Origin of the sequence: Streptomyces sp. GS7, from assembly GCF_009834125.1 — a bacterium.
Lineage (GTDB): Bacteria > Actinomycetota > Actinomycetes > Streptomycetales > Streptomycetaceae > Streptomyces.
In genome coordinates this window covers 8,798,272-8,854,131 of sequence record NZ_CP047146.1, presented here as the reverse complement: position 1 = coordinate 8,854,131, position 55,860 = coordinate 8,798,272, and the positions used below count along the sequence as shown (strand labels likewise).

The window sequence follows — 55,860 nt, the reverse complement described above, 5'->3', positions numbered from 1 at the left end:
ACCCCACCAACCCCTCACGGAGAAGGGAGGCCACCGATGCGCCTTCTCCCGCACCTCACCAAACTCACCGCACCGGCCCGCCGGCACCGCCACGCCACCGACAACCGGACCGCTCCGCAGCCCACCGGCCATGTCTGTCCGCGCGTGCAGCTGGCCCTGTATGACGGCGCTGAGTGGGACTACCTGCTCGACGGACCCAGCACCTGCCCCGGGCCCCGGGGCCCGCACGTCACGTACGAGCCACGCGTGCACCTGGCTTACGTCCTCGCCCGGCAGGGTCACGACGCCCACTGGCTCGCCCGCTTCACCGACCTGCCACTGCCCGCGGCCGAGCGCATCGCCGAAGCCGCCACCCTGGCCGTCCACGCCTGACTCGGCCCTAGCGCCGCGCGGGCGCTGAAGCCCGCACACCACTGAATCGTTCGCCCGCCCTCGGCCACGCCTGCCCGCCGCCGACCGCGCCGCTCAACGGAGGTGACTCCCGCATGTCCGTCTTCACCGCAGTCCACATCCACCGCCCCGCCATCCACCGCCCCTCCGCCCGAAGCCGGAACACCGGCCGCGCCCTCCTCGGCCTGGTCGCCACAGTGGTACGGCGCATCGCCGACAGCCCCCTCGACAGCCCCGTCCTGCGCACGCTCCCCAGCCCAGCGTCCGTCACCAGGGCCACCGACCAGCAGCGGCCCGCTCGCCCGCACGCCCACTGGCACACCGTCACCGGCCCCGACGGCCGACGCCGCCTCGAAGCCACCTGGCACTAACGGCCCCACGCGCACCGCATGGGGAATGAGTCCGCATGCACGTCCCCGCCCTGGAGACGTCATGACGCCCTCGCCCGATCCGGCTCGTCCCTCCGGCTGGAGCCCGCTGCCCGCCGCGCCGTACCGGCGCCCACGACGGCTCCGCCCTCGGCGCCCGACCTTCCGACCACGGCTGTCGTCAACACACCGACCTGACAGGAACCGACATGGCACTGAACCAGCGCACGGCTAACCGTGTCCACCATGACCGAACGCCCGTGCCCGCACCGCGGGGACGCAGCAGAACCTGGCTCGTACGGCAGTCACCTCACACACCCGCGGCTGTGGAGCTGCCCCGGGCCCCGGTCTACCGCGTGGACGGCCTCGTCGTCGACTGCGGCACCCGCCGAGCCTCGGCCGGAGGCCGTCAACTTCGCCTCACCTGCATGGAGTTCGAGCTGATCGCCTACCTCGCCGCCCACCCCGACTGCGTCTACACCCCACGGCAGCTGATGGAACTGGTGTGGCAGCAGACGCCCACGGGCGACCTGAGCACCGTCGACGTCCACATCGCCCGCCTGCGCCGCAAGCTCGGCTCCGAACACCAGGCCCTGATCCGCACCGTGCATCAGGGGGGCTACGCATTGAACCCACAGCTGGCGCCCGGGACCCGCTTCCGGAACATCGCCTGACCGCCCCTTTCCACCCCCCACCACTTCCCGACCAGAAGTGACCCAAGAGGTACCCATGCGATTCCTGCCCCGTACGCATGCGAAAAAGAGCGGTCCGCCCGCCACCCCGGTCTCAGCCCTCGCCACGATCCACATCCACTGCGACCACCAGGCGGCGGCCAAGGTACGCGCACTGTGCGTGCTGGCCCTCAGCAGACCCGGCGCCCACCTCCAGGCCCTGCACGCCAGCCGCCTCGGCGCCACCGTCTACCTGCGAGCGACGGTCACCCTGGACGGCCCGGAAACCGGCCCCCTGGACCACCTCGTCAACCAGCTCTCCCGCGTGCCGTACGTACGCGATCTGCACTGGCACCGGTGCCACACACCCGCACCCGGCACCCACGCACACGCGCAGGAAAGGAGCACGGCCGATGCATGCTGTCCATGAGCCCGACGTCGTGCTCCTCCCGGTCCGCACGACCACCGCGCCCTTCGAAGACGCCGAAGTCGGCGCTCTGGTAGCGATGTTGAAAACTCTGGCCGGACCTATACGGGTCCGGCTGCTGGAGGCCCTGGCACTCCAGGAACTCTCGGTCGGAGAACTGACAGAGCGCATCGGTACGGACTACGCCGCCGTCTCCCAGAGCCTCGCCCGACTGCGAGCGGCGGGCCTGGTCACCGTGCGCCGCGACGGCAACCGCACGCTCTACCGCACCACCAACCCGCACCTACCGTCCCTGCTCGCCACCCTCCTGCACCTGGCCACGCATCCAGCACCACCCGAGCCAGGAAACCCTCATGAACACCACTGAGGAGACGAGAAAGCGCATGACCACCGAGAACTCCACCACCGAGTTCGCCTTCGGCCCGCTGCACCACGTCCAGCTCGCCATCCCCGCGGGCGCCGAGGACCTGTGCCGCGATTTCTGGGGCGGCGTGCTGGGCATGACCGAGCTGGCAAAGCCTCCGGCCCTCGCGGCCCGCGGCGGCTGCTGGTTCCGCGGCGGCAGCCTCGAAGTACACCTCGGTGTGGAAACCGACTTCCGCCCCGCTACCAAAGCCCACCCAGGAATCCTTGTGCACTCACTCCCCGACCTCGCCAAGCGCCTGGAGGCACACGGCCACGACGTGACCTGGGACGACAACTTCCCCGGCCACAACCGCTTCTATACCTTCGACAAGCTCGGCAACCGCCTGGAATTTCTCGAACCCCGCCCCTGACCGCCTCTCCTGCCGGGGGCACAGAGAAACACCAGTTCAGGAGCCCATTCGTCCAGCAGACGGAAGGGCTCTCGCGCTCGCAGCGCACATATGGCGCACATGCGCTGCGGGCAGAGGGTGGGGAGCTGTCGCTCGATGCCCGCAAAGGACGAACTGGCCCGGCGCCGGTACGAGAACCTGGTCGACCGCCTTGAGTGGGTGTGTCTGAAAGATCGTGTAAGTCCGTGATGTGACAGGCTGGCCGGGGCCCTGACCTGGGCTTTGACCAGCCGGGACGGACGGACATGAACGACAACGAGATCCCGGCCGTTGAACCGGTCGAGGACAAGCTCGTGGATGAGGTCGTCGAGCGGCTGATGGACCGCGTCGACGCTTCGGGGGCTGCCCTGCTGGGTGAAGGCGGGCTGCTGACGGAGGTGACCCGGGCCGTGCTGGAGCGGGCCCTGGACGCGGAGATGACCGACCACCTCGGATACGAGAAGCACGATCGGGCGGGCCGCGGCTCGGGCAACAGCCGCAACGGCACCTCGCCGAAGACGGTGCTGACCGATGCCGGGGCGGTCACGCTGGCCGTTCCCAGGGACCGTGACGGGTCCTTCGAACCGCAGCTGGTACCCAAGCACGCCAGGCGGCTGGCAGGCTTCAACGAGCAGGTCCTGTCGCTGTACGCGCGCGGTATGTCGGTGCGTGACATCCGCTCGCACCTGGCCGGCATGTACGGCGTCGAGGTCTCACCGGACCTGATCAGCAAGGTCACCGACGCCGTCACCGACGAGCTCGACGCATGGCAGAACAGACCGCTGGACGCCCTCTGGCCGATCATCTACATCGACGCGCTCTGGGTGAAGATCCGCTCCGGCTCCGTAGCCTCCCGACCGGTCTACCTGGCCGTCGGCGTGGACATGGACGGCTGCAAGGACGTGCTCGGCCTGTGGGCCGGCGACGAGGGCGAAGGCGCCACGACCTGGATGACCGTGCTGTCCGAGCTCCGCAACCGCGGGGTCGAGGACGTGTGCATCGTCGCCTGCGACGGACTCAAGGGCCTGCCCGACGCGGTCACCGGAACCTGGCCCAAAGCCACCGTTCAGACGTGTGTGATCCACTTGATCCGTGCCTCGCTGAGGTTCGCCTCCAAGCAGCACCACGCAAAGCTCGTAACGGAGTTGAAGGCCATCTACACCGCGCCGACCGAGCAAGCCGCCGAGCAGGCCCTCGCCGACTTCGCCGCAGGCGAGCTGGGCCAGCGGTATCCCGCAATTGTGCGGACCTGGCAGGCTGCGTGGAGCGAATTCACGCCCTACCTCGCCTTCCCGCCGGAGATAAGGAAGGTCGTCTACTCGACGAATCTGATCGAGTCGATCAACGCACGGCTGCGGAAAGCCACCCGCAACCGCGGACACTTCCCCTCCGAGCAGGCCGCGTTGAAGGTGCTCTACCTCGCCGTCCGCGAGCAGATCACCCCCAGAGCGCGCGATGTCAACCACGTCGCGGCACACTGGAAGAAGGCACTCAACCAGTTCTCACTCTTCTTCGAGGACCGGCTCAACACCAAGTGAAAAACGAGGACTTACACAAAGTTCCGTACACGCCCCCTTGAGTCGCTAAGGAGGGCCGCCCTCAACAACGGCGCTCGCCCGAGGTCGGTAGCCGGTCGTCTTGCGACGCTCGGGCGAGCAGACGTCTGTGAGGGTTCCGGTGCGGACGATCCAGGCAACCCCCTGGCTCTGTTCACGAGAACGGGCTCTGTCGCACATCCGGTGGTAACGGAGCGTCACGCTGAGTGCGTGACGCCGCGTTTGAGAAAATATGCAGGTTGGCGGGGGCGAGCGGCCTCCAAGCGGGACGTGAGCGCGCCTGTCGGTTGTCCGCTGTGTATGAGGTCGACCGCCCTGGACTTCTGTAGTGTCAGCCAGCAAACACCCAGGCCAAAGCGCCTACTGGGGTCCAGAACCATACGGACAGTGAAGACTGCAACGCTCGGTTGCCACCGGAAGTGAGACAGAGTCGTTGATTGAACACTCCCGACGTTGCCCAGCGGCACCGACCTGATCAGCCCAGGCTGCCCAGGTCGGTGTGCGAGCAGAGCGGAGGCCATTACTGACTTGAGCTTTTCGGGGCGACAGGTTTGGCCTGTTTCGCTGACAGGATGTCGGCTACGGCGGTAGACCCTCGGGTATGCGGTACGCGGATGGGTGCGGGCTGACACCGAAGGGACGCCAGCGCCGCGAGGTCGCGCACCTGCTGGGGCGTGCTATTCAAGCTGCTTTGAACCAGGTTTTCAGTGCTTCGTGCAGGCCATCGCCCGTGGTGCCTTGCCAGGCGACGTAGCAATCGGGCCGGAGTAGTAGTGCGGTGTCGAGTTGCGGGACGGTCACGGTATCGACGTGCGACGCCCAAAGGCCCGCATCGAGGGTGCCGGTGGGGTCAAGGAGGAGCGGGCGGCCGGTGCGGGTGAGTTCGCGCAGGCCCGGCAGGTCCGGCGCCCATCGGCCGACGAGCGGCCCGGTCGCTGGCCCCATGTCGTAGGTGATATCCGCGCCGGACAGCAGATTCGCGATGTGCTGCCGCGTCGCCGGCTGGGCGAGCAGCTCGTCGAACAGTTCGCGCAACGCGGTCACATCGCTGCCCGGGCGAGTCAGGAGCGATTGTGCCTGAGTGTGCATGGCGACCCGCCGCGCTACCGGGGACCGTTCCGATTCGTAGGTGTCCAGCAGTCCCTCCGGTGCGTGGCCGCGCAATGCGACGGCCAGCTTCCAGCCCAGGTTGACCGCGTCCTGCAGGCCCAGGTTGAGCCCCGGACCACCGATCGCCGAGTGCACGTGCGCGGCGTCCCCGAGCAGGAACACGCGGCCCGCACGGTACTGCGATGCGATCCGGGTGTTGCCACCGAACAACCGCCTCATCAGATGTGGTCCCGGCCCGGTCGGTGGGTCAAGCGGTACATTCACGCCGAGTATGCGGGAGGCGCTGGCCCGAAGCTCGTCAAGCGAAGCCTCACCCTCGGCCCGCTGCTCCCACTCCGTCGTGCTGATCAGCGGATCGCCGCCCGGGAACGGCGCCCAGGTGATCAGGCCGCGTTCAGTGCGCAGATGCCGAAACGGCGGTATGGCACCGTAACCGGGTACGACCAGGCCGCCATCAGCACCGACCATGTCCGGGGGCACGCTCACATGTCCGGTGCGCGACACCGAGTCGTCCGTGCTCACGCCGGGGAACTCGATCCCGGTGAGCTTGCGGACCGTACTGTGCCCGCCGTCGGCGCCGACCAGGAACGCCGCTTCCACCGGTTCCCGACCTCGTAGTTCGACCGTCACCGACTTCTCGTCCTGCGTCAGGCCGGTGACCTCGTGGCCGCGACGGACCTCGACGTCCAGTTCGGCCGCGCGCTCAGCGAGCATGTGCTCGATCCGGCGCTGCGGCACCATCAACGTGTAGAGCGGGTTGTCCGGCAGGTCGCGGAGGTCGAGCGGGAACGCGCCGAACACAAAGCTGGGCGCCGGTTCGGGTGTGGCACCGGGTGCGGCCAGCCGTGCGTAGAGTCCGCGCCGGTCGAGCAAGCGGACGACCTGGCCGACCAGGCCGTTCGCGCGCTGCTCGCCGGACGGTTCCGTGCGGCGCTCCAGGACCAGCGGGCGCGCGCCGGCCAGGGCAAGCTCGCAGGCCAGCATCAGGCCGTTGGGTCCGGCGCCCGCGATGACGACGTCGATCATGAACAGATTCCTTTTCGGGCAGGGGACATCGGCCCGACCGCCCGCCGGGCTTTTCGTCCACAGTGGATTCCTAGGGGGTGGGCAGCCCCGCCGCGATCCGGGTGAGGGCGTCCGCAATCAGGCACCCCACTGGCACCGGCGGATCGGTGCGGAGGTGGTGTCCCATCGCGGCGTTGGTCGCGGCCATGACCGCTGACGCAACGAGGTGCGGGTACAGGTCCTGCTTCAGGTCGGTGCCGGTGCGGTCAGCGACGGCCGCGGCGATCTCGGCCTCGGCGATGGCCCCGGCCCGCAACATCTCGCCTTGCAGGGCCGGTTCCGCGAGCATCATGCGCACGCCCGCCGCCCACTGCGCCGCGTCGGCAACGGGGTGAGCGGCCGCTGCGGCGTCCGGCTCGAACTGTGGCAACACCGCGAGGGTGATCGCGTCCCACAGCGGCTCCTCCGGGCGCTCGCGCAACGCCTCCGCAATGCGCAAGCAGCGGTCGAGGTGGCGGGCGACGATCGCCTCGCCTTTGCTGGAGAAGTAGTTGTTGAACGTGCGCGGCGAGACGCCGGCGGCCTCGGCGATGTCCTCGACTTTGACGTTGTCGAGCCCGCGCTCGACGGTCAGCCGAAGTGCCGCCCAGCTGAGCGCGGCTTGTGTCTCGGCCTTTTTCCGCTCTCGCAACCCCATAGAACGACAGTAGCAAAATATGCGTGCCAAGCAAAGATGCGTGCCACGCAAGATTCCTGGGACGGCTATCTGGATCAAGCGCGCGTATCCAACGTGCCCGGGTGCATGGGTATCCCGGCGCGGGCCGCCGTCAGCCGTCCTTCTCGTCCAGCTCCGCTATGGCCGGATCTCGGAGTCTCAGGGTGACGGCGGGGGAAGGTCGAGTGTGTGCCTCCCCTCGTAGTGTGGAGATGTCCGCTATGAGGAAGTTCGATGGCAGAGATACGCAAGAGGTACGACGCGGAGTTTCGGGCCGGGGCCGTCCGGATCGTCCGTGAGACCGGGAAACCGATCGCCCAGGTTGCAAGGGACCTCGGGGTCAACGAGGGCACGCTGGCCACCTGGGTCTCGCGGGAGAAGGAGGCGTCCCGGGCCGGTCTGGACCTGGACGAGCGGGCCGAACTGCAGCGGTTGCGCAAGGAGATCCACGAGCTGCGGATGGAGCGTGACGTGCTCAAGCGATCGGTGGTCCTGTGGGTCAAGGAGGCGACGAAGTGACGGTTGCGGACTTCATCGCCTCCCAGAGGGCCGACCACAACGTGCCGCACGCCGTCTCGTGCCGGGCCCTTGAGGTCTCACAGTCCTGGTTTTACAAGTGGCTGGGACGCCCGCCGACTCCTCGCGATGAGCGTCGCGCCGATCTCACCCTGGCGATCCGCGAAGTCTTCGACGCCTCGGGCGGCACCTACGGCTCCCCGCGCGTCCACATCGAGCTGCGGGCGAACGGCTGGCGGGTGTCGAAGAACACGGTCGCGAAGGTCATGGCCGAGCTCGGCCTGGCCGGCCGCGTCAGGAAGCGGCGGCGGTCGCTGACCCGGCAGGGCAGACGCCCCGTCGCCCCGGACCTGGTCCGGCGCAAGTTCACCGCCCCGGCTCCGGATGTCGCCTGGTGCGGCGACATGACCGAGGTCGAAACCGGCGAGGGCAAGCTCTACCTCGCCACCGTCATCGACCTGCACTCCCGCCGCCTGCTCGGCTATGCGATGGACGCCCGCCACGACACCGAACTCGTCGTCGGCGCCCTGCACATGGCCGCGGCCACCCGTGGCGGCAACGTAGGTGGCGTCATCATGCACACGGACAGGGGCAGTGAGTACACGTCCAAGATCTTCGGTGACGCCTGCATGCGCCTGGGCGTGGTGCAGTCCATGGGACGTGTGGGCTCCGCCCTGGACAACGCGGTCGCCGAGGCGACCAACTCGACTCTCAAGGTCGAGTACATCCACCGCCACCGCTTCAAGACGCGGGCCGAGGCCCGCATCAAGATCGCAACCTGGATCACCGACTGGTACAACCCCCACCGCAGGCACTCGGCCTGCGACTGGCTGTCACCCATCGACTACGAGAACCGGCACACCATCAGAGACCAACAGTCCCAAGCCGCTTAACGAAACCGTCCACGCTGCGAGGGGATGGACAGCGGTAGGACCGGCTGCGGTGCGGGTCGTGTCGCACGATGCCCCGCTCCTCCAGTATGCGGAGGTGGTAGGCGACGGTGGAAGCGGACCGGCCGAGCGCCGCCGCGATCTCCCGAACAGTCGGCGGGTTCCCGGTCTCCACGGTCAGCCTCCGTAGGGTGCGCTCGACTCGGTGCCGGGTCTCTCCCCGATCGGGGGTCATCGCGCCTCCCAGGCCCGCCGCTTCAGAGCCATCCGGGCGGCCGGTGCGCTGCCGGGAATCGTGGCCCAGTAAGGGTCGGTGGCGATCTGGACGGAGAGTCGCTGGAGTCGGCGTCGGAGAACCGTCGTCTCGGAGGTGTTGTTTACGGAGGCGAGTCGTTGGTAGACGGCGTACCAGGCGGTCTGCGCCTGGACCAGGTGCTCGGGGATGTCGTGGTGAGTCACACACCAGATTGCATCACATGTTCGATTTATGGTGCAGCACTCACACGGGTGACCTTGAGAGCTCGTTGTGACTGAGCGCTCTACCTGGCCAGTGAGCGTTGCACTTGGCCAGTTGAGCGCGTAGTTGGCCGTCGAGTCTTCGCAGGTCAGCGCGCTACTAATGTGCACTGGGAGGGCAGCGCCATTCGACCGGAGGAGCCGGAGGGGCCCCGCAGCGGTCGTTTTCGCAGGTCAAGCGGTATGGCCAACCGCGATGCTCAACTGGCCAGGTAGAGCGCTCAGTCACATCGCCGCTTGATCTTGGTGGCAGGCTGGCCCCTGGGCTACGTACCGGGAGGGGTGTTCGATGGAAGGTTTCTTCAAGCGGGAGGCCCTGGCGTGAGTTGGCCCGGAACCCGCCCGATCCACGGCGATCAGGTTCATGTCGTCACCGGCTCCGGCGTGATGGTCTTCACCGGGGACATCCAGTCGGTAGGCGTCCGGCGCGATGGCCATGGGTTCGTTGAGCTGACGTTGCCAGATGCCGATCCGCAGCAGCGACGTGTTCTCGGCGGTGCGAAGGAGTTCGAGTACCGGATGTACCGCGGCGGCACGATGGTGTACCAGTCTCCGGCCCTGACGGTCCGGCAGGCACACCGAAACGAAACCGGAGCCCTCGTGGTCACTGCATCGCCCTGAGAGAGTCCACCTGGACGGCATGGGCGGTGTTCTCGCAGAAGGGCGTGCAGTATGCACGGTGAGGGAAGCAACCCCCGGTCCTTTCTGATGCCGTAGCGTCAGGCGGAGCGCGGCGATGGAGGCGGGATGGCCACGGGGTGGGAGCAACAGCATCAGGAGATCTTCGGAGAAGATCCTTGGGCTCGGGTGCAGCGCATGGCTTGGCAGCTCACGCAACGCCGGATCGGCTACTCCCCAGGTGACATGGACGCCTATGAGGCCGGTGAACACACGCCGGAAGCGGCGTCCGAGCGTAGGCGGACGTGGCTGCCAGCCTCCCGACTGCTGGCCCTGGCTCTGTGGCGGGCGGCACACGACGCCGGCCTGCTCGTCGACGACGTTCCCGTGACCCGCGCCCTTTGGTGGATGGGCGGAGCCCGTGCCGACGACCTCTTCACCCAACCGCTGCCTCCCTGGGACGACGGAGTCGTCGGCAACTGGGCCCGCGTCCAAGAGCAGTACATGGCGATGGAAGACGCTGCCCGGGATGTCGTCGCATGGCACACGATGGCTGAGGCCGCCGAGTCGCGCCCGTACGCGGACAGCGACAACACCATGCCCTCACCAGTCATGCTGCTGGGCGCCCGCTGCCGCACTATCGCCGCCGGGCCGTATCAGGACGGGAAACCGCCCCGCTGGCAGGCTGCGGAGACCTTCGCGTCCGAACGCCTCGATGCAGCGTTCGTCGGGCTGCGGTCCGGACTGTGGCTGCCCGACGACGACGTCCGCAAGGCCGCTGGAGTCCTACACCCCACGCTGGCCGCGGGACCGGATGTGGAATCTCCGCCACTGCCCGACGGCCACTCAAACCCACTCTGGATCCAGCGACTCACCCACACCGAGCATGTCCACACAACGATCCGCTCGGTGCTCAACCACTACGACGGCAAAGCCGGACTGGCGGCACATTCCCCCTTCGGCTACGCCCTGAGAGCGACGCTGGCAGCTCTCGCCGACATCCTGCCGACCGCGACGGAGCTGGAACGGCTGTGGGCGCATCGCGGCGGGACTGTAGGACAGTGGGAACGGGCGCGCGTGCCGCGGGCGCTGCGCCAGCACGTGGTGGCGCTTGAAAAGCTCATCAGTGAGTTGTGTTGCCTCACCGAGTTGCTCGCCGATCCCGACGAGCAGTACTGACCACGGAGACGGACGCCGGGACGCCGCTTCAGCAGGCTCGGCAGCTGGTCACCGCGTCTGGCTCCAAAGATTCGCCGTCAGCGCCACCGTCCCCGCCACGCCTATCAGGAGCGCACTTCCCCAGACGGCTTTTGGGTGGGTTGCTCCCATCCCCAGGACGATCACTCCAAAGCCAACTGCGACGCCCCCTGCGCACATTGCACTCAACCCGAGCACCAGGCCGAAGGCAGCGTGATGGTTGACCGGGTTGTCGACTGTCGAGATCAACATAATGGCTAATGCTGCCCCCAGCAGGAGGAAGAGGAGCCCCCCGACGATCACGCGAGGTTCCTTCGACTTCTCCGGTTTGCGCCTGTTGTCGCCCTTGGGCGTGCGGCTCTTGGCGTCCACCCGACCAGGTTCGTGGCCGCGCTGGGGTTCCTGGCGTGTGTGCGATGTCGGTGCGGTGATCGGCTTCGTGCGGGCTGGCCGGCTGTTGTCGAGCATGCGCAGTGCCTCGGCGGGGGTGGGGCGTTGCTCGGGATTCTTGTTGAGCAGCGTCGTGATCAGTTCGGCGAGAGGGCTGGGCGGTGCGGGTGGGGTGGGGGTGTGGAGGCAGATGGCGTTGAGCGTGGCGGTGCGCGTCTCGCGATGGAATGGGGACGTGCCCGTCACCGCCTCGTAGAGGGTGGCGCCGAGGGAGAACAGGTCGCCGGCCGGGCCGTCGTGTGTTCCGTCGATGCGTTCAGGGGCCATGTAATCGGCGGAGCCGATGACCATGCCGGTGGCGGTCATGCGGGTGTCGGCCTCGTGGGCGGCGATCCCGAAGTCGGTGAGCAGGATCTGCCCGTCGGTGGCGAGGAGGACGTTGGCGGGTTTGACATCGCGATGCACCATGTCGGCCGCGTGGACGGCGTCCAGGGCGGACAGGAGTGCGCGCGCAACTCTTGCTGACTGGCCTGGTGAGAGGGGACCGGTTTTGAGTCGTTCATCGAGCGGGATACCCGCGACGAGGCGCATCACCGTCCAGGGGATGCCGTCTTCGAAGACGAGGTCGTGAACGGCGACGATGTTCGGGTGGTCGCGCAGCTTGGCGGCATTGTGGGCCTCTCGTTCGGCGCGCACCCGTCGCTCGGCCGCCTCGGTGTCGCTCAACAGCTCCGGAAGCCAGACCTCTTTGATGGCGACGTCGACCCCCAGGACCTCGTCTCGTGCACGCCAGACGCGGCCGAAGCCGCCGCTGCCGAGTACTTCCTTGAGCTGGTAGCGTCCCGCGATCACATGCCCTGGCTCGGCTCGCCTCGCCACTGAAGCCTCCATCCGCCTGTCGAGTGCAGCCGCACAGTACGTCGCACCCGCTGTGCTTCGTCGTGCCCACGGAGCTTCTTTCGCAATCACCTACGGTTTAAGGCAAGTTGGGCCCTGCTTCGAACCTGGCAGAGAAGAATCGGCCCCGCAGGCCGAGACCTATCTCCGCGACGGCGAACCGGAAAGCGCCGCCCAGACCGCCATCCGCTCCCCATGCGCTCGTATGGAATCACCCGGGTCCAGCGTGTCGCAGATCAGCTCACGGGCAGGATGGAAAGCCGCGGGTAGCGGCCGGACGCGAGCCTTCAGGCATCCGTGGCCGCGCTCCACCCGGTGATGCGGTAGCGCTGGAGGTAGTGCTGGGCGGTGAAGCCCATGACCCACCTCTCCCCTGCCGAGTCGATGACGATCAACCGAGGATCGGTGTCATCCGTGGGGCGGCCAAGGATCATGGGCACTGGGACAGGACACTCACCCGCCACGATGGACTCCGCCCGGAAGACTCGTTCGGTAACCATCCCGCCCGCTGGCAGGCCGGCGCGGTGGTACCGCGCCGGGACCGTGCGGAGGACGCCGTCCAGTTCAATCGCCACCGTGCGGTCTTCCGGGACCTTCGCTGCTTCCTCGCACGGGCACGGCTTGTCGTACGGAGTTCCGTCCAGGTATGTCGGTCGCTCGGCCCTGTGCCACTGGAATTCGTCGCAGACGCGACGGGTGTGGCAAGGGCAGTTTGGGCAGTCGGCCGCCTTCGGGCGGACGTATTCGGGGCCGAAGGGCTCGGGGAACGGGTAGTCGTCGCTCATGCCTCGGTCTCCGCGGTGCCCATGTGGAACAGGACTGCGGCGCCCTTGTGGAGGCTGTCAGAGAGCGCTCGAACGGAGTCTTGGGCGTCACCGAGGTGCTGAAGGACCTCCTTGGCAGCCTGGTCGGGCTCGGTGCCGTCATCCATGCGGATCAAGCCGGCTGACAGGTGTCGACGGACAGCGGCACTGAGCTGGTCGAAGGTCTGCGGAAGTCGATCGACCATCACTGCGAGCGGCTGCGCGACTTCGCTGACCTGGGGCGGAAAGGGAAGCGCTTCCCGACCGAAGGTGCCGTGGTTGATCTCTCGTATCGCTGCGGCGGCGTCGGCCGCGTGCCGGGCTGTGTTGTTGGACATGAGCGTGAACTTTCTGTCTGGTGAGTCAGGAGGGTTCGCCGCCGACGTCGGCCCCGTGGTCGGCTCCGGTCCTGCCAACCGTCAGAGGCGATCAGAGGGTTACCAAAGGCTCAGAGGGCGCCCCACCGCCGCTGCGACCTCGATGCGGCGCGCTATCTCCTCTTCGGATTCGCCGGTTGCACGACCGGCTCGTATGGTTGCGCCGATGGCACGCGAGCGGCCGGCCGGTCCCCGGAGGTCTGCCAGGGGGCTACCGGGATCGCGGCGCCGGGCCAGCCATTCGGCCCGGTTCTCCGCCGGAGTGCCGAGCCGCAAGTGGGCCGGCTGTTGGCACGAGTGGTTGTCACAGCGGTGGCACACAGTCGGGCTGTCATTGCCCCAGCCGAGCCGCGGAATGACACCGTGCGCCAGCTGGTAGCCGTACAGGTGGCCAGGGACCGTTCCCCGACGAGTCCGGCCGGGCCGTGAGGCAGCTCGAAAAGTCGCATGTCCCGTGTCCGAGATCCCGGCGAACCAGAACCAGCAGCCTGAGGCTGAAGTCGTTCGGTGCACCTTCGCCCAGTACCGGGCTTGAACCGATTCGTCGGCGAGCCATGTCGACCACTCCACTGCGGGGATGCGCACCGGCGATGGTTCCCCGATCAGCGCGAGCTGTTCCGGCAGATCCTCAGCCGGCGCGGGGCCGGGACTGTCCACCGCGGACAGTGGGAACAGCCCGGACCCCAGGCCGTCGTCACGCGGCATCGGCCTGGCCGTCGGCAACAGTGGCAACTGCTTGGTGTTCGGCCGCAGGCGTCGTCGGCTGCCCCTCCGCCGGACGGGGCGGACGCGATCGACGAGGGCGAGGACGCTCCGCCCGCGCACGCAGCGCTGTTATGACCTCCTTGGCCCGAGCAGCGGTAACAGGCTTAGCCTCTCTCTCCAACTCCTCTGTGGGCACCTCAAGCAGCTCCGAGACCAACTCGACGTTGTTGTCGAACAAGCGCAGCGCTGCGGCGACCGCCTCACGTGCCGCCAGGTCGGCCGCCTCCTTCGCGTCTGCCGCGGCCTGCGCGGCCTGCCGCTTCGACAAGACGTCCGCCGCCGCCAGCTCCTGCGTCTTCGCCTGAAGGGCCTGGTTCGCCCGCACGCGACGACGCAGTTCCGCCGCACTCACCCTGCCTTCCGTCGTGCTCATCAGCGCTCCCCGTCGAAATTCGTGCTCATGGACGCACCGTAAGTACGGACTCGCTGAAAAGTCCCATCTGGCCGCAGGCGCCGGCCACAGGAGAAGCAATGCCTCCGGCGGGTCCTCTCTCGGAGGGGGAGGGGCCAGTCGTTTGGCTGCGGCGCCATCGTGGTTGCGGAAGGGAGGGCGGGGTTCCCTCCTCGGTCGGCCGACCCAGCAAAGCGCACCGAGCCGCAGGGGTGCATGGTCGTACGTCCGGGTCCTCCGGCTTTCCTCGTACCTCAGAAACCCGGAGGCTTCCGGGCGCTCCACCATGCACCCCTGCACCACGGCACGCCGAGCAGCGCCGTCCGACCGAGGAGGGAACCCCGCCGCAGGCCCGTTGTGGCCGAGGCCCAGACTCCCAGGCTGGCCCCTGTCGAGAGGGAAACCCCAGGTCAGGAGTTGCGAACCACCCAAGAACATGGTTTAATTAATGGTGTCGGAAAGGGAGGGCAACCCCCGACCGGCACGCGGCAGGCCGACCGGTCGCCGACAACTAACTCTCACCAGGAGGAACGCACGTGAGCACTACGAAGGCCCCCGCGAAGCTCGAAACCATCCGCGCCCTGCTCGCCAAGGCGGAAGACCCCCGTACGCCGGAGTCGGAGGCGGAGCTTGCCCGGAAGCGGGCGTTCGAGATGATGGCGAAGTACGGCGTTGACGAGGCCCTGTTGAGCGACGGTCAGCCGTCGCGTGACGTGATCATTGACCGGAACATTGATCTCCCCAACCCGTGGTCCATGTCCCGCGTCCGCCTCATGTGCTTCATTGCTCAGTCCGTCGGGTGCAAGGCCGTGCACATGGGTGTGCGGGGGGACGTGCGCCGCGTCCACGTCATCGGCTACGAGTCCGACATCCAGCGCGCCGAGATCCTGTACGCCTCACTCTTGATCCAGATGCTCGGCGGACTCAACGCGCAAGTCGTCCCGTACGGCGTCCGCAGTGCGCGGGCGTGGCGGAACTCGTGGACCATCGGATTCATCGAGCGCGTCATTGAACGACTCGAAGCGATCGAGAAGGCCGCTCGCGCCGCCGCCAGCGGGGAAACGTCGGCCACAGGCCGCAGCGGTGAACTCGTGCTGGCCGACCGTGACGAGATGGTCGAGGCCGCCTATCGCCGGGAGCACCCGCACGCACGGTCGTCGCGCGGCTCGTACAGCGGCAGCGGGTACGGCCACGGAGCCGCCGCAGGCAACCGCGCCGACATCGGAGGGACCCGCCGCGTCGGTGCCACGGCGGCCGGAGCACTCGCGGCCTGAACCGCCCAACCCGCCGGGGCGGCAGTCGCCGCCCCGGCCCTGGCCCGGCACGGTTCACGATCAGCCGTGCCCCGGAATTCCGAAGACGCCCCGGAGGGCAAGCTATGAAGATCGGCAATCACGAAGTGCTCAGCTTCCACACCAACCGCGAGACCGGCATGCGTACGGTGCTGCTCCACAACGGAGACGACTGGATTACCGCCGTCATCCCGAAGTCCTTCGGTCCCGAACCTTCCGAATGGTGGCAGGGCCACTACCACGGCGAGAGCTACGACACCGCACGGCAGGACTTCCTTGAGTGGTCCGAACTCGACTCCCTATCAGTGGAGTTCGCGCCACGCGCCCGGGGCCTGCTGGAGGAGTGGGAAGCCGACGCGGACCCCCGCGCCGAGCACGCCGAGCGCGATCAGGAGGACGAAGAAGCCTCGGTCAACTCCTTCGAGGGGAGGGTGATAGCGCTCCTGTACGACCTGGTGAATGCCGCCAAGCTCGCCGTTACCGAACGCTCTTGACCGCTCCGCCCCTTCAGGAGAACGCCATGCCTCACCGCCGGATTGCGGCCACCCCCGCTCGCATCCTCACGGCCGCCGCCGACCACATCGAACGAGTCGGGCTCTACCAGGGTGACCACCTCTGGCAGCCTGGCCGGATGGGCGACACTGCCCCGTGCACCGTGCTGCACGCGTGGGAACGCGGCGTGCGCTCCGCCCGGCCCCGCTGGTCCGTACGTGGTGAACCGTGGAATGTCTTCCACCGGGCCCTTGCCGACTCCCTTGTGGTGCTCAGCAACCACATCAACGGCCGCCCTGTCTCCGGCGTCCGGTGGCGAAAGCTGCGGCTCACGGAGGACGCCTACCGGCGCACCCTGCTGTGGTGTTGGGGAGACGAGCCCGTGAAGAACATGGTTTAATTAATGGTGTCGGAAGGGGGAGGGCAACCCCCCGACCGACACCCCCGCCGGGGCCGACCGGCCCCGGCGGAACCTCTCACCAGGAAGAAGAAGGACCGATGACCAACGTCAAGACCCAGGCCGGCGTCCAGACTGCCCCTGCCCCGTGGCCGACCCTCACGGTCGCCGAACTCACCGCGCACCCCGGCAACGTCCGTGACATCGAGGCCCCGGCCGATCTGCTGGCCGATGTGAAGGACAACGGGGTCGTGGAGCCGCTGTACGTCGTGCGGACCCACGGCGACGTGCCGCAGATCATCGACGGGTTCCAGCGGCTGGCCACCGCCGTCGCCGCAGGGCTGGAGACCGTGCCGGTCACGCCCCGCCCCGTCATCCGGATCGACGCGCTCACCCCGCACCCGAAGAACGCTCGTGAAGACCTCGACCTCAACACGCCGTTCGTGGAATCGCTCCGTGCCGAGGGGTGCCGCATACCCGTCAAGATCCAGCGGCTTGGCGGAGGAGTCCTCCAGGTCAACGACGGGAACCGGCGCTACTTCGGTGCGCAGGACGCGGGTCTCACTCACCTGCCGTACGAGTGGGAGGACGACGACCGCGACGAGGCCGGGCAGTTCCTCGACATGATCACGACCGCCCAGCACCGCAAGGGCCTCACCACGGCCGAGATGAATCAGGCGATGTTCAGCGCGGCCGAGGCGGGCGCGCAGGTCGGCCGCATCGCCAAGGCCGCAGGCGTGCGGCAGAAGGACGTGCGGACCCTGGTCAAGGTCAGGTCGGACGAGAAGCTGAGCGCCGCCGTCAGCGGCGCGAGCGGGTACGAGTGGACGTTTGAGCACCTAGCAGCGCTCTCGGAGTTCGCCGACGACGCCGAAGCGCTCGCCGCGATCACCGAGGCCGCCGCCGAAGACGACGCCGACGAGGGAGACGTTGACTGGGCCATCGCCATCGAGCGGACCAAGCGCGACAAGCGGACCAAGGCCGAGGCCCACCGCGCGGAGCTGGAGACGGCCGGGCAGAAGATCCGGGACGCCGAGGAGTTGTCCGAGCGCGCCATGCCCGTGTGGCGACTGCGCGGCATCAGCACCGAGGAGCACGCCGAGTGCAAGGGGCAGGTGTGGGTGTTCGATGAGCGGCGGGGCGACCGGTACGAGCCCTACTGCTCCGCCCCCGGCCTGTACGGGCACACGGTGCCCGAGGGCAGCAGCGGCACCGGCGGCACGAAGACCGCCGCCCAGGTGGAGGCCGAGCGTGCCGCCCGCGCCGCCGTCAAGAAGGGGAACGTTGACTGGGACGCGGCCGAGGCCCTGCGCCGGAAGTGGATCACTGACCTGATCAAGCGGCGCAACCTCCCGAAGACCACGACCAACACCCTGATCGGGCACGTGAATAATGCTCTGCTGAACGGCAGTTGGGGAATCTGCGACGATCTGAACAAGGAGCCGACGACCGAGATCCTGGCCGCCTTCCTGGGCCTGAACACCGAACAGGCCAAGGACCGGGGCAGCTTCGCCGGGCACGTCGCCAAGGACCCCCGCAGGGCCCCGCAGCTTCAGTTCGCCGCCATCGCCGCCGTCCGGGAGAAGTGCGCGAACCGGTCAGCGTGGAGGACGGACAGCCAGCGCGCCCCGTGGACGCGGACGCCCACCGGCCGATGGTTCCAGGTGCTCGCGTCCCTCGGGTACCCGCTCACGCCCATTGAGCAGTCGGTCGTGGACGACGAGCCGTACGACCCGTCGAAGAAGAAGCCCCGCGCGGCGATCACGTCCGGCAGTGAGCCGGAGGCCGAGCAGGAGCCCGGCACCGACGAGGAGACGGGCGAGCCGGAGGCCGAGGAAGCCGACGACCCGGCAAGCGACGACGAAGCCGCCGCCTAACCACCTCAGCCGCCCGACGCCGGGGGCGGGAATCCCGCCCGCCCCCGGCCGCCCCAGGAGCCCCACAGTGACCCGTACAGTTCTGTTCGAGACCCACGCCGACGATCACGGTTGCGGATGCGTCCCAGCCCCCGCCGAGCCCGATCCCGGCACCACCGCCGACATCATGCAGGCCCGCGCCATCGCGTCCGGGCTCGCGGAGTTCGGCATCGGGCCCGCCCGCTGGTCCGCCGCCTACGACCACCAGGCCGCCGCCGTCGTCCTGCGCGTGGACACCCCGCGCGGACTGTACGCGCTCGCCATCCCGGCCCCCGGCCAGCCGTTCCCCGTCCGCCACAGGGGCGAGCGCATCGGAGCGCTGGACTGCCGCCGCACGTACGGCACCGCCGACAGCTACACCGCCGCCCTGTTCGCCGCCTTCCTGCGCGACCGCGCCGCACTCGACATCCCCGGCCGGGTTGCTTGCCGCACACCTCAAAACATGGTTTAATTAATTGTGTCGGAAGGGGGAGGGCAACCCGCCGACCGACACCACGGGCCGTAAGTCGGCCCCGACCCCGGCCGCATGCGGAGGGCAACCCGCCCGGCCGGGCCCTCGATTCCTCTCTCGCCAGCAGGAGCACCCACGATGACCAGCGCAGCCATGCGGTTTTCCATCCCCGCCACGGCCCAGTCCCGCGTCCGTCAGCTTGTCGAGGCCACCAACGCCCGCGCCGCCGTCCACCACCTCAGCGCGTACGCGCTCGACATCTCCAAGCCGTTCCTTGCCGACTACCACGACATCGACGGCCGCCTGATCGGCCAGCGCCCCACCGTCACCGTGACGATCTCCGGTGACATCCCCCGTCACCACGGCTGGACCGTCATCGCCCGCCTGGACCACGACGAGGAGGGCGAGACGATCACCAGCCTGTTCCCCGGACTTCCTGAGCAGGACGCCGAGGCCGCGCGCCAGTACCGCGCCATCGAGAACTTCTGCCACGGGTGCGCAGTCGCCCGCCACCGCACCGCCACCTATCTCGCGCGCCACGAGAACGGCGAGATGCGGCAGTTGGGCACGACGTGCGTCGAGCCGTACACCGGTCTGCCGATCAAGGGGCTTGAGGCCCTGTGGCGGTTCGGCACGCTGAAGGACTCCGATTGGGACGGCGAGGAGGGCGGCATCCCGGCCGATCTCCGTGTCCCGGTGATCGAGGTCCTTCGGGTGACCGCCGCCATCGTCAAGACGGAGGGCCGGTTCTACAGCCGGTCCGAGCAGTGGAAGAACACCCCGCCGACCGCCGACGGCGTCGAAGCGTACTTCTTCGACCGCAAGGCCCCGATGGACTGGCGGGCTGCCATTGACGCCGACCCCGACGCGCCGACCACCGCCGCCGCCGTCCGGGCATGGGCCGTCCAGGGATACGGCAGCCTCTCCGACTACCGCCACAAGGTGGGCCAGCTCGCCAAGGCGGAAACGGTCGACCCGCGCCACCTGCCGACGCTCGTGTCCGCCATCGCCGGTTGGTACCGCGACCAGGAGAAGGAGGCCACCGAGCGCGCCGCCCAGAACAGCAAGCCGCAGGGCACCGTGGGCGAGCGCATCACCACCAACGCCACCGTCACCACCGTGGTCGAGCTGGAAGGCCGGACGTACGGCTACCACACCCAGCGCCGCCGACTGGTGAAGTTCCAGGACCCGAGCGGCAACGTGTTCGTCTGGTTCAGCTCCGCCGCCGATGTCCCCGACCAGGGCGACGAGGTCGAGCTGACCGGCACGGTCAAGGACCACAGCATCTACGGCGAGACCGCGCAGACCGTACTCACCCGGTGCCGCGTCGCCGCACGCGAACCGGTCGCCGCGTAGCAGCAGCCCGGCCGGGCCGGAGCCACCGCCCGGCCGGACCCCGGCCGCCGGGCCGTGGGGTGGGCGGCATCGAGCCGCCCACCCCACGCTCCGCCCACCACCGACCGGGGCCACCCGCGTCGGCGGCCGGCCCCGCTCACCGGCCCCCGTACGAAGGGCGTCCCTCCGGGACGACTCAGCCCGGCCCGGCTCGCAGCCGGCCGAAACGTCCGGGCCGCGGGCGGCCCTCCCGTCCCGTCCGGACGCCGGGCCGACGGACGTGCTCTGCGGGCACGACGGCCCTGTCCATCGCGCTCCGCGCGACCACGGGCGGCACCTCCCCGACGTCGGAACGGCACGCCGCCGACCGCACCGCCGAGATCCCGAGGAACACCCCATGCCCAAGAACGCGTCCGCCGTCCAACATCAGGTTGCCCCCGCGGGAGACCCGTCTCCGCAGACCTGTCTCCAGATCGCCAGGCAGGCCGCGATCCTCGCCGTCACCGCAGCCGACGACGCCATGACTGCCATCTGCCGCAACCGATCCGGCGCCACCGCCCGCCTGGAGGCGGCCATGCACGCGGCCCACAAGGAAGCCGTCGAAGCCGAGGGTCACGCCGACCGCGCCGAGCAATACGCCGACGACCCCACCATGCCGAGCAGCGCCCCCTTGTACTGCGCCCGTGCGGCCGTCGACCACGCTGTTCGGGCACAGTCGGCCGCCGGAGTCGAGACGACGGCCGCCGACCTGCGGGCCGAACTGGAGCGGAAGTTGACGGCGGCCGAGTACGCCGAGCGGGAGACCGAACGCCGCCGGGAAGAAGCCGAGAAGGAGGCCGAGGAGCGCGCGGCCACCGGCATGGACGCGGACAACCGGGACCGGGCGGCGAGGAACCGGTATCTCGCCGAAGGGCACGTTGCCGAACTCGGTTGGACGGCGGGACACGTCCGTGTGCTGGAGGCCGCCGCGTCCGGGCGCCTGTACTGGCGAGGCGGGCGGGCCCGGCAGGCAGCGCGGCACGGCGTGTGGAACGGTGGCCGGCGGATCAGTCGCGAGCGAACCCAGGCCCTGTTCGCCGCGCGGTTCCTCGTCGCCGTCCGTCAGGACGACGGCACCCGCGTACTGACGCCCAGCCCGATGGGCCAAGTCGCACTTGAACTGGCCCGGCTCCATCCCGCCGGGCTCCACGGCAGCGACCAGGCCGCCTACGAGGCACGGTTCGCCCGGGTCCGGCGACGCCACAAGCGCCGCGACGACCAGAAGGCCGCCGCCCGCGTGCTCCCGCCGCTCGATTCCAGCGCGCGGAAGTTGTACCGGAAGCCGGTCACTCTCACCGAACAGCAGGCCCGCGCCGAGCGCGACGCCGTCGACCGGTGGGAGGACGAGGGCGGCTACTGCCCCGGCGCGGACACCCCGCGCCCCGCAGCAGGCGCCCCCGCGAACCCGCCCGTCCGGATCATCCTGCCCCTGCACCGGCACACCGCCGTGCAACCCGCCTTGTGGTGACGGTGATGCATCCGAGGAGCCCTCCGCACCACCCGCGGACCCCGGCCGCACAGGCGCCGCGTCCAACCAACAGCGACTCCGGCGAACAGATTCGTTGGGTGCCGGCCAGAGCGAAAGGCAGCCTCCGGCGGGTCCTCCTCGGAGGGGGAGGGGGCTGGTCGGTCGGGTGCCGCGCCGTTGTGGTGCGGGTGGTGAAGGCGGGGTTCCCTCCTCGGCCGGACACCCCAAGGGGCGTACCAGGAACCCGGACACGGCGTCCAGGCCAAGCCGCTACGCGGTCGCTGCGCGAGCCAGGACACCGCGCCCGGAACCCTGATACGGCGGAGCTGTCCGACCGAGGAGGGAACCCCGCCCAGGCCCGTTGTGGCCGGGCCCGGCCGGGCGGGTGCGGGTCGCCGGTGGAGGAAAAGAGCAGGTCAGAGCGTCTATCCGGGTTGACCCAACCCCTAGAACATGGTTTAATTAGTGATGTCGGAAGGGGAGGGCAACCCCCGACCGGCACCCGGTAGGCCGACCGGCCGCCGACAACCTCTCTCACCAGGAGATGGACGATGAACACGCCTCACACCGTCGCGGAACTGTCCCACCCGATCGCCCTCGAACTCGGCGGAAACTGGCGACCGCAGCCCGCGCGCCACGGCGTCCAGGAGCTGGACCACGCCGCCACGTTCACCCACCTGGACGGCCGACAGCTCCACCTCTCCGAGCGATTCGATGACCCCGGGCATCTGCACATCCGGGGCGCGTTCCCCACCACCGACTACCCGTTCCGTAGGGGCGAGCGTGACACGGTCCGAGTTGCCATGAGCGAGGACCCGGCGGACATTGCGGCCCGGATCGCCGCCGATCTCATCCCCGTGCACCGCGAGGTTCACGAGCGGGTGAAGGAGCACAACCGCGCACAGGCCGCAATGCGCCGGGGTGTTGAGGAAGCCGCACGCGATCTCTCCGCCCGACTTCCCGGAGCGCGAACCCGAATCGACGGCACAACCGCCTTTGTCTACATGGATCTTGAACCGGGCGAAGTCCGTATCGGACTCGACGGCGACACGGTGAGTCTTGTACTCAACGACGTACCCCGGATTATCGCTGACGCCGTCGTATTCGCGGTGAGCCGATTCCTTCCCCATGTTCAGACCCCCGAGGGAGAGCGCGGCGAATACGTCGACGGATACGCCCTCTAATTCCCACGCGTCACGGCGGCGCGCTACCCCAGCGCGCCGCCCCCCAGAAAGGCCCCAGGATGAGCGCCGATGTATTCACGATCGAGCCGCAATGGATCGTGCAGGCCCCGCACCTCCGGTGCATCCTCAAACGCGCTCTTGCGCTCCAGGCTACACAGGACGTGTGGTCCGGCACCGAGCACATCAACAACGCCGTGGCGATGGCCTACGGCGATCAACTCCCGGACTCCGGCCGATGGGAACTGACCCGTTCCCAACTCCGCACACTCAAAATCGCCATTGAGTGGCGCAGGGCCAAGCGCGCGGCCAGCGACAACAAGACCGCCCCCGATATCCTCGAACGCTGGACGCAAATAGAGGATGAGGTCATAGCCGCATACCGGGCCGTGAGCAACGAAGCAGGGTTGTACTGGATTTAGGGGGTTGCCGATCACCCAAGAACATGGTTTAATTAATGATGTCGGAAGGGGGAGGGCAACCCCCCGACCGACACCGTGGGGCCAGCCGGCCCCGGACGATCTCTCACCAGGAGGACCGCGACATGCCCCGTAAGCCGAAGATGACCGACGAAGAGCGCAGGGCCTACTCCGCCAAGATGCGCGGTGAACTCGAAGCCGTCATGGATCGCGCGTACGGCGCGATGGTCGCCAGTGAAGACTTCTGGGCCACCGTCATGCGCACGGCCGCGAACCTGACCCACCCGGACCGCGACGACCGCAGCCCCACCAACTGCATCGCCATCGCCGCCCAGCACCCCAACGCCACCCACGTACTCAGCTCCGGAGACTGGCGAAAGGCCGGACGCTTCCCGGTCAAGGGCTCCACCTCCCTCCGCATCTGGACGCCGATCAAGCGGCGGCCCGAGGAGGGCCAGGAGGCCACGGCCGCAGCCGCCGACGGCGGGCAGCGCGAGGCCACCGGCGAGACCGCCGGGGGTGAGACGCGCAAGGTGTCCGGCTTCAAAGCCGGGCCGGTTTTCGACATCAGCCAGACCGACGGCGACGCCTACGAGCCGCCCGCCGCCGCCCCGCTCGCCGCCGAGGTCATCCGCGATGTCCTGGTGAACCAGTACCGCGACCAGTACCACGAGGACCCCGAGCAGGCCGGAGGGTTCGACTTCACCCAGGAAGCCCCCGACAACGCCGTCCGCATCCTCCTGTACGGCCACGCGTGGCGACGTATCACCGAGGCGGACGCCCCCCTTCCCGGCCAGCACGCCGCCGAAGTCGCCTCAGCCGCCCACGTCGCCGCGCTCATCCTGAACATCGCTCCAGGCCCCGCCGTCATGCCACCGCTCGCGGGCATCATCACCCAGGACAAGAAGCCCCCGATTCACGAGTCCGCCGTACGGGCCATCGAGACCGGCCGCGCCATCGCCCGCGCCGCCACGATGGCCGCCGAGCACCGCCGCGAACTTGCCGTGACCGGTTGACCCAAACCCAAGAACATGGTTTAATTAATGGTGTCGGAAGGGGGAGGGCAACCCCCCGACCGACACCCCCGCCGGGCCCGACCGGCCCCGGCGGGACCTCTCACCAGGCAGGACAGGAACGACATGCTCACTACCGACCAGAAGCCCACCGTCCAGGACTTCCCCACCGCGACGCTCGTGATCGGCGGACCCTGGTTCCGGGGCCACCAGCTCGACACCCGCCCCGCCGTCGTCGTCGGCCCGTTCGGCGGGCCGGAGTTCGCGGACGAGGCCACCATGTCCGTGGTCTGGTTCTTCACCCTCGGTGCCCCGCAGCCGGGCGACAGCGTCCAGGCGATGTTCCCGCACGAGCTGACCCCGCTGGACGACACGCTGACCACGATGCACCAGGACACGTTCCGCGACATCGTCCGCAGCCTGCGCCGGGGCCGGTTCGCCTACGACGACGGGGACGCGCTCCGCGCCGCCGTCCGCCAGGCATGGCGCGAGCGGGCCGGACTGGCCGACGCCGACCCGGCCGCCCGCCACACGCTCCACCGCAGCTGACCAAGGCCCCGCAGGTCCGGGGGAGGGCAACACCTCCGGACCTGCGGGCCCCAGCACCCAAGCGGACACCCCTTCGGGGCGGCAGGACAGGTCCGGTGCGTTCACCGCCGCCGGCCGACTCCGCCGCAGGCGGCTCCGCCGACCGACGACGGGCACCGGACCGCAGCGGACGCGCCCCGCCGGGGCGCGACAGCCCCTGTCGCCGCGCAGGCGCGACGACCCGCGAGCCGATCGTCCCTCACGGCCCGCGCCCGTGGTGCAGCGCCGCTGCCAGCACACGGTCCACCCTCCGGCCGGACCACAAACTCTCACCAGAAAAGACCAGTTCAGTGACTATCAAGATCACCCACACCCGCCGAGAAGGAACCCTGGTCGAGGGGACCGAGAAAGGCGACGAGGCCGGGAAGATCCTCATGCGCAAGGAGTACGGGCGCCGGGGCGGCCTGGCCTTCCGCTGGGGGCATGACCTTCAGTGCTGGTACCTGCGCCACTCCCGGGATCACGCGGCCGACCGGTGGACGGTCAACAAGCTGCGCGGCTACCTCGAAGAGGCCGGGTACACAGTCGCCGTTGACATCGACGACCACAAGCGGCGCAGCTACGCCGAAGCGGAGGCCGAGCGGATCGAGCGCGCCGAGGCCCGCACCGAGCGCTACGCCGAATACGCCGGGAACGCCGCCTCCCGGGCCGAGGGCGCGCACCGGGCCGCGCACGACATCTCGGAGTACATGACCGGCGAGCCGATCAAGATCGGTCACCACTCGGAGCGCAGGCACCGCCGCGACGTCGAACGCATGGACAACCACATGCGGCGCGGTATCGAGGAGAGCCGGAAGGCTTCCTACTGGGCTGACCGTGCGGCGGCGGCCGAGCACTTCGAGGCGTTCCGCCGGGACCCCAACCGGACCTTGCGGCGCCTGGAGAAGCTGCGTAAGGAGCTCCGCGACATCGAGAAGTGGCAGCGCGGAGAGTCCGCGTGCGGTTTCACCAGCTCGACCACGCCGGAGGGTCTGGCAACGCTGGCCACTGAGCGGGACGTGGTCCTGGAGAAGATCGCGTTTGAGGAAGCGGTGATCGCTGAGGCTGAGGCCCGGGGCTTCAAGGTGTGGGGGCCCGACGACTTCACGAAGGGCGATTTCGTGAACGCAGGCGGCACCTGGCGCGAGGTGCTGCGGGTGAACAAGAAGAGCGTGACCGTGCCACACCTGCTGACCCGTACCGGTATGACGGTGATGCGGTCCAGAGACCGCGAGTGCACGGCCGGAACGGTGTACTACGGGCACCCCTCGCCGTGTAAGGGCGGGAAGCGGTGCACCTGCGACACCCAGACCCTTCCGTATGACGCGGTGCGCGGATGGGCCAGCGGCGCCGACATCGCGCGCCTTGAAGCGACGGAGCCCGAGCCCGAGGCAGAGCGGACCGTGTGCCCGCACTGCAAGCGCGTGGCGAAGGGCGAGAAGCGGTTCAGCACGGCGCGCGGCATGTGCACCGTGTGCGGGTACGCCAAGCCGCAGAACTTCAAGGCCGGGCCCGCACCCGCCCCGGAGGCCACCGAACACCAGGAGCAGGCCGAGCAGGCCCCGCCGGTCGAGGAGTCGGCACCGGTGGCCGAGACGTGCCCCATGTGCCACTCCAGCCAGTGGCACGCGGAAGTACGCCGGTGCGCTCACTGCCACCACGCCCCCGAAGGGAAGCCGACCCCCGCGTCGGCCCCCGCCGCGGGGGAGAACAGGCAGGAGGACATGGCGCTGGTGCTCATCGCCTCGAAGAACTCCCGCCGCTCCCGTAAGCGCGCCTTGTGGGCGATGACACGTCGCGAGGCACAGGCCGTGTGCGGCGACCCCCGCACCTCCGGCCGCTCCTACATGCTCACCTGGACGGATCGGCCCGGCGTTGAAGGTGCCGACTGGGAATGGGTGCCCGACAACGGGAGTCTCGACCCGGTCCTTTCGGACCTGGGCGTCACCCCGCGCCGTGAATGGACCGCCGCCCCTCAGGCCCCGGCCGAGGCCGCGTAACCACGCCCCCGCCCGCCCCGGCGGCCGAGCGCCCTGGGGCGGGCCCCTCTCTCACCAGAACAGGGCACCACCATGACCACGCAACTCCTCGAACGACCCGCGACCGTCACCGACACCGAAGCGGGCAGGCTCATCGTCCCCGCGACCGAGGGCACCACCACCGTCCCGACGTACCGCGTCGGCGCCCCCGACATCCAGTGCCGATACCCCGTGATCATCGGCGATGACCAGGTCATCGGCCGCGCCTACAGGTGGCACCGGGACTGGTTCGTCGTCACCACCGAGGGCGAACGCAACCTCCGCCGCCCGCCGAAGGGGACACCCGGCACCGAGATGGCCGCCGCCCATCTCGCGGAGCAGTACGCCGCCGGTCGGATCGGCGCCGTCCCCCTGGACCAGGTGCTCGCCGAGGCCCCCACACCGTTGTGCGGGCCGGTGCCTCTCCTGCACCCGCGGATGCCGGTCAACGATCGCAACATCGAGGGCGCCCAGATCGCGTTCGCGGGACTCCGGGCCCACCACTGGCGGGCAGTCCTCACCGGGTTCCCCGGCAGCGATAACCACTGGTTCCTCAGCTGTGAATTGTGCCCGTGGGAAGGCCCGAAGTTCTGGAGCCACCTGCGCGGTCGCAACGGAGAGCCGCCGAGCGCGCGCCGTCACAAGGGCGGGTGCATCGGAGAGGACAAGGTCCGCCGACTGATCACCGCCTACCACTAGCAGCCCCACCGGGGGCGGCGGCGGCAGCGCGCCGCCGCCCCCGCCCTCCCGAAGGACAGCACCGTGCCGACCCGCCACACCCCCGAAAGCATCGTCATCGCGGACACCCCCGCCGCGATCCTGCAATGGGCCGCTCGCCACATCGAACACGTCGGCATCCACCAGGGCCCCCGTCTGTTCGCCGGTCCCGGCCGTACGGCCACGTTGCCGTGCTGGCCGCGCGGCGCCCTCGAAGTCGCAGCCGGCCACGGGCGGGGAGCCGCCGGCCGGACGTACGACTGGGACCGCATCGACCGCGCCCGCGACCAGGCGTTCGGCATCCTCGCGGAAACCCTCACCGGTCACCCCGTCGACGCCGACGACCCCGCCGCCGCCAAAGCCCTGCACCGCGAGGCCATCGACCGGTGGAGCGCCGAGCCCGGCCGCACCGCCGCCGACGCCGCCCACGCGTTCCGCACCGCCGCCGCCCGCGCCGAACACGCCCTGTTCTGACACCCGACGCCCGACAGCATCCCGAGTCATCGAAGGCCAGCACGATGGACGAGACGACAGAAGCCCGCAGCACCACCAGGACGCCGAGCCGCCGAGGAGCCGCCACCCCCAGCCGGGACGGCGTCCACCGAGTCGGCGTCCCCCTTCAACCCCGGCTCACCGCGGCCGAGCTGATCCGCGTACTCCTCGCGGCCCCGGGGGAAACCGACCTCACCGCCCTCGACCCGGTACGGGTCCGGTCGCTCATCTCCGCCGTGCTCACCCAGCACGGCTATGACGTGCTCGACCGATCGCCGTACTACCCGGAGCTCGACCGCCACCAGGACGCCCGCCGGGCCGTGCGCCGCGCGTACGGGTCCCGATTCCTCGACGCCCCGGACGAACAGGCCGTACTCGCTGATCCTCTGCGCGAAGTGCTCGCCGCCGCCGGGGGTGGGCCATCATGACCGCGACCGTCGCCGAGCCGACCGGAGCACGGGCACGGCAGACGTACTACTGGCGGGTGCGCAACGCGCGGACGCGCCAGTCACCCGGGAGCGCCGGGCAGGCGTGGCACATTCAGCCCGGACACCCCGGCGGCGCGTACAGCGACCTCGGCCATGAGCTGGACCCGCCCGAACACCACGCCCCGACCCTGCTCTCCCGCAGCCGGCCGACCGGCCGCCGGGGGGACGAGCAGGAGTTCCGGGGCGGGTGTCTCGCGTGCGAGTGGGAAGGCCCCGTGCACTCCGGCAACGGGTTCGGGGACGGTGACAACGAGGCGGTGGAGGACGCGCACGACCACTGTTTCCCCGGCTGGCGGGCGCTGCCGCCGATCACCACGGTCGAGGACCGGTGGGCCGTCCCGCGCAGCCGGAGCCGCTGGGCTCAGCTCACCTCCCAGTACCCGGCGGGCTGGATCGACCAGGGCGCCCCCGTCGTGGCGTGGCGCCGCTACCGCCGCGAAGCTCACGCCCCGCCGTACACGGGACGCCCCCGCTACGAACTCCGCGTCACCCGGCCACCCATCGACCGGGGCCGACGCCCTACAGATCAAGGGGCTCTCTTCTGATGACCGCCGTCCTCCGGATCAGGGCCCCGCCCCGCTCAACCCAAAGGTGGTTTAATTACTCCGCCGTCAGCGGAGCGGGCAACCTCCGACCGGCCGTGCGTCCCACGGGCGCCACGCACCCCAGACAACAGATGACGGCCAGCGCACAAGGGCAACAAGGCGCTGGCCGTCGATGTTCTCTCACCAGAAAGAACCCCACCATGCTATGCGACCGACACCCCGACTGTCCCCAGCCCGGCGACATCGCCCAGCTCACGAGGGGTAACAGCATCGGCGCCGACCCCGGCGACAGCTTCGTCATCGTCGAGGACTTCCCCCCGACCGGCCGGCATCTCGTGCTCAACCTCCCCGTCGACCACCCAGGCCGCGCCGACTGGGCCGCCGCCGTCCCCCTGGCCGACATAGCCACCCTCACCCGGCTCGAACCGGCGGGCAGTCGTACGTGGGCGCCGGCCCCGGACCCGGACGACATCCAGTGACCGTGCCGAGCGGTCACGACCCCGACCAAGAACAGGAGGCGACCGTGTCCCGCAAGACCGGCCGCACGCTCTACTCACGCGCGGACCTGCGCAAGGTCCACGGCATCAGCGAGCCGACGCTTCAGAACCTCTGGACCGACCGGGAGAACAACGGGCACCCGCCCGTCGCGGACACCATCGACGGCGTCATGCACTGGGACGGCGACGTATGGGCGACGTGGCACCACGAGCTTCAGCGGCAGCGCGCCGCCGCCAGCACCACCAACCCGCCGAAGCTCGACGGCGACCCCGAAGAGATGGTCGGCCCCGCCGAAGCTGCGAAGGTCTGCGGGTTCGCCGATTCCACCACCGTCTCCCACTACGTCAAGAACCCGCCCGAGGGGTGGCCCGCGCCCGACGACTGGGACGAGCTACCGACCCGGCGGCGTCCGAAGTGGAAGCGTTGGAGGCTGTGGCAGTACCTCGCGGACCGCAAGGGCCGCGGGCACGCCGGCGGACGGCCCACCGGCCGCCGCGGACTGGCCTACCCGTACCAAGGAGACGAGCGGCTGACCCTCGCACGGCAGGCCATTGCGGCGAACCCCGGGGCGAAGAACGCCGAACTGATCCCGCAGCTTCAGGGGCAGACGGAGAAGACCTACTCCCGCCCGACTTGGAACCTCATCCTCAACTCCGCTCGCGAGCACCCCGAGGAGTGACCCGTGCCCGACACCCGCTGTCCGCGCTGCGGCGGCCCGCTCGGTGAACGGCCCGCACGTTCCCGTCTGACCACCGACCGCGAGGTCTTTATCTGCACCACGTGCGGTACGGAGGAAGCCGTTCGCGAAGCCCGAGGTCAGGCGCCGGTGCCGTTCGGCGAGTGGCCCCTGAACACATAGCCGTCGGCCGAGCCACACGGCCAGCATGACGAAGGTCCCCGCTCCGACCCGGAGCGGGGACCTTCGTCATGTCACCAGGCGCTTGCGGGTCGGGCAGGGCCCAACCAAGACCGCTCGACCCGACAGCAGGGCGACATATCGGCGGCTACGAGCCCCCCGCCTGTCGGGAGCCCGCTCCTCCCTCCGGCCGTTCGCCCGGTTGCGGGGGCGGAGTCTGACGTCCCGGTCCGAACCGGCCTTCCGCGTCGACTCCGTACGCCGGGGAGTCCGAGGCCATCCAGTACGGGCCCGACAACTCGGCGAACCGGCGGGAAGCCGCCGGATACGGGGTGTGCTCCATAGGCGGGCCAACGACACAGCCCCGCGCAGGTACTACACCGACATCGGATCGTCATACCGCCTCAACGCGTACGGCGCCTCAGCCCGCGCGCCTCGCACAGAGGTAACAGTCCAACAGGACATCAGGCTCCAGGAGCCTGATCCGCAGGAGCGACCAGGCCGCTCCGAGTGCCCGAGGTTCGCCCTCGTTGATCATGATCTTGAATTTAGAGGACCAAGGTATCGTCACTTCGTGACGATACAATCGGCCAAGATGACTGAATTCGACCGAAGCTGACCGGAGGGGGTGGGCGAGCCGGTGGGGTGGGCAACCGTGATCGGCTCGTCGGACGAGCAGACCGAGTACCGCCTGACCGGAGGCCACGGCTGCGGGAAAGCCGCCACCGTCGATGCCGCCCCGCTCGTGGCCGCCATCGAGGCCAAGGCCGAAGAAGCTGGAACCAGCGTCGCCAGACTCCTCGGCTCCACCGAGGCCAAGAAGGCATTCTTCCGCGCCCGCGCCCAGTTGAGGAACGCCAAGACCGCCCGGTTCACTACATTCGACGCCGTCGAAGTCGCCTCCGCAGCAGGGCTCGACGCCCACGAACTCTACGGGGAGACCATTGCCCCCGCCCCGGCAGCCGACGGACAGGTCGACTACCACCTGAACGCGAGCGAACGCCCGCTGATGTGGATCGGGAACGGCCTAGCCGAGTTCGACATCGTCCCCGGCAGCACCCTCACGCCCGAGCAATTCCAAGCTGCTCGACGCCTCATGCGCGGCGAGGACCCGCGCACCGGGCAGACCCTGGTGGAACCGAAGCTCGCCATCGCCCCGGCCGCCAAGCTGTCTGCGGCCCCCCTGGTCCGGGCCATCCGCCGCAGTGCCGCCGAGCGCGGCGTGAAGCCGGATTCACTGCTCGACTCTCAGCGCAAGAAGGCCGCCTTCGCCACCATGGAGCGGCAACTGACCCGGTTTGGCGAAGCCCACAAGGTACCCGCCTCCACCCTGCTCAAACTCGCCGGCGCCGTCGGCATTGACGCCGTCGAGCTCTACGGCGAACAGGCCCTGGAGAAGGCACTTCTCGCCGAGGCCGGCGGGCGACTCGACGCCCGTGCACTCCTGCATGCCGTCGAGGAGAAGGCCCGCGCGACGGGGCAGCAGCCCACGGACCTGTTCGACTCCCGGTCCATGAAACGGCGTTACCAGCAGACCGAGACCGAAGGCGGCCGTCGGCTTCGCGATCTGCCCATGGACGTCCGCGAAGCCATCGCCATGGCCAAGGCCGCTGGTATCGCTCCGGAGCAGGTCTGGGACGCGGAAGAAATCAAGGCCGCCATGCGGGAAGGCCGCGTGGAAGTCGGCAACCGGGGCACCGACGTCACCTTGGACCTGGCCAAGAGCAAGTCAGCATTCCTCGCATACGCCCCGCCGAAGTTGGCCGCCGAGGTAGAGGACATCTTCACCTCCGCCGGATGCGAGGCCATCGAGGCCCTCCAAAGCTGGACCGCCTACGGGATGCGCGGTCGTCACGGCGACGGCCAGTCCGCCGACGTCATCGGAACCAGCGGGTTCTCCGGGTGGCTGATGATCCACCGCGCGGCCCGGCCGGTCGGCGGCGCGCCCTATGGCGACCCCCACTTCCACTTGCACTTCACTCTGGCCAACATGGCCAAGGGCGATGACGGGCAATGGTCCACCGTGGCCGCAGGCGGCCGGGACATTCATCGCCATACCCGAGCGACCCAGTCCCTGATGAACGCCCGCATCCGCCGCGAACTCGGCGACCGCTACGGCATCAGCTTCCGCCGCGAAGAACGCACCGGGGCATGGGAAATTGCCGCCATCCCCGAAGCCACCATCCGACTCTTCAGCAAGCGCGACAGCCAGATCCGTCAACTGCTCAGCAAACTCGGACTCGACTACGACAGCGCCACCCTGCGCGAACGCACCGCCGCCTCCGCCGCCTCCAAGGCCGCCAAGAACGGCGAAGCCGCAGGCGTCGAGGATGACGTCCTGCGCGCGTACTGGCAGGCCGAAGGACGCGCCGCCGGTGACGACCCCGACGCCATCACCACCGGAGCCGTCGGCGAATCCGTCGATCAGCTCAACCCGAGCCTGGAAGAGCTGTGCAGCATCGTCTTCGACCCGAAGACCGGCCTCACCAGCCACTCCAAGGAATTCACGCACGCCGCCGCCATCGCGGCCGTGCTTGACGCGCTCCCGAACGGGATCGGTACCGCCGCCGAAGCCGAGAAGCTCACCAACTCCGTGCTCCAGCAGGCCGGGTACGCCGTCAAGCTCAACCCCCGGGGCGCCCAGCACTACGCGCACGCCGACCGGTACACGACCGCGGACATCGTCGCCGCCGAAGCGCTGATCGTCACTGAGACCACCCGGCGCCTGAACGAACAGTCCGCCGTCGTCAGCGGCGACACGGTCGTGATGACCCTGTCCACAGTCGAGGCCCAGCAGGGCTTCCCCTTCTCCGCCGAGCAGCGCGCCGTCCTCGAACGGCTCCTCACCGCTGGACACGGCATTGACTCTGTCGAGGGCGTCGCGGGCGCGGGCAAGACGACGCTCATGGACGCCGCCCGGCAGGCATGGGAGGCCCAGGGCCTGGTAATCGCGGGAGCGAGCACGGCGGCCGTCGCCGCCGCCAACCTCAAGGCGGAAGCCGGGATCACCTCCCGCACCCTCGCCTCCTGGCTCATGGGCATCCGCAAGGGCGGGCGAGGGCTTGCCGGTGTGGACGTTCTGGTCGTGGACGAAGACGCCATGTGCGATGACCGCGATATCGCCGAACTCCTCGAACACGCCGCGAAGACCGGCACGAAGGTCGTCGGCATCGGCGACCCCAAGCAGTTGCACTCGCCGGGCGTCGGCGGCCACTTCGGCGCAGTCCACCGCATCGTGGGCGGTCTGAGGCTGACGGAGAACTTCCGGCAGAAGGACGCCGTCGAACGCCGCGCGCTCCAGCTGTGGCGCGACGACCGGCGCGTGGAATCGCTGCGGACCTTCGCCGGCACGGGCCGCGTGCACGCGCTCGCTAACAAGGACGAGACGCTCGCTGCGATGCTCACCATCTGGGCCGACAAGCGCTCCGCGCACAGCGACGACCACACTGCCGTGCAGCAGCTGCTGATGCTGGCCGCCACGAACGAGATCGTCGAAGAGCTCAACCTCGGAGCCCGGGCCCTGCGCAAGACCACCGGCGATCTCATCGGCCCCGAGCACACCTATGCGCTCGCCGGTGGACGTGAACTGACCCTCTCTGTGGGGGACCAGGTCCTCCTGCGCGTCAACGACTACCGCGCCAAGAAGAGCCGCGGTGCGAACGAAGACGTGCTCAACGGGCTCCGCGGAATCGTCCGCGCAGTGGACGACGAACGCCGTGTTCTCGTCGAGTGGCGAGTCAAGACGGTCGACGGCCACGAAGACCACGCCGAATGGGTTGATGCGGACTACATCGCCCAGGGCGGCCTGAGTCTTGGCTACGCGATCACCGGCCATAAGAGCCAGGGCCTCAGCGTTCAGGAAACCCTGGTCTACGGCCCCGGCGCGCAGGCCAATGCCCTCTACACGATGATGAGCCGAGACAAGAAGGAGTCCCACCTCTTCCTCCCGCTGTCCGTCTACGAAACCGACGCCGACCGTGCCCGCGGAGGAGAGGCGCTCACCGACCAGGAACAGCTAGACCGTGCTGTCGCCGGCCTCATCCGCGAGGTTGAGACCGGCACCGAAGAGCGCATGATCCTCACCGAACTTCCGACGGCCGCGGTCCCCGCCCACGTCCGACAGGCGGTAGCCGATCTGCCGACCCCCCGCGCTCCCGGAACTGGCGACCCGTACGAGGCGGACGGCCCGGAAGACGCGCCGCAGCCCGAGGACCGCCCCACCCCGAGCACCACGGAGCGACCCGCGCCGTCGGCCTCAGCAACGGAAACCGCCCCCACGACTGGCTGCCCGTACGCACACCTCAGCAATGTGGCTCTGCACGACGCGATTCGCAAGGCTGCCACGGCCGCCCGCGCCACCCGTACGGCAGCCGAAAAGGCGGAGGCAGTAGCCGACCGCGCCGAACAACAAGCCGCAGCGGGAACAGGACCGAACGTGCTTGCCCTCAACCGGAGGCACCAGGACCTCACCGCACGCGCCGAGGCGATCTGCGAGATCCGTACCCTCACGGACGTGGTCGCCCAGCACACTCACGCAAAGCGCGAAGTGGAAGAACGACTGCACCAGCTTGACTATCAGTTGACCGCCACCGGCCGGTTCGGCCGTCCCGTACTACGCGGTGACGACCGTGTCCACGCCGAGGCTGAACGCGGAACGCTCCAGCAACAGCGCATCGAGGCCGCGCGTGAACTGGAGGCATTGCACGACCGTCTTCAGGAGCTTTGCTCCCTTGCCGGTCCCGCCGAGGAGCACGAGGCCGTGATCGCCGAAGCAGAGACACTGGGGCGCGACAAAACCGTCCTCCTGCGCCGTGCCCAGAACAAGGACAACCAGGCCGCTAAGAGCGTCCGGGGGGAGGCGACGAAGGCCCGAAGCACCGCCCGGGGCGCCGCCTACAGAGAAGCCGGACTCCGAGAGGCGCTGTCCCGGCGTACGGGGACGCAGGTCGCTGGGCAAGAGGCCCAGGAGCCATCGCAGAAGCCACAGCCCGCTTCTCTGTACGCCAACCGCACTGTCACGGACGTCCAGCAGCACCATGAAGCACCGGAAGCTCCCTCAGCTGAACCATTGCTGTAGATGGCTCGCACGCGGCGCGGGGGGATCTGAGGCACAGGTGGTCGTGAGCTGTTACACCGGCCGCCGACCTTGGTCGTTCTCGCTCAATTTGCTCACGCGGAAGCCACTCCGGCCGTGAGCGGGGCTATTTACTGGTGACACCTTTCCGGATGGTGCGGTCGCTCGTACGCAGCGCCATGGCGAGTTGGTCATGCAGCTCGTCGGGGAGTTTTCCAGCACCGAGCGCGCACGCGTCCACGATGTCTTGGCAGTTCTTCTGCTGTTTGCCGGTGACGAGAGTGGTGAACAAGGGGTGCGCCAGATTCTCGCGGGCGGCGTGTCCGTCGTTCAGTGTCGTTGTCCGGCTGTACAACGTGTCGACGACTCGGTGCGTGACGGGCTCCTGGTCGCTGCCGATGACGTCCAAGATCGTCAGTCCGAGGCGAGCATCGAAGACGGCCATGCCGCGTGCAGGCTCCAGCTTGGCGTACATGTTCGCCAGGGTGTGCGTGCGGTGAGCGGCCGGTTGGCTGGCGGCGCGATGACATAGTGCGGTGAGGCACGCGGTCACGGCCTGTTCCCAGGGTTCGCCGGGCGTGGTCTCTTCGAGGAGATCTACGGCGCCTGCTGGGTCGCCTGCGACGAGTGCGGCGAGGACGGCGACTTGTCGTCCGTCGAGCATCCGCTTGCCCACGCCGCGGTGTTCCTCGATGTGGGTTAGTGCCTCGTCCCAGCGCCCCTTGGAGGTGAGGGTTCTCGTGCCATCGGCGAGGAGGACTGTCCACAGCCAGGCGCGGACTTCATGGCGGTCGTCCGGCGTGGCGGTGAGGTGTGCGGGTAGGGCGATATCGCCGAATTGTGCGGCTGTGCCTGTGCTGACGGCTTCGTAGAGGTTGAGGAGGTGCCGTCGACCGTCGTCGGCTTTTCCTGCACGGATCTGCAAGCGGGCCAGGTTCACGATGGGTTCTAGCCCGCGGATGGCACTCTTGCCGGGCAATGGGCAGGCGTGCAGGTAGGCATCGGCGTGCTGGTGGCACAACTTCCCCGCGAGTTCGGGGAGGTTGAGGTCAGACGCGATGAGCGCCGACTGGTTGTAGACGGCCGAGGCGAATCCTTGGTCGGCCTGGCGTTCTGCGCTCTCGGCAAGGTCGACCAGTCCCTGCACGCGTTGGGGCAGTGGTAGGCAGGCGGGGCGGGCGCGGGCGACGAGTGGGAAGCGTTGGGCTATCGGTCCGTGCGGGTCCATGGGGCCCCCGGGGTAGGCGGAGCGTGATGACGCGTTCAGCGGGGTGCCGAGGCCGGGCCGCTGGGCGTGGTGTTGATGCCGATGTTCACTGCGGTGGCGCTGTTTTCTGTGGTGGGATCGGGGCCGAAGATCACGGACTTGGCGGTGGCTGCGAGGGCGGCTTGGGTGGCGTAGGGCAGGCCGATCCGGTTCCAGGCGAAGAGCAGGTGGTGGGCCAGGATGGCGCGTAGGCCGCGGTGTAGCGCTCCGGAGGCGGCGAGGTGGGCCAGCTCGTGTCCGGCGGCGGTGTAGGCACTGGCCCATCCCGCGGCGTGGGCCAGGGGCCCCTCCTGGCTGAGCTGGTCCTCTGTGTCCACGGTGATCAGCCGGTGCACGGCAGCGTGCAGTCGGCCGGTGTTGCTCTGGTCGGCGGCGGGCAGTGGTCGGTGGGCGACCACCCTCGCCCAGACGTCGCCCTGCTCGTACCAGTCCAGGCCGGCCGACCGCATCAGGATGCTGCACAGCATGAGGGACATTTCCCGGCGATGGCCGCGCGCGGTTCCGTCCTCATGCTGGAGGTAGGTCAGCAGGCCACGGCTGTCGCGGTGGAAGAGGCGGTGGGCCACCATCATCGCTTCGGCGCCACCGAAGGCGTGCACTTCGGGCTCGTAGATGGCAGGTGTCCAGGTGGCGATGTGCCCTGCGACTGTCAGCGCCTCCAGCTCTCGGCCGATGCGGACGTGGGTGTCGGGGGCAGGCAGGTAGCGCACGCGCCAGCACGGGCGTTTGCGGATGAGGAACCAGGTACCTATCGCGCCTTCGTCCTCGGCGGTGCACAGGAGGGGGGTGAGGTGGGCCAGGGCGGTTTGCTCGGCACGGTGCCAGTCGGGGAAGGCGATGTTGACCTGGTGCCACGCGGGCGAGTTGTCCATCAGACGTCTCCAGTGTGATCACGCCAGGGCGAGAAAGGCGTCCCAGCGCGATACGGGTGCGGTCGCGGTGCCGGCGGTGTGCAGAGCGAGGGCTGCTCCAGCGGTGCCATCGAGCAGTTCGGGCTCGTGGTCGAAACGGTCGAGCACGGCAATCAGGCGATCGGTTACGCGCGGCAGCTCCGCGATGATCGCGGGGTTCGTTGTCTGGTCGGCCATCCGCCACGCGGTGTGCAGCAGTCCGGCCGTCCCGTGGCACAGGCCGATCTCGGGGAGCAGGTCTAGTTGGATCGGGTCGCGCAGAGCCGCAAGGATGGCGTTCTCGGCGGCCTGCACGCGTGCGGGCTCGCCCAGTGCCAGACCGGCCAACTGTTGGGCGCGGGCGGTGCCGCTGACGCCATAGCACCAGGATGGCCGGGGCCGCAGTGCCAGGTCGATATGCCCGTCAGTGGCCTGCTCGATCGAGATGAAGCCTGGCCACCACGGGCTGGTGTCATCTCCTTGGCGCCACCGGTCGGTCCAGGTGCAGATTCGTGCGACTGCGTCGGTCATCTCCGGTACATCCAGGCCGTACAGGAGCGCCAGTGACATCACGGATAAGGCTGAGCCGATGCCGTGTGCCAGCCCGAAGTTCCCGTGCCCTCCGGGGAAGCCCGCGGTCGGCTCGCCATTGGGGGAGACGTCGGTCCACCAGGCGGGGAGGTCGCCCTGTTTGGGAAGGGGATCGGTAAGGCGCACCAGGTAGGTCAGCACATCGGTGGTGATCTTGTGGTGCGGTTGGTGGGCGAGGTGGTAGGCGCCCAGCCCGGCGAGTCCGCGGATCAGGTCGAACTCCTTCATGGCGGGGCGTTCGCCTCGATCGATGCGGGCGTGGGCCTGTGCCAGTCGCCGCTGGGTGACCGCGATGGTGGCGTCGTTCAGTTTCTCCAGCGCGCTTCGGTACCGGCCGGTGGAGCCTGCGGCGGCGCGCAGAACGAAGGCCAGGGCGGGGGCCCCGAGGTAGAGGCTTGCGTTGGAGGCGGCGGTGAGGTCCTCGGAGGCTGCCTGGGATAACCAGGCGTGTGCGGTGTTCCAGTCGCCACGACCGGTGCGGGCACGTTCGATGTGGAGCAGGGCGATCCCGGCTGCGCCACCGGCCAGCGATTGCGCCCACGCTCGCTTACCGGGTGCTGCGACCCAGGCGGTGCACGGGTCGGCCAGCGCCGCGGCGAGGATGTCTGCGGCGGTCAACGCCTGCGGTATCGGTCTCATGAGCCGCTTCTACCTCGTGCGGTCCAGCTCAACGCTGCGGCGCGGGCCAGGTGCAGGCATTGGCCTTCTGCCTTCAGGTCGAGTCCGGCTATGCGGGTGTGGTGCAGATGCAGCAGTTCTGGCAGCAGCGCGGTCGCGCTGGCCGTGCCCGCCGTGTCGAGCACGGCCTTGTAGGCAGCCAGAGTTTCGCGCCGCTGGGCCCAGCGGGCGAGGATCTGCTCGCCGTCGGGCTGCCGGGCCAGATCGCAGCGGTCGTTCGGGTTCCCCAGGGTGACCGCCTGGTCGTACAAGTCCCGGGCGGGAGGTGTGCTGGTGGTCTGTGCGTGGTCGATCAGCCAGGACATTGCTTCGGCGGGGTTCCCGATCAGGCTGGTCGTGAGGTCGAGCATGCTGGCGGCCGTCAGGGCCCGTGCGTCAGGGCCGCCTTTCGTCGAGCTGTAGGTGATCTGTGCGGCGGCGGCCTTGGAGTCCGCCGCGAAGTACGCCTCAGCAGCGTCGATCGCCTGGACGCCTCCGAAGCGGGCGGTTTCGGGGAAATCGGTGTCCCACTGCACTCGGGAGATCAACCCAGCCTGGCGCAGCCTCTGAGTCCAGGCGCCGATCGCGCCGGGGGTACTCGCGGCGCGGTCGGTCGGCACGATAAGACGCAGCCGCAGATGGTCGTTCGGGTCGCTGTAGGGCAGGAACCACCACCGCACGGTGCTGCCCAGTTCGGTGAGCAGGTGCGGAAGGAAACGGGTGAGAATGCTGCCGTAGTGGTCAGGGTGGCCGTAGAGCTTCACGAGGAATCGCCCGTCGCAACCGGGGAGATGACCATGCTCACGCCCGACGGTCTTCCCACTATCGAGCCACTGTGGTGCCGGTCCGGGCTCGCCGTTGAAGGCGAGGGGGATGACGAGTTCGTGGGCGCGCCCGTCGACCCATCCCGCGTCAGGGGCCGTTTCCGCGCGGAGCACGGCGACCCCGTCGCGTTGCACCTGTGCTCGCAGTAGCGCCCGGTGCGCAGGTTCGGTCAGGTCCAGGCGGATGCGCTGGTCGCCGTCGCCGGCATAGATAGTGCTTGGGGCGGCCACTTGGTCCCGCCACGCGGTCAGGGCACGGTTCCACTGCGCTCCGTCTGCCTCACGGTCGGCCAGTTCATCGGCCGTGAGCCGCCAGCGTGCCGGAGCCAGGATCGTGCGTCGGTAGCGCAGCGCGGGGAGGAACGGCAGGCTCGTCGCCGCTCCCCAGTCGAAGTTCGTGCACGGGACGCTCATCGAGTTGTTGGCCTCGGTGAGGAACCGAACGAGCGGATGCGTGCGGTGGGTTGGCTCCACCGCATTGAGGGTTACGAACTCCAGCGGTCGGCGCATGGTCTGCGAGATCAGGTAGAGGCGGTGTGTGTCCGCGGTGACCGCGACGTCTTCCAGGAGCACCCGCCTGTTGTCGGTGTGCTCGTGGCACTCGCCAAGGGTAAGGACGGCGGGCATCGCCAGGGGAGCCCGCGCGACGTTCTCGGCGCCCACGTACAGCGGGGGTGCAGAGACCTGTATGGGCAAGGCGCCCTCGGTCGCGGTGGCCGCAGCTGCATACGCCTTCGTCATCCGCTCGCGGTCACCGGGTTCGAGGAGGTGAAGGAACCTGCCGGTGACCGTGCCGGCGGTGCGCGACACTCCGGTGACCGCGAGGGTGAACTCCCCTGGCTCCAGGTCTCGGGCGCTGGCGGCGTGGACGCGCACGGTCAGTTCTGTGGTCGGCTGGACGCGCATCTCGGGGCCTGCGGCGGCCAGGTCGGCGATCATGGAGTCGTCCAGAACGATCTCGCCCTGGCGGCGCAGCGCTGCGTTCTGCGCGAGCGCCAGCAGTTTCAGATCTCGCTCAGTCAGCGAGCCATTTGCCTCGGCGGGTGGCCCACCCAGGAAGCCCTCCGGGTAGCCAAGGCCAGTGTCGTCCACAGCCTCCAGGACCGGCACCAGGGCGCGCGGGCCGTAGCGTTCCAGGAAGCGGCCGTGCCAGCGGGTCCAGGCGCGGCTGAGGAAGGGGCGGCGAGCCAGCCGTACCAGTGCCGTCGCGGCCCGAGCGGCCTCGGCAGCCACCTCATGCGGGATCGTCACCTCTCCCTTGAGCCGCAGGTCGACACCGAGCGGCGGCCTGGAGCAGGGGTGGAGGTGCTGCATCGCGCTGGTGAGCTGGGCGCGCTGCTCTCGCGCTCGGGTGGAGGTGGTGTTGTGCCGGGCTAAACCGTCAGCTATCTGGCGTAGCTGGGCGGCGATGTCGGCCACGGTGGTGATGTCCTCAACCTCCGCTGCCTTGAGGACATCTAGCAGATGGCCCAGCGGATCTGTCGTTGTCATCGGGCCGCGCAGGTTCGTGATCAGGAGGCGCTGGGCGGTCAGGTCCACCAGCAGCTTGTCAATCACGTCGGAGGGGACGTGGGGGAAGTCGGCGGCCAGTTTGGACGCGAGGGATACCGCACGGATGGGTTGCCGCGCCGCGTCCATGGCCGACCTGACGGGTATGGTGGCGCGGACCCGGACGTGGGCTGGGGGGCCGCCCAAGCTGCCGTCGCCGCGGTGCCTGAGAATCAGGTGGCCCTCCTTCTCGACCACGAGCGCGTGGGCTTGAACCGTCAGGCGCGGCAGAAGCGCGGATTCGACTTCCAATCGTTCGATCACCGCGGTCAGCCACGCGGCGTCCGGCATGGCGACGGCTCGGTGCCCGGCGCCGATGTGCACAGTCGGCACCTCAGCGATCCGGGCAGGCATCACCCCGGCGAACAGGCCGAACGGGGTGGCCCGGCTCGAAGCGCGCAGCAGATAGCGCGTGACGGCCAGCACCGCCTTCCACACGGCGGGCTCCGGCAGTTGCTTGCCGCCGCAAATGTCCCGTACGCGGTGCCCCAGTGTGGGACTGGCCTGATCCAACGCGGTTGCGAAGCCGGGTATGCGCAGGGTCTGCTTCAGCCACGTCCGCCAGGACGCCGCACCTGCGGTCGGATCGGGCCATGACCGGACCTGGTGACCCGGCGGCCAGGCCACGGCCCGCAGCATGGCGGCATCGACGTACTCGTACACCGGCACTCCCATCGGCGGGCGGTGTCCGGCCAAGTCGGCCGGACACCGCGGTTAGGATTCCGGACTGCCTATTACGGGCAGGTCGCTGAGCAGGCGGACTCGCAGGTCTGGCCGCAACCGTCGTCGGTCATCCGGATGAGCCGGTCGGCCGAAGGGCCGGACTCGACGATGGAGACATCCAGATCCCAGCCCTTCAAGTCCCCTTCATGGCCTGCCTTCTGCGGGCGCGACGTCGCCGTTGCGTCTTCGAACTGGACGGACACAATTACCTCCCTGATGAGTTGGGTGGTGCGCAATTCCCCGTACCCCGCGACGACCTTGGGGCGGGGAGTCTATGTCCAGGAGATCTCGACGGCTCCGAGCTGTTTCGCCACAATCCCCTGGGAGGGTTCAGCCGTGCCGGCGGGCATCGGCCTGTACTGGATGCGGGCCGCCCCGCGCCGCCGGTGATCGGAGGCCCAACGGCGCAGCAGTTCGACGTAGCGTGCCGCGACCGACTCCGCATCGGGCCCGTGGGCGAAGACTCCACTCTCGAAGCCGCCCGTCTCCTCATTCGGTCGTTTGGTGCGGTACGCGAAGCTCCCACCGACGACCAGTGTCGGTACTCCGCGTGTCACCGACAGCGCGAAGACGCCCTGCTCGACGAGGCCCTTGCTGCCGTGCAGCATCACCATCTCAGGTGTGCTGGTCGCCAGGAACAGCTCCAGCTCGTCCGGCAGGTCGAAGGCCGCCCCGGACCACACCTCCAGCCGAGGCGAGCGCACGGCCGCGGCCAGGGTCTCGATGTCGAAGTCCTGCCTCTGGTCATCGACTCGCAGCCCGATGCCGTCGGCGACGCGGATGAGCCGCTCGGTGTAGGCGCCGGCTCCTTGCATCGGCACAAAGCCGCACAGCCGGTAACTGTCGCTGACCAGGCCCTCTCCGGCGCGGTCAAACGCGATCGAGCGGGTGAGCCCCCGCAAACGCAACGGGACGACGATCCTGCCGCGCTCGGAGAGCTGGTCGAGCCACGCCGAGGGGATGTCCCACGCTCCGGCTGTGACGACGATGCGGTCGAACGGTGCGTGCTTGGGTACGCCGCCGATGGCGTCCGACTGCACCACCTCCACCTGGTGGTATCCAGCCGTGTCCAGGCACGTGCGAGCGCGCTCGACGATCTCCGCATCGATGTCCACTGAGGTAACCGATCCGGCGTCGCCGACAAGTTCTGCGATGAGCGCGGCGTTGTAGCCCCCTGAGCCAACTTCGAGGACTCGCATGCCAGGTTCGATTTCGGCCTGCTCCAGCATCACCGTCTGGATATGGGCGGACGACAGAGAACTGAGGGCAGTACCGTCCTGATCGCGCTTGATCACCAGAGCTTGATCAGCCGCGTACGCGGCCTTCAGCGGCTCATCGGCGGCGAACAGATGCCGGGGCACGGTGGCTACAGCGCTGGCGAGGGATTCGGAGGTGATCGCGCCTAGATTGCGTAGTTCCCATACCATTTCCGCCCGCAGCGAGGCCGCTTCGTCCCCCACGCTCTTTTCACGGACCGTAGTCATTTACTCACCCAATCGTTCGTGTTCCGTGCAGCCCCGGCACTCTCTGTAGGGGCTCCGTTGCCATTCGTTAGAACGAGGCGTGCGCGAAGGGTACAGGCGGAGCTGCCCGGGAGCGGCAGCCCAACTGGGGCGGTGATGCTGCTCGTAGAGCAGTGGTCATGTGATCACTCTCTCTGTCCGATGGGATGGTGCGAGAGACCTGGTCAGGCGCCGCGTCCTACGCGGCCGACCAGGAGACTGAGATCCGGCTGTGCTGCTTGTCGATGGTCCGGTCTCCGGTGATCCGGTCATCGGGTGTGCCCGCCGGGTAGACAGTGATGCGCGGGTCGGAAGCGCCGCGGTAGTCCTTGCCCCAAGTGCGGACGATGTCGGCCAGCCGCCCGGCGAAGCCGGCCCCGTCGGGACCGAAGGCATGGAACCCGAACTCCGCGTTCTGCTTCTCCGGGTTGCGGCGCACCACGACGTAGCCGAAGTTCGGGCCATCGATCGCGACCATCGAGAACCCGAGACCGGTGGGGCCGATCGCGCCGGAGGCCAGTTCGGGGTTGATGGACATGCTGCAATACGTCGGCACGTGCGTCGCCAGGTACATCTGAAGGGTGCCGATGGGCTCCCGGTTGGCGACGGTCACCCCGGTCCATGTCTCGACGCGAACGGTGTCCAGGACACCGGTCAGCAGCGACGGGTCGGCGGGCGGCCCCTCGTCGAAGTGCAGGGTGACACCCTCGTCTCCGGGCAGTTGCATCGCCTTCTCGGTGTGGGAGCCAGCGCCCTGCATCGCCACGAACCCGCACGGGTGGGCACTGGTGGCGACCAGGTGGTCGCTCTCTCGAACGAACCCGTAGGTGCGGGCCAGGCCGTTGATGCGGAGCGGTACGACGAGCCGGCCATCGTCCTTGAGCTGATCGATCCACGTGGGCGGGATGTCCCAAGCGCCGACCGTCACCACGATCGCGTCGTAGCGGGCGTTCTTGGGAAAGCCGCCCTCGGCATCAGCGACGACGACGTTGACGTTCGTGTAACCGGTCTCGGTCAGGAACCGCTCGGCGCGGGCGGCAGGCGTGGGGTCGATGTCGACGGTCGTAACCTGCCCGGAAGGCCCCACCAGCTCCGCGAGGTAGGCGGCATTCGGTCCGCTGGTGCCGATCTCCAGCACGTTGTCACCGGACCGGATGCCGGCCTGCTCCAACTGCATGGCCTGAATCTGCGGAGCGGACACAGAACTGGTGTGATTGCCGTGCTCGTCCTCCTGGGTGACCACGGCCTTGTACGTACTGTGGGCGTCATCGAGCGACGCCTCCGGTACGGCCAGGTGACGGGGCACCTTACGCATGGCAGCCTCGACGCCAGGCGACACGATCGTGCCGTCCTTCTTGAGCTGGTCGACGACCTTATTGCGGAGCTGGGTGGCCGCGTCGGGGTCCAAGGGCACATCGGTCATAGAGCGGTTTCCTTCGTCAGGGATCTCGTACAACTGCACGTAGCGATAGGCGCGTTGGGTCGTCTCGTCAGGCAGATCACGCTAGTCAGGAAGCTGGTCTCCGTGGCGAATACGCGCCGCTACGAGGGATGTGCGTCGGGGATCGGCTGAAAAGCGGTGTGGAGCTGATCGTTGTTGTTATCCCTCTCTCCGTCGAGCAGTCGGGATGGGGAGGGCCCCGTGGGACCGCCCTCCCCACCGTTCGTCCGGCACCGAGCCTCATTCAGGTCCGGCTGCCAGGTGGTGCACCCGCCCGCCGAGGTGGGCGGGTAGAGCAGGTCCGGGTGAGGTAGGCCGCCTCGGGGGTGCGGCCCGCCGGATCTGCCCGGCTTCTACCTGGGACTTATCCGCAGGCCCGGGCTAGTTCGGTTTGTTCAGCGGGCACGGGTCGTTGCAGTAGTCCTCGCAGACGTGGGTCTGCCGTGTGTGGCGAATACCGAGCTGTTCTTGCCGTTCGGCCTTGCTGCGGCCGTTGTTGTCCCTGTCACCAGCGGTCTTCGCCGCCTGGACGGTGAACCTTGCCTTGTTCACGATGTCCTTTCTCGTCTCTTACTGGGGTGTGCCCTGCGACGTGTAGGGGCGCAGAGCATGAACCGGGCGTGGCGCCGGAGAGACTCAGACGCCTACGGGGGCCGGTCCGTCTCCGAGTGGTCCACCTCAGCCGTAGAGGTGTGTCGTGGAACCTGGCCCGCGGTATGCGGCCACTCTTCGTAGACCAGGCCGGTGGCGCGGTGCAGGGCCTTGAGGAGACGGGCCAGGTTCTGGGCGCGGTGTCTGGCCTGCCGGTTGGCGATCGAGCGTGGGAGGTTGAGTCGCCGGTCTGCCTCGCCGAGTGTGGCCCGTGCGCGCACAGCGACGGCCGACCCAACAGGGAGGCTGCGGCACAGCACGCGCAGTTCGTTTGCGACGACGCGTCCGTACTGGCTGAAGTGCTCGATCATGTCCAGGACAGTGTCGAGGTCTGGAGTGGTCAGGTTCTCCGGGTCCCAGGCGAGCGCCCGTTCGACGAGCGTCAAGACCTGAACTTTGTCGGGGGCGGTAGGAGTCAGCGCAGCCACGGGGTCACCTGTTCCGCAGTGATGTCAGGAAGTAAAAGGCCGGCAGTGGGCCCAGGAGTGGGGTGGAGCTGGGCCTGTCGTCGTTGCGCGTGGTGGGGTCAGCGGATGGGGCCGCGCAGGACGATTCCCTGCACGGAGCCGCCCAAGGTGATCGGGTAGCGCGTCACGTGCTGCCAATGGCCGTCGTCGAGCGCGTTGATCTCGGCCAGCGTCAGGCCGCGGTGCGCGTGTTCCGGCGGCGCCAGCTCATGCACGGCCGTGGTGATGTGCAGGGTGCCGGTGTCGGCCTTCAGCCACCGACGGCAGTCGCCGAGGAAGCGGGGGCGGTCGAGGAAGGCGAACGTCAGGCGGCAGGTGATCAGGTCCACCGTGCCGGGCTGGAGCATGTGGTGCTCCGAGTCGGCATTGAAGTCGAACCGGTCGAACCGCAGGTTCTCAAACTCTTGGAACGTGTTCCTGGCCGCGTCGATGGCGACTTCGGAGAAGTCCAGCGCGAGGACGTTGAGGCCCCAGCCGTTCATCGTGGCGGCCAGCGAACCGCGCCCGCATCCGGCATCTACCGCGAACTGGCCTGACTTGAGCTGGGTGTAGGCGCGTAGCAGTTGCCGCTCCTCCCGCCCGACGGACAGGAACCTGGCGCCTTTCCAGTACGCGTGGTCCCAGTAGTCCGGGCTACGGGTCTCGGGCACCAGTGTGGCGGCCATGCGGCCGGCTCCGGCTTGTGCACGGGGGGTGGCCAGCGATTTCATCAAGGGGCCTTTCGATCAGTGCGAGGAGATCCCGAAGGCGAGCAGGACCATTAGGACGATGAGCAGGCCGACGTAGACGACCTGGGCGGCGATCTGTCGCCAGCCGCGTTCGTCCAGCAAGACGTGCCACGGCTTCACTGCTGGCCCTCGGGGATGAGGAGGTATAGGAAGGCATTGCGCTCGCCGAGCCAGCGAACCTGCTGCTCGTAATGCGCGTAGTCCGCGGTGATGGTCGCCATGTCCGGGATAACAAGGCCGTCGGCCCGGCCGGCGTAGATCATGCTGATGGCCTTGGCGTAGCCTTCTCGCCTGCGCAGGTCACAGGCGGTGGTGTCCGTGATGTCGTAGATCACGTGGCGTCCGCGAGTCTCTGCCAGCTCGCGGAGCTGCGACTGCACGGCGGAGGCGTCCGCCCCGGGCGGCCGGATCACGTAGCTGACCAGCCGCCGGTGCGACGGGCCCGCGAACAGTTCCTTGACGTGGTCGTTATACGACTTGCGAAGGTGGCGAAGTCGTAAGGCCGGATCCACCGAGACGCGCGGTCGCCGCGCGAGCGTGACGTCGTTGTCCCTGTCCATCCACTCGGTGTTGCGTGGCGCCTGGCTGAGCAGGGATCGCTTCACGAGATCGTTGGCCATCAGATGCCACCCAAGCCCAAGTACAGGTCGCATTCGTAGCTGCCCCAATGGGCGGGGTCGCCGTGGCGCTGGCGGAAGTCCCGGCGTTCGGCGGCCAGCGTGCGCCGAGCGTCACGGGCCTTTATGCCCATGGCCCGCCGTCGCGACGTCTGCGTCTCGGGCCGTTTCGGATTGCTGCTGTTGCTCATCGTCGCCTCCAGCAAGCGGGGGAAGACGTGGCCGTACCCCCGCCTCTCATAGAAGGCACGGCCACGTGATGCCGCGCGAGCTGGAGCCCATCAACGCCCAGTCGCACGACGGAAGTTGGGCAGCACCTCTGCCGTCGGTGATCACAAGGTGACCTCGCGTCACTGCCCATCGCCAGCATGCTCCAATTGCAAGCCAACTTGCAACGTGTAAGCAGGAGTTACAAAAGGAGGCAACCGCTTGTTGTATTTCCAAAGCGCCTGAGGAGTGCCAGACTTCCTCCATGACGCAGAAACGGGCGACCGAGCCGGTTAAACGACGCAGGGTTGGCGGCCAGTTGCGCCTCTGGCGCGAAGCCGCTGGCTTGAAGCCACGCGATGCCGCGAAGCTGGTTGGCCTGGACGGTCCACAGCTGTCCCGCATGGAGCGTGGTGTCTACCCGGTCAAGGCGGAGCGGGTTCGGACCTTCGCCAAGTTGTACGAATTCGACGATGAAGCGGCGATCGAGGCCGTTGCCGAGGCCGCGGAAGTGCCGCTCGGCACGGGATGGTGGGCGCCGTACGCACCGTTCGTCAGCCAGGCGTATCTGGACTTCATCGAGCTGGAATCGGAAGCGACGACCATCCGAACCCATCACCCCACCGTAATTCCGGGTCTGCTTCAAGCTCCGGGCTACGCAAGGGAGATCATCTCTCGCGAGGGCGCCGCACCATCTGAGCGTCCAGTGAAGAGGCTTGTTGCAATCCGTACCGGCAGGCAGGAGGTGTTTACGCGCGACGTCCCGGTGCAGGTACACGCCTTGGTGCACGAGACCGCGCTCAAAGCGCACTTCAAGTCCGGCACCATAGTGATGCGCGAGCAGCTGCGCCAGATGATCGACTACTCCGAACTCCCGGGCGTTACCATCCAGATCATCCCGTTGACTACGCATCCGGCGTATGGCGCCGACGGCGCGTTCACACTGCTGTCGTTCGCGCATCCCTGGCCGTCAGTGACCAGCATCGACGGGCCAGGCGGCGGAAGCCATACCGAAGACCCCGAGCTGTTCGACGTTCAGTCGGACGAGTTCGAGTCCATCGCTTCTGTGTCCCTCACTCATGGGGACTCGCAGCAGTTTCTACGAGAACAACTGGAGGAGCTCCAATCATGAACGTTGACCTGACCGGCGCGAAGTACTTCAAGTCCAAGTACTCCGGGGGCAACTCCCAGTGCGTCGAGGTCGCGCACAACCTGAGGGGCGTTGTCCCCGTTCGGGACAGCAAAAACCCTGAAGGGCCGGCTCTGGCCTTCCCGCCGGACGCGTACTCGGCGTTCATCGCCGGCGTTCGCGACGGGTACTTCCGCGCCTGACTGTAGGTTCCCGGAAACGGGGCCACTTCCCAGCATCCAGGGCCACTCGGAGGCCAACGGCAGGTCTGCGCAGGTCAACGCCCCACCAACGGCCTTCGGCCCGTAGGAAGTGGCCACGAACTCCGGGAAGGCATCCCGACTCCGTACAGCTGCTGCGGGTAAACCCGCAGGTCGTTAGGGGCCAATTGGCCTCGGAGCGCGGGAACCTACACTGACCCACCACATGAAGGTGCCCCGCCCCCGGTCAGCTGGGGCGGGGCACCTTCGCCTGTGTGCACACCCGAACGTACCCACTGTGTCTGACAATGCGGCGGCGCGCGAGAGCGGTGTGCTCGGGAAGCGTGGGCCAGCTCACCTCTGGCCAAGGTGCTTCACAGCTCGGGCGTCGTGGTGAGCCGCCCCGGGGCCTCGTTGTCGACGTTCCCTGCGTACTTGTCCGCGTACGACGGAGGAGTGCCTCCCGTGGCCCGCCGAGATGGACCGTCGTCAGGTGTCTCCGGCCTGTTTGTGGCGGCCGAGGGCTTCCCCGCGATGATCTGGGTGAAGACACGGTCCGCCTCGGCGAGCCGGAATTGCAGCGTGCCGTAAGGGCCGTGGCGGTAGCCCGTCAGGTGCCCGTGACGGTGCAGTTCCAGCACAGCTTGCACTCCGGCGTCCGAGGGGTCGGCGTCGTCTGGCGGCATCATCGCGTGGACGTGCTCGTCCCACTCCCAGCCGAGGTCACGCAGGACAGTTCGAGCTTCCTCCTGCTCCCACCCGCTCCGGGCCACTAGTCCGCGGCGGGGGTCGGAGGCGAAGGTCACGTGGGGCTCGGGATGCATCAGACCAGCTCCTCTTCTACCCGCGTGGGCCAGGAGGCGAGGGCGAATCGGGACGGGCGGGCGTCGTGCTTGCCTGCGCGGCAATCGTCGGCGGTTTTGCCGAGGGCGTTGTTCATCCGGGTGACGAAGCGGTCGTACTGCTCGTGCCAGACGATCACACTTCCGGCGTCGTTGTAGGCGTCGATCCGGGCGAAGGCGAACGCGGCGACCTCGTACGGAAGGTGATCATGTTCCGTCCAGCACGGTGGAATGACCTGGTGCGGCTGCCAGGCGTAGGACGCGTTCAGCCACCTGCACACCGCGTCCAGCCATACCGACATGGCGTCGACCAACTCCTGAGTCAGCGCACCGATGTCCCACGGCGCTGGGCCGTCCACCACCGACTGCACCACTGCCCTCTCCGCGAGGTACTCGGCGATTAGCGAAGGCGGTTCCGGGAAGGGCGTCAGGCGGGCAAGGGGGTTCGTGGTCACGCGGCGACTCCCTGACGCTTTGCCCAGGCAGCGGCATGAGCCTCGGCCTGCCTCTTCTGCTCGGCGGCCTGCCGGGAGCGCTCCGCCTCATTCGCAGATCGAAGGTCCCGTACGCGACCTTCGATCTCGGCCCAGGACGCCCAGGTCCACATGCCATCGAGACGGGTGACGACTGGCGGGAGGTTGTCCGCGAGCACCAAGGCGTGACCTTCGGGAAGAGCCCTGATCTCGTCCCCGCGCAGGACCGGTTCCAACGCCATGTGAGTAGCGGTCGAGTGGCCGCCGCGGTCTCCCCCGGTAGTGGTCTTTGTGGTGCGTTCCCGCTCGACCTGTCCGCACAGGTCGGACATGTCCTTGAGGAAGACGGGGTCCTTCGCTCCACCGAACACCACGACGTGGTTGGTGAATGCCGCCAGCTCGTTCGCTGTGTCCTCGCCGAAGCGGGCGATGGCGGACGCCCACCCTTGAAGGCCGTAGATCACCGTGATGCCTCGGCCCCGGCCGTCGGCGACACGTTGGCGCAGAGAGGGGATCGGCGCGATATTCGGCGCCTCGTCCAGGGCCGCCAGGAGGGCCGGGTCGAGACGCCCTGCTGGGGACGCGAGGGCGTGAGCCTCGGCGAGGTCTAGTAGGCCTTCAGCTATCGCCGTGGTCAGCGGAGCGACGCTGTTCACTTCGCTGTCCTTGCCGAGCAGATAAATGGTGCCTTCAGCGTCAAGGAACTCGTGGAAGTCCGTAGGGTCCTCTCCATCTCCTTGCAGAGCCCGGATCACCGACTGGTGCATGAGGGGTTCAAGGGCTGCATCGAGGGTCGCGGCGGTGTTGCCGACGGTACGGCTGTCGCCGGTCGTGGCCGTGCGGAGCATGTCCGCCCAGCCGGGGCCGGCGCCGGGGTGGGCGTTGAGGATGCCGAGCGGTGCGGGGTCAGTCAACTTTCGCGCCCACTTCAGCACCCAGTCCAGATTGGCGCCGTCGAGAGCTGCGGCGTGGAAGAACGCGGCGAGGATCTTTGACGCCTGTCCCTTGTAGAAGGTGCTGCCTTCGCTGGACTGTGTGGCGGACCCGGGGGTCCTGGAGCCGGCGACGAACGCTTTGGCCCGCATCATCGCGATCTCGGTCTCGGACGCGCCCGTGATCGGCGTCCAACGGAACTTGGGGAGAGAGGGAGCGATGTTCTGTGGGTCGAAGACCATGACCGGTCGGCCATCGCGCCGCCGTGCATCGAGGGTCAGTTCCACCAGGTCCGGCTTGGTCGAGGTGGCCAGGACCGGTCCGGCCCAGTTGCGGATGGTTGGGGCGAAGAACCTCAGCGTTTTTCCGCTGCCCATGGGGCCGATGACCCGGCATGTCTTGTCGGCGCGGGACCACAGCTCTACGCCCTTCGGGCGTTGCGAGGTACCCAGCGAATAGCCGAAGTCGTGAGGATTGAGGGGGTGGCGCATGACGTGCTCCGGAACGAGGTGAGGCGAGGCGGCGGGTCAGGAACCGGCGGAACTGTTCTTCGCGAGGCTCACCGCTGATGTGCGGTCGGGGTGGTCTTCACCGCGGGTAAGGGAGGGGCGGATCTCCGTGGCCTTGATAACCGTCTTGGCCGACATCTGGCGTTTGAGCTGCCCCTTGGATGCGAACCCGGCGTTATGTCGGCCCCGGTTTGTCAGGGCCCAGAGCGTCACCAGGGCAACCGCGCACACGCCAGCAAGGGCGTACAGGGCCAGGGAGATCCCGCTCGGCATGAAGTCCACTACTCGGCCCTCCGCGCGACCCGGGCCGCGAGGTAGCGCATCCGCCGGCCGCAGAGCCGGGAGAGCGAAGCATCGGGCCCGGCACAGCGCGGCGGAGCCGTGTGGAAGGCGCTGTGGAGATCTTCCGCCGCTCGCCAGATGTGAGTGACTGCTGTGCGGACGCGGCCACCCGCGGCGGAGTAGTCACCGTGGTCCAGCACAGTGGCCAGTGCCCTTGTACGGCGGGCGAGTTCGAGGGCATCGGCGTGCAGCTGGTCGATGTCCTGTCGCGCCGCGTGCTCGTCGGCCGAGAGCGCGATCTCGTCGGTGGTGATGGTCATGGAGGTGGCGCGCTCCGAATCTGCGTGGAAGGGGGTGGCGGCGGAGATGTGGCGGTACCTGGTCATTCGGTGTCCGGGGAGGTGTTGGCAAGGTCCCTCATCGAGCCTGAGCTGAAGCACAGGTGTGTCTCGGCTTCGACCAGGAGGTGTTGGACGCCGGGATAGATGACCTCCCCGACCTTCCACAGAGCGATCCCGCGGCGCAGGCGCATGATGTGCTCGGCCGTCCAGGATGGGAGGCCAAGCCGAGACACTGTCTCTTCGGCCTCGGCCTTTTTCTGCGAGTAGATGACGATGGTGTCCGCCATCTTTAGGGCCGCTTGGGTCTCCGGGCTGTCGTCGATGTCGCTCAGGTGGTGGACGATGAAAATGCAGGACAGCCCGTAGCCGCGCGCGAATTTGAGGAACCGCTCCAGCAGCGAGGCGAGTTGGGGAGTTCCGAGGATGTGCCATGCCTCCTCGGCGACGAGGATGCGCTTGCGCTGGGTGTAGCGGCGGCAGCCCGATTCCGGGTTCGGCCCGAGTTCCCAGGCACCGGACTTGGCGTCGACCACAACGCGTTCGTGCTGGCTCGGCTCCGTCCCGCACTCACACAACGGGCGCAGCCACACCTCTTCGAGGAACACGCTGATGACGGCTACGAGGATGGTCATGGCGACGCCGCCGCTGGGAACCTTTGTCAGATCGAAGACGATCATGTCGGCGTCGAGGTCTACGCCTAGGCTGGTCGGCCCGTCGAGCATGCCCGTGAGGTCGCCGGTCGCCGTGTCCTGTTCGCTTCCGCAGAGCCGGTCCAGTACGTAGGACGCCTCCAGACCGTCACTGAGGAGTTCGTCCCGCGTCCGCTTCTTGGCCGTGGCGTCGGACTCCTCCGGTGACCGGAGCGCGGCGGCGACGTCCGCCAGGACAGGCGTGCGGCCGAGGTCACCCGCCCGCTGGTGGGCCCGGCGGATGGCTATGCGCAGCGCGGAGCCGGCGAATTCGTCCAGGGGCTTGCCGAGGCCGAGTTCTAGGATCGTCCGAACCAACTCGACCTGTCGTTTGCCTGCGATGGCGGGGTCCATCGGGTTGATGCATGAGGCACCGGGACCGCCACCCGGGGCGAATTTCACTGGGTCCGTGCCGGTCAGTGAGCGTCCGAGGGCGGCCCACTCGCCCTCCTCGCGCTCCGTTTGTTCCTTGGTGTCGAGCACGACCACCTGACGGCCCAGGCGGATCTGCCGCCCGGCGTAGGTCTTGGTGAGCGCGGACTTCCCCCGGCCGGTGTCGCCGAGAACGATCATGTTCCCGCCGGGCAGGCCGTCGCCGAACGAGGAGAAGGGGCAGTAAATGAACGCCTTCCCTGAATACAGCTCCCGGCCGATGATCGCGCCCGCGGTACCGAGGGTCGGCGGCGCGATGGGAAGGTACAGGGCCTGACTGGTAGTCGTCTCCGTGTAGAGCGGGCGGCGCACCGTCTCGTGCATCGGGGACAGCGGGGCGAGATCGAGCAGGTTCACTTGATGCCTCCGGCGAGAGGGAGAGTGGTGGCGAAGGCCCTTGCGTGTTCGAGGTCGAGCCATTCGATCCGGAGGTGGGCATTGCGGGCACGGGAAGCGGTCGTCCGCTTCGTGCGCTCCAGCTCCGAGGCGCTGCGCGAGGAGATGGTGATGTACCCGACGACGGCGGAGCCGGCCGCGCCCGAGGAGGCCAGGGCCATGCCCCGCGATCCGGTGGCGTCCGCCGCGACCCGGTCCCGAGGGTCGATGTTCTTGCCGCGCTTACGGTCGCGGTCCATCTCCGCCAGGTTGTTCGTGTCCTCTGCGAGCATCCGTTCCACGGCCTTGTCGTTCGGCTCCAGCTGCTGGGTGATCGCGATGGTGCGGATCACGTCGGGCATCCCGATGAGAAGAGGCGACAGGAAATCCGGGCCGACGGGCGTGGTGGGCCATCCGACGACGGCCGCCGTGGCGTGGAACCAGCTATCGGTGGAACCCGCGGCGCGGGTGGCCACGTGTGCCCCACGGCGAACGTCGACATTGCGGGGGAACGCGTGAGCCTGCGGGAGGCCGGTGTCCCAGATGGCGTGGTCCGGGTCGTAGGAGTTGCGGATGTACGCGGCCATCCGGCCCTCGTCCAGAGGCGCGATCACCGAGAGGCCAGCGTCCTCCGCGCGGGACCACAGTTCTTCAAGGTACGCGGCCATCGCGGCGGCGACCCCTTCGTCGCCAGTGCCCCGGGCCGCGCCTTCGGCCGCCAAGTCGCGGGTGAACTTGGCGTGGATGGTGATGTAGTAGCGGTGCTCCTCGGCGGACGTGGACACGGCGTTGGCGAGCACGTCGTACGAGTCCTTCAGCCACTGCGGAGCGTCGGCCGTCGCTGCGGACTCGTCGCGCTGCGCGATGAACTTTTGATGGGCGTAGGGGTCCGACTTCATCTGCCGGGCGAGGACCTGGATCCTCTTCACCGGGTGTTCCTCAACGTTGCCGAAGGCATCTAGCAGTTCGCCCCAGCGCTCCAGGGCGACGACCTGTTCCCCCACTTCCTTGCCTCCCAGCCCGGGGGAAGCGATCTCCAGGGTGGCAGTAACGCACCCGGCCTCGGGCTGGAGCACCACTACAGCCTGCTGACCGCGCACGGTTGCGGGCACCCAGGTCATCCCGGCGATACCCTCCGGCTCTGTCAGAGCGGCGTCCGGCGGAGTCCCATCACGGCGCACGCCGGCCTCCACCGCGGGGGAGGCCCACACTCCGCCGGTACGGGCCGTAGCCTTCTTGTAATAGCGGTTGATCCGCCACCACCGGTAGATCGTGCGACGTTGCGTCGTGCCCTTCGGCCGGTAGGGCATGTACACAATCACGAGCGCGAGGGCGATCGGCAGGACCAGGCCCACACCAGCCAGCAGGGGCACGCTGTTGAAGAGGAAGCCGCACATGATGCCGCCACCTGCCCCGCACCCGAGGACGACCTGCTCGCCGAGGTCCCTACGGCCCACCAACCCCGTCGGCCTGTGCTTTCCGAACTGATACGTAGACATGGATCACTTGTCCTTGCTGGTAGGCGGCTTGATGGGCGCCCCACCGCCAGACGGCTGCGTCGGCGGGAGCGGTGGCGCGGGACGTGAGGGAGCAGACGGAGACGACGGAGCCTGCGGGGGTCCCTGGGCGGGGGCAGGTCCAACGACGGGCCCCGATCCGGCGGGCTGGCTGCGTGCAGACGCCGGAGCCCCCTGGGACGACGGCCGGGTGGACTGCCCGCCTGAACCGACGACCGGATCAGAGCCGGTCCCCCGGGCCCGCGCAGCAGCCGGAGCGCCGGATGGGTCACTGCCTTGCCCCTGGCCCGCCCCACCATTCGACGCATCGGCTCCTTGCATTCCGGGCGAGGACGACACCTTGGCCTTGGCCAGATCGAAACCTGCCTTAG

61 protein-coding genes (1 of these 61 only partly in view) are annotated in these 55,860 nt (G+C 68.6%); 32 read left to right on the top strand and 29 right to left on the bottom strand.

Translation table 11 applies throughout. The annotated features are described in order from the left end of the window. Positions 1 to 36 precede the first annotated feature (36 nt). The 7 genes from GR130_RS38660 (at position 37) to GR130_RS38630 (ending at position 4,188) form a co-directional block, all read left to right on the top strand. Positions 37 to 372 (top strand): hypothetical protein, encoded by a 336-nt coding sequence (locus GR130_RS38660; protein WP_236573865.1) that lies wholly within the window; start codon positions 37 to 39, stop codon positions 370 to 372. 113 nt (positions 373 to 485) lie between these two features. Continuing rightward, positions 486 to 761 (top strand): hypothetical protein, encoded by a 276-nt coding sequence (locus tag GR130_RS38655; RefSeq protein ID WP_159509265.1) that lies wholly within the window; start codon positions 486 to 488, stop codon positions 759 to 761. Between the two features lie 323 nt (positions 762 to 1,084). After that, positions 1,085 to 1,432, top strand: a complete 348-nt coding sequence (locus GR130_RS38650) for a winged helix-turn-helix domain-containing protein (protein ID WP_236573864.1) — start codon at positions 1,085 to 1,087, stop codon at positions 1,430 to 1,432. A gap of 55 nt (positions 1,433 to 1,487) precedes the next feature. Beyond that, positions 1,488 to 1,859: a hypothetical protein gene (locus GR130_RS38645; RefSeq protein WP_159509261.1), complete on the top strand. Its 372-nt coding sequence runs from the start codon at positions 1,488 to 1,490 to the stop codon at positions 1,857 to 1,859. Next, entirely contained in the window at positions 1,843 to 2,223 is a 381-nt protein-coding gene (locus GR130_RS38640; protein WP_159509259.1) for an ArsR/SmtB family transcription factor, read from the top strand. Before GR130_RS38645 ends, GR130_RS38640 begins: the two co-directional genes overlap by 17 nt. A gap of 16 nt (positions 2,224 to 2,239) precedes the next feature. Next, positions 2,240 to 2,632, top strand: a complete 393-nt coding sequence (locus tag GR130_RS38635; protein ID WP_159510507.1) for a glyoxalase — start codon at positions 2,240 to 2,242, stop codon at positions 2,630 to 2,632. 284 nt (positions 2,633 to 2,916) lie between these two features. After that, positions 2,917 to 4,188 carry an IS256 family transposase gene (locus GR130_RS38630; protein ID WP_159509257.1) on the top strand — a complete coding sequence of 424 codons (1,272 nt, stop codon included), beginning with the start codon at positions 2,917 to 2,919 and terminating at the stop codon, positions 4,186 to 4,188. 699 nt (positions 4,189 to 4,887) lie between these two features. Here the strand turns inward: GR130_RS38630 and GR130_RS38625 are convergent. Further along, positions 4,888 to 6,342, bottom strand: coding sequence for an FAD-dependent monooxygenase (locus tag GR130_RS38625; RefSeq protein ID WP_159509255.1), 1,455 nt, complete (start codon positions 6,340 to 6,342; stop codon positions 4,888 to 4,890). Positions 6,343 to 6,412: 70 nt separating this feature from the next. Further along, on the bottom strand, positions 6,413 to 7,018 hold the full coding sequence (locus tag GR130_RS38620) for a TetR/AcrR family transcriptional regulator (RefSeq protein WP_159509253.1): 606 nt from the start codon (positions 7,016 to 7,018) through the stop codon (positions 6,413 to 6,415). 252 nt (positions 7,019 to 7,270) lie between these two features. Here GR130_RS38620 and GR130_RS38615 point away from each other — a divergent pair, with 252 nt between their 5' ends. Together GR130_RS38615 and GR130_RS38610 are read left to right on the top strand one after the other, a co-directional pair. Then, a complete protein-coding gene (locus GR130_RS38615) occupies positions 7,271 to 7,555 on the top strand; it encodes a transposase (protein WP_159509251.1) in 285 nt (94 codons plus the stop codon). Next, a complete protein-coding gene (locus GR130_RS38610) occupies positions 7,552 to 8,445 on the top strand; it encodes an IS3 family transposase (protein ID WP_159509249.1) in 894 nt (297 codons plus the stop codon). Before GR130_RS38615 ends, GR130_RS38610 begins: the two co-directional genes overlap by 4 nt. On the opposite strand, the gene GR130_RS42160 is transcribed toward GR130_RS38610, so the two are convergent. Beyond that, a complete protein-coding gene (locus tag GR130_RS42160) occupies positions 8,417 to 8,677 on the bottom strand; it encodes a LexA family protein (protein ID WP_159509247.1) in 261 nt (86 codons plus the stop codon). The genes GR130_RS38610 and GR130_RS42160 overlap by 29 nt on opposite strands. Further along, on the bottom strand, positions 8,674 to 8,901 hold the full coding sequence (locus GR130_RS38600; RefSeq protein WP_159509245.1) for a hypothetical protein: 228 nt from the start codon (positions 8,899 to 8,901) through the stop codon (positions 8,674 to 8,676). Before GR130_RS38600 ends, GR130_RS42160 begins: the two co-directional genes overlap by 4 nt. Before the next feature lie 378 nt (positions 8,902 to 9,279). Between GR130_RS38600 and GR130_RS38595 the strand changes: the two genes are divergently transcribed. Continuing rightward, the gene (locus GR130_RS38595) at positions 9,280 to 9,579 is read left to right on the top strand and encodes a hypothetical protein (RefSeq protein WP_159509243.1); all 300 of its coding nucleotides are present in this window, start codon (positions 9,280 to 9,282) and stop codon (positions 9,577 to 9,579) included. 195 nt (positions 9,580 to 9,774) lie between these two features. Beyond that, positions 9,775 to 10,755, top strand: a complete 981-nt coding sequence (locus GR130_RS38590; protein ID WP_159509241.1) for a hypothetical protein — start codon at positions 9,775 to 9,777, stop codon at positions 10,753 to 10,755. A gap of 48 nt (positions 10,756 to 10,803) precedes the next feature. Here the strand turns inward: GR130_RS38590 and GR130_RS38585 are convergent, their stop codons facing one another. The 4 genes from GR130_RS38585 to GR130_RS38565 form a co-directional block, all read right to left on the bottom strand. Next, complete coding sequence (locus GR130_RS38585; protein ID WP_159509239.1) at positions 10,804 to 12,015, bottom strand: serine/threonine-protein kinase; 1,212 nt, start codon at positions 12,013 to 12,015, stop codon at positions 10,804 to 10,806. Positions 12,016 to 12,347: 332 nt separating this feature from the next. Then, positions 12,348 to 12,845 carry a hypothetical protein gene (locus GR130_RS38580; RefSeq protein ID WP_159509238.1) on the bottom strand — a complete coding sequence of 166 codons (498 nt, stop codon included), beginning with the start codon at positions 12,843 to 12,845 and terminating at the stop codon, positions 12,348 to 12,350. After that, positions 12,842 to 13,201 carry a hypothetical protein gene (locus GR130_RS38575; protein ID WP_159509216.1) on the bottom strand — a complete coding sequence of 120 codons (360 nt, stop codon included), beginning with the start codon at positions 13,199 to 13,201 and terminating at the stop codon, positions 12,842 to 12,844. The genes GR130_RS38580 and GR130_RS38575 overlap by 4 nt, the downstream gene beginning before the upstream one ends. A 733-nt stretch (positions 13,202 to 13,934) precedes the next feature. After that, entirely contained in the window at positions 13,935 to 14,378 is a 444-nt protein-coding gene (locus GR130_RS38565; protein ID WP_159509212.1) for a hypothetical protein, read from the bottom strand. A 554-nt stretch (positions 14,379 to 14,932) separates the two neighbouring features. On the opposite strand from GR130_RS38565, the gene GR130_RS38560 reads away from it, so the two are divergent. The 19 genes from GR130_RS38560 to mobF all read left to right on the top strand — a co-directional run bounded on the left by GR130_RS38560 (position 14,933) and on the right by mobF (position 35,657). Further along, positions 14,933 to 15,670 carry a DUF2786 domain-containing protein gene (locus GR130_RS38560; protein ID WP_159509210.1) on the top strand — a complete coding sequence of 246 codons (738 nt, stop codon included), beginning with the start codon at positions 14,933 to 14,935 and terminating at the stop codon, positions 15,668 to 15,670. A 104-nt stretch (positions 15,671 to 15,774) separates the two neighbouring features. Next, positions 15,775 to 16,182, top strand: a complete 408-nt coding sequence (locus GR130_RS38555) for a hypothetical protein (RefSeq protein ID WP_159509208.1) — start codon at positions 15,775 to 15,777, stop codon at positions 16,180 to 16,182. 26 nt (positions 16,183 to 16,208) lie between these two features. Next, positions 16,209 to 16,580: a DUF6197 family protein gene (locus tag GR130_RS38550; RefSeq protein WP_159509206.1), complete on the top strand. Its 372-nt coding sequence runs from the start codon at positions 16,209 to 16,211 to the stop codon at positions 16,578 to 16,580. 98 nt (positions 16,581 to 16,678) lie between these two features. Next, on the top strand, positions 16,679 to 18,454 hold the full coding sequence (locus tag GR130_RS38545; protein ID WP_159509204.1) for a ParB/RepB/Spo0J family partition protein: 1,776 nt from the start codon (positions 16,679 to 16,681) through the stop codon (positions 18,452 to 18,454). Between the two features lie 67 nt (positions 18,455 to 18,521). Next, positions 18,522 to 18,944 carry a hypothetical protein gene (locus tag GR130_RS38540; RefSeq protein WP_159509202.1) on the top strand — a complete coding sequence of 141 codons (423 nt, stop codon included), beginning with the start codon at positions 18,522 to 18,524 and terminating at the stop codon, positions 18,942 to 18,944. A gap of 138 nt (positions 18,945 to 19,082) precedes the next feature. Next, a complete protein-coding gene (locus GR130_RS38535; RefSeq protein ID WP_236573863.1) occupies positions 19,083 to 20,300 on the top strand; it encodes a hypothetical protein in 1,218 nt (405 codons plus the stop codon). Between the two features lie 376 nt (positions 20,301 to 20,676). Continuing rightward, entirely contained in the window at positions 20,677 to 21,786 is a 1,110-nt protein-coding gene (locus tag GR130_RS38530; RefSeq protein WP_159509200.1) for a hypothetical protein, read from the top strand. 551 nt (positions 21,787 to 22,337) lie between these two features. Continuing rightward, positions 22,338 to 22,970 carry a hypothetical protein gene (locus GR130_RS38525; protein WP_159509198.1) on the top strand — a complete coding sequence of 211 codons (633 nt, stop codon included), beginning with the start codon at positions 22,338 to 22,340 and terminating at the stop codon, positions 22,968 to 22,970. Positions 22,971 to 23,029: 59 nt separating this feature from the next. Continuing rightward, positions 23,030 to 23,389, top strand: coding sequence for a hypothetical protein (locus GR130_RS38520; protein ID WP_159509196.1), 360 nt, complete (start codon positions 23,030 to 23,032; stop codon positions 23,387 to 23,389). 122 nt (positions 23,390 to 23,511) lie between these two features. Further along, a complete protein-coding gene (locus GR130_RS38515; protein WP_159509194.1) occupies positions 23,512 to 24,402 on the top strand; it encodes a hypothetical protein in 891 nt (296 codons plus the stop codon). Positions 24,403 to 24,525: 123 nt separating this feature from the next. Beyond that, on the top strand, positions 24,526 to 24,948 hold the full coding sequence (locus GR130_RS38510) for a DUF6409 family protein (protein ID WP_159509192.1): 423 nt from the start codon (positions 24,526 to 24,528) through the stop codon (positions 24,946 to 24,948). A 329-nt stretch (positions 24,949 to 25,277) separates the two neighbouring features. Then, positions 25,278 to 26,966, top strand: coding sequence for a DUF3560 domain-containing protein (locus GR130_RS38505; protein WP_159509190.1), 1,689 nt, complete (start codon positions 25,278 to 25,280; stop codon positions 26,964 to 26,966). 72 nt (positions 26,967 to 27,038) lie between these two features. Then, positions 27,039 to 27,683, top strand: a complete 645-nt coding sequence (locus GR130_RS38500) for a hypothetical protein (protein ID WP_159509188.1) — start codon at positions 27,039 to 27,041, stop codon at positions 27,681 to 27,683. A gap of 63 nt (positions 27,684 to 27,746) precedes the next feature. Next, the gene (locus GR130_RS38495; RefSeq protein ID WP_159509186.1) at positions 27,747 to 28,175 is read left to right on the top strand and encodes a DUF6197 family protein; all 429 of its coding nucleotides are present in this window, start codon (positions 27,747 to 27,749) and stop codon (positions 28,173 to 28,175) included. Positions 28,176 to 28,219: 44 nt separating this feature from the next. Continuing rightward, positions 28,220 to 28,621 (top strand): DUF6181 family protein, encoded by a 402-nt coding sequence (locus GR130_RS38490; RefSeq protein WP_159509184.1) that lies wholly within the window; start codon positions 28,220 to 28,222, stop codon positions 28,619 to 28,621. Then, entirely contained in the window at positions 28,618 to 29,226 is a 609-nt protein-coding gene (locus GR130_RS38485; protein WP_159509183.1) for a DUF6349 family protein, read from the top strand. The genes GR130_RS38490 and GR130_RS38485 overlap by 4 nt, the downstream gene beginning before the upstream one ends. 200 nt (positions 29,227 to 29,426) lie before the next feature. Next, on the top strand, positions 29,427 to 29,705 hold the full coding sequence (locus GR130_RS38480) for a DUF6211 family protein (protein WP_071370502.1): 279 nt from the start codon (positions 29,427 to 29,429) through the stop codon (positions 29,703 to 29,705). A 44-nt stretch (positions 29,706 to 29,749) separates the two neighbouring features. Next, positions 29,750 to 30,403, top strand: coding sequence for a hypothetical protein (locus GR130_RS38475; RefSeq protein ID WP_236573862.1), 654 nt, complete (start codon positions 29,750 to 29,752; stop codon positions 30,401 to 30,403). An 832-nt stretch (positions 30,404 to 31,235) separates the two neighbouring features. After that, positions 31,236 to 35,657, top strand: a complete 4,422-nt coding sequence (gene mobF, locus GR130_RS38470) for a MobF family relaxase (RefSeq protein ID WP_236573861.1) — start codon at positions 31,236 to 31,238, stop codon at positions 35,655 to 35,657. A 124-nt stretch (positions 35,658 to 35,781) separates the two neighbouring features. On the opposite strand, the gene GR130_RS38465 is transcribed toward mobF, so the two are convergent. The 13 genes from GR130_RS38465 to GR130_RS38410 form a co-directional block, all read right to left on the bottom strand. Next, positions 35,782 to 36,882 (bottom strand): hypothetical protein, encoded by a 1,101-nt coding sequence (locus GR130_RS38465; protein ID WP_159509179.1) that lies wholly within the window; start codon positions 36,880 to 36,882, stop codon positions 35,782 to 35,784. A 35-nt stretch (positions 36,883 to 36,917) separates the two neighbouring features. Next, the gene (locus GR130_RS38460; protein WP_159509177.1) at positions 36,918 to 37,793 is read right to left on the bottom strand and encodes a thiopeptide-type bacteriocin biosynthesis protein; all 876 of its coding nucleotides are present in this window, start codon (positions 37,791 to 37,793) and stop codon (positions 36,918 to 36,920) included. A gap of 18 nt (positions 37,794 to 37,811) precedes the next feature. After that, positions 37,812 to 39,041: a lanthionine synthetase C family protein gene (locus tag GR130_RS38455; RefSeq protein ID WP_159509175.1), complete on the bottom strand. Its 1,230-nt coding sequence runs from the start codon at positions 39,039 to 39,041 to the stop codon at positions 37,812 to 37,814. Next, on the bottom strand, positions 39,038 to 42,094 hold the full coding sequence (locus tag GR130_RS38450; protein ID WP_159509174.1) for a lantibiotic dehydratase: 3,057 nt from the start codon (positions 42,092 to 42,094) through the stop codon (positions 39,038 to 39,040). The genes GR130_RS38455 and GR130_RS38450 overlap by 4 nt, the downstream gene beginning before the upstream one ends. A 71-nt stretch (positions 42,095 to 42,165) precedes the next feature. Further along, complete coding sequence (locus GR130_RS38445) at positions 42,166 to 42,357, bottom strand: FxLD family lanthipeptide (RefSeq protein ID WP_159509172.1); 192 nt, start codon at positions 42,355 to 42,357, stop codon at positions 42,166 to 42,168. 69 nt (positions 42,358 to 42,426) lie between these two features. After that, positions 42,427 to 43,638, bottom strand: a complete 1,212-nt coding sequence (fxlM, locus tag GR130_RS38440; protein ID WP_159509170.1) for a methyltransferase, FxLD system — start codon at positions 43,636 to 43,638, stop codon at positions 42,427 to 42,429. A gap of 217 nt (positions 43,639 to 43,855) precedes the next feature. Further along, positions 43,856 to 45,079, bottom strand: coding sequence for a methyltransferase, FxLD system (gene fxlM, locus GR130_RS38435; RefSeq protein ID WP_159509168.1), 1,224 nt, complete (start codon positions 45,077 to 45,079; stop codon positions 43,856 to 43,858). A 399-nt stretch (positions 45,080 to 45,478) separates the two neighbouring features. After that, a complete protein-coding gene (locus GR130_RS38430) occupies positions 45,479 to 45,649 on the bottom strand; it encodes a hypothetical protein (protein WP_159509166.1) in 171 nt (56 codons plus the stop codon). 92 nt (positions 45,650 to 45,741) lie between these two features. Continuing rightward, on the bottom strand, positions 45,742 to 46,134 hold the full coding sequence (locus tag GR130_RS38425) for a DUF6415 family natural product biosynthesis protein (protein ID WP_159509164.1): 393 nt from the start codon (positions 46,132 to 46,134) through the stop codon (positions 45,742 to 45,744). 140 nt (positions 46,135 to 46,274) lie between these two features. Beyond that, positions 46,275 to 46,880: a class I SAM-dependent methyltransferase gene (locus GR130_RS38420; RefSeq protein WP_159509162.1), complete on the bottom strand. Its 606-nt coding sequence runs from the start codon at positions 46,878 to 46,880 to the stop codon at positions 46,275 to 46,277. A 60-nt stretch (positions 46,881 to 46,940) separates the two neighbouring features. Further along, positions 46,941 to 47,063 carry a hypothetical protein gene (locus tag GR130_RS41490; RefSeq protein WP_268977953.1) on the bottom strand — a complete coding sequence of 41 codons (123 nt, stop codon included), beginning with the start codon at positions 47,061 to 47,063 and terminating at the stop codon, positions 46,941 to 46,943. Beyond that, positions 47,060 to 47,563 carry a hypothetical protein gene (locus tag GR130_RS38415; RefSeq protein WP_159509160.1) on the bottom strand — a complete coding sequence of 168 codons (504 nt, stop codon included), beginning with the start codon at positions 47,561 to 47,563 and terminating at the stop codon, positions 47,060 to 47,062. The genes GR130_RS41490 and GR130_RS38415 overlap by 4 nt, the downstream gene beginning before the upstream one ends. Beyond that, complete coding sequence (locus GR130_RS38410; RefSeq protein ID WP_159509158.1) at positions 47,563 to 47,751, bottom strand: hypothetical protein; 189 nt, start codon at positions 47,749 to 47,751, stop codon at positions 47,563 to 47,565. Before GR130_RS38410 ends, GR130_RS38415 begins: the two co-directional genes overlap by 1 nt. A gap of 281 nt (positions 47,752 to 48,032) precedes the next feature. Between GR130_RS38410 and GR130_RS38405 the strand changes: the two genes are divergently transcribed. Next, the gene (locus GR130_RS38405; RefSeq protein ID WP_159509156.1) at positions 48,033 to 48,899 is read left to right on the top strand and encodes a helix-turn-helix domain-containing protein; all 867 of its coding nucleotides are present in this window, start codon (positions 48,033 to 48,035) and stop codon (positions 48,897 to 48,899) included. Then, positions 48,896 to 49,099, top strand: coding sequence for a DUF397 domain-containing protein (locus GR130_RS38400; protein ID WP_159509154.1), 204 nt, complete (start codon positions 48,896 to 48,898; stop codon positions 49,097 to 49,099). Before GR130_RS38405 ends, GR130_RS38400 begins: the two co-directional genes overlap by 4 nt. Positions 49,100 to 49,470: 371 nt before the next feature. Here the strand turns inward: GR130_RS38400 and GR130_RS38395 are convergent, their stop codons facing one another. The 8 genes in view from GR130_RS38395 to GR130_RS38360 are tightly spaced (at most 36 nt apart) and all read right to left on the bottom strand, a layout consistent with a single transcriptional unit that may run on beyond the window. Beyond that, on the bottom strand, positions 49,471 to 49,920 hold the full coding sequence (locus GR130_RS38395; protein ID WP_159509152.1) for a hypothetical protein: 450 nt from the start codon (positions 49,918 to 49,920) through the stop codon (positions 49,471 to 49,473). After that, the gene (locus GR130_RS38390; protein WP_159509150.1) at positions 49,920 to 50,393 is read right to left on the bottom strand and encodes a hypothetical protein; all 474 of its coding nucleotides are present in this window, start codon (positions 50,391 to 50,393) and stop codon (positions 49,920 to 49,922) included. The genes GR130_RS38395 and GR130_RS38390 overlap by 1 nt, the downstream gene beginning before the upstream one ends. After that, positions 50,390 to 51,835 (bottom strand): type IV secretory system conjugative DNA transfer family protein, encoded by a 1,446-nt coding sequence (locus GR130_RS38385; protein WP_159509148.1) that lies wholly within the window; start codon positions 51,833 to 51,835, stop codon positions 50,390 to 50,392. Before GR130_RS38385 ends, GR130_RS38390 begins: the two co-directional genes overlap by 4 nt. A gap of 36 nt (positions 51,836 to 51,871) precedes the next feature. Then, positions 51,872 to 52,135 carry a hypothetical protein gene (locus GR130_RS38380; protein ID WP_159509146.1) on the bottom strand — a complete coding sequence of 88 codons (264 nt, stop codon included), beginning with the start codon at positions 52,133 to 52,135 and terminating at the stop codon, positions 51,872 to 51,874. Beyond that, positions 52,135 to 52,521: a DUF6238 family protein gene (locus tag GR130_RS38375; protein WP_159509144.1), complete on the bottom strand. Its 387-nt coding sequence runs from the start codon at positions 52,519 to 52,521 to the stop codon at positions 52,135 to 52,137. Before GR130_RS38375 ends, GR130_RS38380 begins: the two co-directional genes overlap by 1 nt. Further along, positions 52,518 to 53,954: an ATP/GTP-binding protein gene (locus GR130_RS38370; protein ID WP_236573860.1), complete on the bottom strand. Its 1,437-nt coding sequence runs from the start codon at positions 53,952 to 53,954 to the stop codon at positions 52,518 to 52,520. The genes GR130_RS38375 and GR130_RS38370 overlap by 4 nt, the downstream gene beginning before the upstream one ends. After that, positions 53,951 to 55,471, bottom strand: coding sequence for an SCO6880 family protein (locus GR130_RS38365; protein ID WP_159509142.1), 1,521 nt, complete (start codon positions 55,469 to 55,471; stop codon positions 53,951 to 53,953). The genes GR130_RS38370 and GR130_RS38365 overlap by 4 nt, the downstream gene beginning before the upstream one ends. A 3-nt stretch (positions 55,472 to 55,474) precedes the next feature. Then, positions 55,475 to 55,860, bottom strand: the 3' end of a protein-coding gene (locus GR130_RS38360) for a hypothetical protein (protein WP_236573859.1). Its footprint extends 1,261 nt past the window's final position; only the last 386 of its 1,647 coding nucleotides appear in the window; its start codon lies beyond the right edge, outside the window; it ends in the stop codon at positions 55,475 to 55,477.

Excerpts from the sequence above, each read along its gene's own strand:
- GR130_RS38660 (WP_236573865.1), top strand. The coding sequence starts at position 37 with ATGCGCCTTCTCCCGCACCTCACCAAACTCACCGCACCGGCCCGCCGG.
- GR130_RS38655 (WP_159509265.1), top strand. The coding sequence starts at position 486 with ATGTCCGTCTTCACCGCAGTCCACATCCACCGCCCCGCCATCCACCGC.
- GR130_RS38645 (WP_159509261.1), top strand. The coding sequence starts at position 1,488 with ATGCGATTCCTGCCCCGTACGCATGCGAAAAAGAGCGGTCCGCCCGCC.
- GR130_RS38640 (WP_159509259.1), top strand. The coding sequence starts at position 1,843 with ATGCATGCTGTCCATGAGCCCGACGTCGTGCTCCTCCCGGTCCGCACG.
- GR130_RS38635 (WP_159510507.1), top strand. The coding sequence starts at position 2,240 with ATGACCACCGAGAACTCCACCACCGAGTTCGCCTTCGGCCCGCTGCAC.
- GR130_RS38630 (WP_159509257.1), top strand. The coding sequence starts at position 2,917 with ATGAACGACAACGAGATCCCGGCCGTTGAACCGGTCGAGGACAAGCTC.
- GR130_RS38625 (WP_159509255.1), bottom strand. The coding sequence starts at position 6,342 with ATGATCGACGTCGTCATCGCGGGCGCCGGACCCAACGGCCTGATGCTG.
- GR130_RS38620 (WP_159509253.1), bottom strand. The coding sequence starts at position 7,018 with ATGGGGTTGCGAGAGCGGAAAAAGGCCGAGACACAAGCCGCGCTCAGC.
- GR130_RS38615 (WP_159509251.1), top strand. The coding sequence starts at position 7,271 with ATGGCAGAGATACGCAAGAGGTACGACGCGGAGTTTCGGGCCGGGGCC.
- GR130_RS42160 (WP_159509247.1), bottom strand. The coding sequence starts at position 8,677 with ATGACCCCCGATCGGGGAGAGACCCGGCACCGAGTCGAGCGCACCCTA.
- GR130_RS38590 (WP_159509241.1), top strand. The coding sequence starts at position 9,775 with ATGGCTTGGCAGCTCACGCAACGCCGGATCGGCTACTCCCCAGGTGAC.
- GR130_RS38580 (WP_159509238.1), bottom strand. The coding sequence starts at position 12,845 with ATGAGCGACGACTACCCGTTCCCCGAGCCCTTCGGCCCCGAATACGTC.
- GR130_RS38575 (WP_159509216.1), bottom strand. The coding sequence starts at position 13,201 with ATGTCCAACAACACAGCCCGGCACGCGGCCGACGCCGCCGCAGCGATA.
- GR130_RS38565 (WP_159509212.1), bottom strand. The coding sequence starts at position 14,378 with ATGAGCACGACGGAAGGCAGGGTGAGTGCGGCGGAACTGCGTCGTCGC.
- GR130_RS38555 (WP_159509208.1), top strand. The coding sequence starts at position 15,775 with ATGAAGATCGGCAATCACGAAGTGCTCAGCTTCCACACCAACCGCGAG.
- GR130_RS38550 (WP_159509206.1), top strand. The coding sequence starts at position 16,209 with ATGCCTCACCGCCGGATTGCGGCCACCCCCGCTCGCATCCTCACGGCC.
- GR130_RS38545 (WP_159509204.1), top strand. The coding sequence starts at position 16,679 with ATGACCAACGTCAAGACCCAGGCCGGCGTCCAGACTGCCCCTGCCCCG.
- GR130_RS38535 (WP_236573863.1), top strand. The coding sequence starts at position 19,083 with ATGACCAGCGCAGCCATGCGGTTTTCCATCCCCGCCACGGCCCAGTCC.
- GR130_RS38530 (WP_159509200.1), top strand. The coding sequence starts at position 20,677 with ATGCCCAAGAACGCGTCCGCCGTCCAACATCAGGTTGCCCCCGCGGGA.
- GR130_RS38525 (WP_159509198.1), top strand. The coding sequence starts at position 22,338 with ATGAACACGCCTCACACCGTCGCGGAACTGTCCCACCCGATCGCCCTC.
- GR130_RS38520 (WP_159509196.1), top strand. The coding sequence starts at position 23,030 with ATGAGCGCCGATGTATTCACGATCGAGCCGCAATGGATCGTGCAGGCC.
- GR130_RS38515 (WP_159509194.1), top strand. The coding sequence starts at position 23,512 with ATGCCCCGTAAGCCGAAGATGACCGACGAAGAGCGCAGGGCCTACTCC.
- GR130_RS38510 (WP_159509192.1), top strand. The coding sequence starts at position 24,526 with ATGCTCACTACCGACCAGAAGCCCACCGTCCAGGACTTCCCCACCGCG.
- GR130_RS38500 (WP_159509188.1), top strand. The coding sequence starts at position 27,039 with ATGACCACGCAACTCCTCGAACGACCCGCGACCGTCACCGACACCGAA.
- GR130_RS38490 (WP_159509184.1), top strand. The coding sequence starts at position 28,220 with ATGGACGAGACGACAGAAGCCCGCAGCACCACCAGGACGCCGAGCCGC.
- GR130_RS38485 (WP_159509183.1), top strand. The coding sequence starts at position 28,618 with ATGACCGCGACCGTCGCCGAGCCGACCGGAGCACGGGCACGGCAGACG.
- GR130_RS38480 (WP_071370502.1), top strand. The coding sequence starts at position 29,427 with ATGCTATGCGACCGACACCCCGACTGTCCCCAGCCCGGCGACATCGCC.
- GR130_RS38465 (WP_159509179.1), bottom strand. The coding sequence starts at position 36,882 with ATGGACCCGCACGGACCGATAGCCCAACGCTTCCCACTCGTCGCCCGC.
- GR130_RS38460 (WP_159509177.1), bottom strand. The coding sequence starts at position 37,793 with ATGGACAACTCGCCCGCGTGGCACCAGGTCAACATCGCCTTCCCCGAC.
- GR130_RS38455 (WP_159509175.1), bottom strand. The coding sequence starts at position 39,041 with ATGAGACCGATACCGCAGGCGTTGACCGCCGCAGACATCCTCGCCGCG.
- fxlM (WP_159509170.1), bottom strand. The coding sequence starts at position 43,638 with ATGACTACGGTCCGTGAAAAGAGCGTGGGGGACGAAGCGGCCTCGCTG.
- fxlM (WP_159509168.1), bottom strand. The coding sequence starts at position 45,079 with ATGACCGATGTGCCCTTGGACCCCGACGCGGCCACCCAGCTCCGCAAT.
- GR130_RS38420 (WP_159509162.1), bottom strand. The coding sequence starts at position 46,880 with ATGGCCGCCACACTGGTGCCCGAGACCCGTAGCCCGGACTACTGGGAC.
- GR130_RS38415 (WP_159509160.1), bottom strand. The coding sequence starts at position 47,563 with ATGGCCAACGATCTCGTGAAGCGATCCCTGCTCAGCCAGGCGCCACGC.
- GR130_RS38410 (WP_159509158.1), bottom strand. The coding sequence starts at position 47,751 with ATGAGCAACAGCAGCAATCCGAAACGGCCCGAGACGCAGACGTCGCGA.
- GR130_RS38405 (WP_159509156.1), top strand. The coding sequence starts at position 48,033 with ATGACGCAGAAACGGGCGACCGAGCCGGTTAAACGACGCAGGGTTGGC.
- GR130_RS38400 (WP_159509154.1), top strand. The coding sequence starts at position 48,896 with ATGAACGTTGACCTGACCGGCGCGAAGTACTTCAAGTCCAAGTACTCC.
- GR130_RS38395 (WP_159509152.1), bottom strand. The coding sequence starts at position 49,920 with ATGCATCCCGAGCCCCACGTGACCTTCGCCTCCGACCCCCGCCGCGGA.
- GR130_RS38385 (WP_159509148.1), bottom strand. The coding sequence starts at position 51,835 with ATGCGCCACCCCCTCAATCCTCACGACTTCGGCTATTCGCTGGGTACC.
- GR130_RS38375 (WP_159509144.1), bottom strand. The coding sequence starts at position 52,521 with ATGACCAGGTACCGCCACATCTCCGCCGCCACCCCCTTCCACGCAGAT.
- GR130_RS38365 (WP_159509142.1), bottom strand. The coding sequence starts at position 55,471 with ATGTCTACGTATCAGTTCGGAAAGCACAGGCCGACGGGGTTGGTGGGC.